The sequence below is a fragment of the Endozoicomonas sp. ALD068 genome, from assembly GCF_049310145.1.
In the GTDB taxonomy this organism is placed as follows: Bacteria; Pseudomonadota; Gammaproteobacteria; order Pseudomonadales; family Endozoicomonadaceae; genus Endozoicomonas_A.
Genome location: NZ_JBLYNU010000004.1, coordinates 5,065,900 through 5,122,993 on the forward strand (window position 1 = coordinate 5,065,900; position 57,094 = coordinate 5,122,993).

Consider the following 57,094-nt stretch of genomic DNA (forward strand, 5'->3'; position numbering starts at 1 on the left):
CAGACTATTCATGAACTCAACCCACCCAACACCTGGTTTCGTCCGGAAAAGAAACATCCTCTCGTGCTGAATGAATTGAGATCTGATTTTGGCTCGTCTGGCTTGCGGCTGATAGGCACCCCGGGATCACCCGAGGATGTAAACAGAATCTGAAAGAGTGTCACGCACTGTAAAAGTGATCTAATATATTTCAATAGATTCTAATAGGTACAAAATTATGAGGATCGTACGAACTAATCAGCATGGTCAGGTTACCATTCCCGCAGATATTCGAGCCAAGCTGGGCATTAATCAGGAAACTGAAATAAGCGTTAATCTCAATGATCATGGAGAAATCATTCTGACACCCGCCAAAAACCAGAAAGTGGATATTCGTAATTTACACAATAAATATTCAATGGATATGAGCCGGGAAGAATTCAATCAACTTATAGACGATAGCCGGTCGGATATCTGATATGTCGGTAGTCTATTTAGACTCATGCGTCGTTGTAGATGTGCTTGATACAAAAGCACCTCACTACGAGTGGGCTGTATCAGCACTGGAACAATACGAGGAGCTATCTATATCCCCAATAGCCTTTTCTGAAATATGTGCGCCTCTACGTACAGTTGAAGAGGCTTTGTCTTTACTTAAGGATCTTAATCTTACTCTCAGGGCTCCATGCCATAGAACTTTATTTCTGGCATCAAAAAAGCACCTTGAATATCGTCGCAGGAGCGGTAAGAAAAGTGGCGTATTGTCTGATTTTTTTATTGGTGCACAGGCAGCCGTTGAAAAAGGACGATTGATCACAAGAAATAAAGGGCGTTTCTCAACCTACTTCCCCATGTTGGATATTTTGTGCCCCTGAATTAATACAAAAAGCCCTTCTGCTTCAGATCAACTTCTGTTGAACCCTGCCTCTGCCATCAATAAGACTGACTTCTGCCAGGGTCCCATTAATCAGGGTCAGATTAGGTGGTAGATGCCCGATATCAACATCGTAGATAATAGGTATCTCAAGACCTTCCAGGACATAACTTAGTGCCTGATGATAAGTCAGGGATTGACCATGATGCTCATCAGGTGGATTTCGACCCATCAACAGCCCATTCAGAAGGTTAAAGATACCTCTGTACTTCAGACCCAACAACGCTCTGATCAGAGCAGTGGGAGAAAACTCTGCATTCTCCAGAAACAGTATAATTCCGTCCTCAGGGTATCTCTGCTGGAAAGCTTTTAAATCCAGATAGTTTGACCCTAAGAGATGACACAGGGTATCCAGACAGCCTCCCAACAAACGACCGGAAAACTCTACAACCTGCTGGTTCCCGCCCATAGATTTCCAGCACGTGGACTCAGTCAGGTTGAATAATGCATTGGGGTTTTCAGCGTAGGATGCTCCCCAGATTTGATACTTTTCTGATGAATATTGAGTGAATGCTTCAGTAGTTCCCAGATAAGCCAGAGTGTTGGTCGTTAAAGGCTCCTGCTGCGAACGATGGAGTTGCATCAGATTAGTACAATGAGCCGTCGCCCAACCGCATTGACTGGTGATTACAGACGTCAGCGTACTAATATCAGAGAAGCCCACCAGCCATTTGGGTTTTGCTTTGGCTATCTGGTCAAAGTCCAGCACTGAAAGCAGATCCATGGCAATCTCTCCTCCCCAGGGCGGCATAACTGCATCAATAGCGTCGTCCAGCAGAAAATCAGTTAGTTCCCTTGCCCTTTTCTTCAGTGGCGCACTGACATAATGATGGTTCGACCTGAGACACTGACCTTCAACCACAATGAAGCCCTGAGCGCGCAGATCATCAAGGCATCGATCAAGACGAGGGTGACAGGGTTCTGAAACACCCGAAGAAAATGCTGTGATTGCGATTCGACTGCCGGGTCTCAAAGGTGCAGGGTACTTCATTATCCGATTTCATCTTTTATCAGTTCTTTACGACTAAGCCATGAGCGTTTAGGCTTTTTTTCATTTTACTTTCCTGCTATTCACTGTCGCAACAAGGCAAAACATGATATCACCGCACGATCCTTTTCTTCAGCAACAAGGCCTGCTGATGGCCAGCAGTTACTTTACCCTGACGGGTCAGTTGCTTTTCGGACTGCCTCTGAAAGACCCCGAACTGGGTTTAAAGCTGTATGAACACTCGTCAGTGTTGTTGTCTCATGGCACACAAAGTGATCCGATTTTCTGTTATGGCAACCTGAGTGCCCAGTCTCTCTTTGAAATGGACTGGAACATCCTGACTCAAATGCCCTCCAGGCACTCTGCAGGGCAGCCCAACAGGGAAGAGCGGGCCAGATTGCTCAAAGAAGTCAGTGAACGCGGCTACATCAAAAACTATTCAGGTATCCGGGTTTCCAGTACCGGACGACGGTTTTTGATTGAGCAGGCGCTGGTCTGGAATCTCTACGATGAGGAAGATGAATACCGGGGTCAGGCTGCTGCATTCAGTGACTGGACTTTTCTTTGAGATCTCCCCGTATCTTCAAGGGCGACAGGTATAGATAGCCATTCAACTGAGCTATTCTGAACAATAGACGATCAAAGGATAATTTTTATGAAAGGACTCATTTTCAGCGGCCTCTGCTTGTTGTCCTTGCCCGCCTTTTCAGAAAACGACTTGCCTCTGCCATCACCGCCCGCTTCCGCAGAAGCTCATGATTATAAAAAGCAGAGCATCGAACAGTTGATCGACAGCGGAGACGATGAGGAGCTAGTGAGACTTTCCGGTCAAATCATCAAGAAGCTTAGATGTTCAATTTACCTGTTTCGAGATAAAACCGGAGAAATCCAGATTCAGATTAAGAATGACGACATACCCAAAAAGGGTCTGCTCTTCCGCTCCCCTACCATCATCAAAGGTGAGGTCACGAAAGACCCAAACAAACCCATTGTAGTGGAAGCCGACAAGATTCTTTATGTTTTCTAAAGACTAATCCGCCCCCGTGCATTCCAGATCTCCGATCATTACTGAGTGCGGTCACCGACCACCAGGAAGTCGGAGTTGAGCAGTAAATCTCCGGCACCCTCCAGCGTTATATTTTGGATAGACAAAATATGACCAATATTTATTTTTCAGGCATTTTTTCCGGGTAAATTTAGTTTTTTATGGCAGTATTTAGTTTTTACCGCTACTAAAAATCTAACATAATCTGTAATTATGTAGACTTAATCTACGCCGTCGACATGGATGCACGACGAATCGTGTCTAACTCCACTCTTGCGTAGGGTTTAGGGTCTGGGCGACCCCGTCGAGCTGTAACCTGTCTCGACCGTAATTATCAAGGTTCAAACTCGCACTGTAATCCCTATCATGCAGAGTTTTACATTTTGGACACCGCCACTCACGATCAGACAGAGTAAGATTGTCATTTACGTAGTCGCAAGTATGAACCGCACACTTCTTCGAGCTGGGAAAGAACCGATCTGCAATCACAACCTGGCATCCTCTCAGCTCTGCCTTGTATTCAACAAGTTCTCTCAGCTTACCGAAACCTGCGTCACTGATTGCTCTTGCCAGTTTGCGGTTTTTTACCATGCCTTTGACATTCAGATTTTCGAGGGTGATTATTTTGAATCTTGACGTCAGATAATCACTTACCTCATGTAGTACGGCTGATCGCTGGTTACTTATCCGGTAATGCAGTTTGGCAACCGCTCGCTTGGCTTTCACATAGCGGTTGCTTCCCTTTGTTTTGCGGCTTAACGCCCTCTGTTTCCTGTTAAGGCGTTTCAGAGAGCCTTTCAGTTTCTGATTAGCAGTAAAGGTTTTGCCATTCGAACAAATAGCTAAACCTTTGATGCCAAAATCAACGCCTACAGACTCATGGCTTTGTGCTTTTGGGTGGTAATCCTGAGTGTCTACCAAAATAGAAGCGAAATACTTTCCGGCTCGCTTACTGATCGTCACCTGACAAGGTGTTCCGGTGAATCTCAGTTCCTGGCGCATCTTGATGCGGGTTTTCAGTTTCTCAATGCGAAGTGTTCTGCCATCAACATCGAACTTGGGTTTTTCTCTGAGAGAAAAACTGTCGTGTAGTCCTCGCTTCTTGAATCTTGGATAACCTGCTTTTTCTCCTTTCTTCACCCGACGGAAGAAGTGAGTAAAGGCGTCATGAAGATCGTCGATTGTATTCCTGGTGACACGTTGGCTGACTTCGGCATACCAGGGAAACTCAAGCCTGAGTTCTTGGTATTTTTCATTCGCAGCCTTCTTTGACCATTTAACGCCTTCTTGATTGAAATGTGCCAACAGTTGATTGAACGCATGACGACGAGAACCACAAGCCCTATCAAGATAATCGGCTTGTTGTTTTGTCGGTCTGAGTTCAATCTTGTGAGCTAACAACATCTTGCAAAGTCTCAAGCATTTTTTCGTATAACCTGAGTTCGCCAACCTTTTGCAGAACAGCAGGCTTCCAGTAACTCTTGCTGCCTGTCTAAGTCTGGCTTTTGGTCGTGACCGGATACTCTGCAATAGCAAAGCGTTGGCGCAGCTTCGTTACTGTAGCCCATCAATTCAGACACGTCGTAGTAACAAGTTCCAACTTTGGTCTTTCTGGCAGGAAGCAGCTCACCTGCACTTTCCGATTTTCAAAGTGTTATTGGGTCTGTACCATGTAAACGAGCTGCCCCACCTAATCTTCACTAATCACTTATCCATGCTTGAGATCTTATAAGATAGTTTTAGATTATAATAGATTTCTGCGAACTGTTTTTAACCCTCACAGATATGGAGCAGTTCCGGGAATGCATAAATTGCAGGTCGGCGGCCAGATCCTTCCCTGAGCGTCACAATGGGACCATCCGGCACATGCAACTGGCGCAAAAGACCGTGCAGAGTAGGCTTACTGATACCAGACCGTTTAGCAAAATCGTTCACTTGAAAGATAGGTCTGTCAAAGAGTGTATCTATCAGTTGCATAGTGAACTTTGAGCCTGTCGTTTGTTGAACACTGACTTTAGTCTTCTCATATAACGACATGATCGTTTTTACTTTCTGAACGTTCTCTTTAGCCTGAATCAGTGTGGCTTTGAGAAAAAATTCAATCCATCCTGTCCAGTCGCCTTCCTGGTAAATCCTCTTCAGCCGTTCGTAATATTCATCCCGGTGTGCTTCCAGATAACCTGAAAGATAAAACATAGGACTGGAGAGTCTCTGTTTACTGTATAAAAACAGCGGTATAACCAAACGACCAATACGACCATTGCCATCCTTGAATGGGTGTATCAGTTCAAATTGAGCATGAACAATGGCGGTCTGAGCCAATACATCAAAATCATTCTCGCCCAGATAATGATTCCAGGCTTCAAGATGATCCATCAGCTTTATGGGGTCCGGGGGAACAAAGGTTGCGGTCTCCAGGGTACATCCAGCTCGACCAATCCAATTCTGATCCTTTCGAAAAGCACCCGGTGCTTTGCCTTGCCCTCTTACACTGTCCAGTAGTAGCTGATGTAACTGTAACAAGAGGCTTAAAGAGATGGTTCGCCCTTCAGCCAGGTACTCCTGAGCCAGCATCAATGCTTTTCGATAGTTCAGTATTTCCTGAATGTCTGTATTTTTTCTCTCGTCAAATTGAGCACCTGCTTCATGCTCAAGCACCTCTTCAACCGTGGCCTGGGTCCCTTCAATCCTCGATGATAACACCGCTTCCTGATTCATCAAGGGCGATAGCATGACCGCAGGATTAATGATTCCCTGCAGCAAACCACTGTATTCAGCAAGTGCCGCATTAGCTTCACCAACCAGCGTGATGAGACGGCTGAAATCAAGACCTTGAAGGGGAAGCGTATCAGGTATATACGGGGTCATGCCAAAACCTTGTGTATTAAAAAAAAGAATATTTAATATATAAATCCTTTTGTGTCTGTCGTATCCAACACAAAATTTTTTATTAAAAATTGCAATATTTAATACACAATAACGGTAGCGTACTGAACCTGATACACAAATCAGATTTTGTATTAAATTAATTGATTTTTAATACAAAAAATACAAATCACTCGGCCACTTTATCTTTCCTAACAGATTAAGAGTGTCAACCAGCAAAATCCGCGAAGTTTCCAGACGGGGCTTCCATTACATTATCCAAACCTGCCTTCCAGTAGCATGCTCCTCTTGGGAATATTGCTCTGGCAGGCAGGTTTGGCTTATTCAGACTCCTAAAGACCAATTAATAACCGTGCATTCCAGATCTTCGACCAGTCCTGAGTTCGATCACCCACCACCAGAAAATCGGAATTCAGCAGACTCTCTTTGAAGTTGTAGGAAAAGCGCTTGCCGTGAGGGTCCAGCAGTAAGCCTCCGGCACCTTCCAGTATCGCCTGAGCTGCTGCGGTATCCCACTCGGATGTCGGCCCCAGCCTTGGGTAGATGTCTGCCAGCCCCTCTGCGACACGGCAACTCTTGAGGGCACTGCCGACAGGCCTTACCTCCAGATTGGGATAGAGCGCTCTGAGTTTTTCAATAAATACAGCAGCTCTTTCGGTGCCATAACTGCGACTGCCCAGTGCCACAGTTTCCTTTCCTGGCTGAAAACTTCTTGGAGTAATACTGACCGCAGGCTGGTCCTCAGTTTGCTTGAAAGCCCCCAGGTCACTGCCACCCCAATAAATAGTATTCTCATCAGGGACGTGAACCACACCCAATACCGGGTAGCTTCGACCATCTTCTGACTTTTCCATCAAGGCGATATTCACAGTGAACTGGCCATTTCCATTGATAAACTCCTGGGTGCCATCCAGGGGGTCCACCAGCCAATAGCGTTCCCACTGGCAGCGTTCGGTAAAAGCGGTATGCTCCGACTCTTCTGATAAAATCGGGTATTGAACGTCCAGAGCCTTCAGGCCCCGCTCAATCACTTCGTTGGCTTTGAGATCTGCCACAGTAACCGGCGTTTTGTCAGATTTATGCTGAACACCCAGATCTTGCTGATGGTAAAGGGTCAGGATGGCCTCTCCGGCCTCTCGGGCAATCTGCTTTACGGACTCAATCAGCTTGTTGTCAAACATCAGGATTCTCCAGCCATCCGGCCTGAATTTTCTCTCTGACCAGAAACAGGGCAGCCAACGCCCTTGCTTCGGAAAAGTCCGGCCTTTCGTTCAGTTCCAGCAAGCGGTCAAAGGACCACTCAACCACTTCCAGGGGCTCTGGCTCATCCCCTTCGAGCTTTTCTTCATAAAGATCCCAGGCCACCATTGAGTGTATTCTGCTTTTCATGTAGTTGGGTGACTGGGTAAATGAACTCAGGTACTTCCATTGCCGGGCTCCATAACCGACTTCTTCCTTTAGCTCGCGGTTACCGCCTTGTTGCAGACTTTCTTCCGGCTCAACCAACCCCTTGGGCAGAGTCAACTGATAGTCTTCGGTACCACCGGCATACTCGCGGATCATCAGAAAACGATGATTATCCAGCAGCGGCACCACCATGACCGCCTGATGCCCTGTTCCAAAAGAACCCAATCGTTCATAGGTTCTTTCAACACCATTGGAGAATTTGAGATCCAGTTCTTCTATTCTGAACAGACGAGTGCGTGCAATTTCACGACACGCTTTGATGACCGGTTTTTCTGACATGATTCCCTGCCTCTTGTTCAGCCGTTATTATATGTGTCTAAGCCATTGCTTACATACGTCGATGGACACTTAATTCACTTAGCCTTGCGCCAATAATACAGCAAGATTGCCGTTCAGGGTCTGGATACGCCATTATGACAACAGAAGAATATCGAGGTGATTATGATTAACTGGAATACCATAGATACGGTTCTCCTCGATATGGATGGCACACTGTTGGATCTCCATTTTGATAACTACTTCTGGATGGAATATGTGCCTCATAAATATGCCGAAAAACACAGCATTACTCTGCAGCAGTCGAAAGAAGAGTTGCATCCGAGGGTAGCCCAGACATACGGCAAGTTGGAATGGTACTGCCTGGATTACTGGGCCAGAGAGCTGGACCTGGATATCATCGCTCTGAAGCAGGAGCTGGTTCATTTGATCAGCTTCAGACCCGGTGCCGACCGTTTCCTGCAAAATATCCGCGACCGGGGCAAGAAAGTGATTATGATCACCAATGCCCATCGGGACAGCCTGTCGCTGAAGCTGGAAAGACTCTCCATGGCCCACTACTTTGACAAATTGATCAGCTCCCATGATTACGGCTACCCGAAGGAAACCCAGGCATTCTGGCACAACCTTGAAGCCGATATAGGAACGGACAAGGAACGAGCCCTGTTCATTGATGACAGCCTGCCGGTCCTGGATTCTGCCAAAACCTATGGCATCGCCCATTTACTGGCTATCCGTTACCCAGACAGCAAACAGGGTGCTAAAGATACTGGTGAATATCAGGCTGTTGAAGATTTTCACGAGCTTATTCATCTTTGATTAGGCTTTGAAAACCAGTTTAATGACTTTTGAGAGTAATGAATGGCCAAGCAAAGTAGTGTTCACAACAAACAGTCGGACAAAGTACGCCTGGACAAGTGGCTCTGGGCTGCCCGCTTTTACAAGACCCGAAATATCGCCAAAGAAGCTATTGAAGGTGGCAAGGTGCACCTGAATGGCCAGCGCTGCAAACCCGGTAAAGAGCCCAAAGTAGGTGACCAGCTGAAACTGCGTACCGGTTGGGATGAAAGAGTAGTGATTGTTCGGGAACTCTCTGACAAACGTCAGAAAGCCGAGTTGGCACAACAACTCTACAAAGAGACTGCGGCCAGCATCCAGTCTCGTGAGGTGGCAGCAGAACAACGCAAGGCAATGCGCGGTGCCATGGCGCCGAGGCCGGATCGCCGTCCGGATAAAAAACAGAGAAGGGATATTCTCAGGCAGAAATCCAACCTGGCCGATTAATGTCAGATCAGATAAACAACACCTTTTTCCACCTTTGAGAGAACCAGGGTCAGTTTGTCACCAAGGCATGGGCCTGCCACACACTCTCCTGACTCAATGAGAAACAGAGCCCCATGAGTAGCGCACTGGATCACTCGCTTTTCGCTGTCCAGAAAGCGGTCTTGCTGCCATTCCAGATTAATACCGAGGTGTGGGCAACTGTTTTCGTAGACGAAGACCTCTTCATCTCGACGGACAACGAAAATAGAGCCTTTTTCGGTTTCGAAACCTTTACTTCCCGGGTTTTCAAGATCATCAACAGCGCAGAGTTCCAACAAGTTTCCAGTTCCTGAGTTTGATGGCTGCTCAGAAAATAGATTCTTCAAACAGCCATGAGCCGACAATGGCGCTCACTGCGCATCATCAAGGGAGATACGAAGCCTGAAAGAGCAGTATCGGCCCATAATAATCGAGCTGATTTAAAACTCATAGCGCACTCTGGCTGAAAAACTGTCGGTGGTGTAGTGCTGACTCCAGTTATGGTCATATCCTGCTCTGAGTGTCCAGTGATGACCACTTTTGACGGCAAAAGCAAGACCTGCAGTGAGACGATAGGGGTCCCTGTCCTGCCCAGCCACTTTGAGAGTTGAGCCGTCAGCCAGGTAGGTCGCTTTGAATTCGCTTCCGGATGAAATAAAGTCGTAATAGCCCATCAGTGTCAGCTCAGGTTTAAAGACGGTCTGACGTCCCCAAATGGCTCCGTTAAACTTGAATCCAGCACCCAGCTCAGCTGTGAGGTAGTCATCATTTTCAATTTTTCGCTCGAACCCGGAGTTTCCCTTTTCAGAATAATCCTGGATCCGAAGCTGACCATAACTGAACAAAGCCCGAGGCACCAGACTCCAGCTACCCAGCTGCCAGGCGGTGCTACCAGTGACTCTGAGGCCCCACTGGTCAGCCTTGAAGTCGCCTTTCACTCTTTGGCCATTAACTGTTTTTTTACTGTCGTTGGAACCACTTCCCACAGATGCCATGGCGTTCATGGACAGTCTTCGGTAATTCCAGCTGCCATAGAGCGAGGTCAGATAACTTTGTTGACGGGTACTGGCGCCATCATCCATTTCAATAGAGGCTTTGGATAAGGTCATGGCAAACCCGAATCTGATATTACCTTCCAGCTCACCGTCCACTCCCAGCGTCATGCCTCCCACCTGATTCTTGAAGCCCATTTCCTGAGCAACAGCCTCCTGTTCACCCTCGGTATAAAGAAGCTGACCCCAGGCTGCACCATCGACAAACTGGTCGCCATAACTAAAACCACGACGAATGCCTTGATTACGACTGAAAATGATATTGTGAACGTTATTGGTCAGAGTCAGCCCTGTTTTTTGAACTGCGGCCGAAGCCTCCGGTTGAATTTCATTAGCCTGGGCAGAAGCCACTACCGTGGCTAAAGCCGCAACGGGTAAAAAATAATTGCGCGAAATTTTCACAATCCTTGTGCCTTCCTTGTTCTCAGTGCTGATTCAAGTCATTAATGTAGGCAGGAGGTTGCCTGTTCTCGGTCAACCTCCGGACTTTTTCTGATATCTGCTATTGTCATCGGATCATTCAGACAATGTCTTAGTAAGAATCACTGAAGCCCATTCCATGCAGTGGTTATATTCTTCCGCTTTCTACATCTTTCAAAAAATCCACGAGCGCTTGCCGGTAATTTTCCGGATCATCCCACATAGAGCAATGACTGCCGTTATCACAGAGCACCAGCCTGCTGTGAGGCAGAATGGAAGCCATCTGCTTCTGATCGTCCGGCGCCGTAGTGTCGTAGCGTCCAGCCAGTACCAGTGTTGCAACACGGATCCCGGCCAGATCATTCCAACGATCCCAGCCCAGCAGATTGCCGGTAAAAACAAACTCATTATTACCCTGCATAGTGTTGTAAACACTCAGATTCCTGTGATCAAAGGCCCTGTTCAGGGCTTCAGGCCAGCTCGGCAATCTGCAAATGTACTTGCGATAGAGATGTTCCATCAAAAGAGAAGGGTGCTCTTCATTGTCCAGATCGTTCGCTGCTTCGAATGGTTGTATTTGATCGACCACTTCCGGTGGCAACTGCTCCCGAAGGTGCTTGGTATGAGCCATATAGGAATGAATACTGCCGGTGATGCTGCCGAGAATCAGTCCTTTCAGATATTTTTGGTACCTAAGTGCATATTCAATTGCCCACAAGCCACCACAGCCGTGGCCAAAGAGGTAAAAATCCTCCAGGCCCAACGCCGTCCGAACCTGTTCGATCTCATCAATGAATCGTTCCAATTGCCAAAGTGATCCATCTTCAGGCTGATCTGAGCACCATGAACCCAGTTGATCATAAAAAATGACCTCCACTCCTTGAGGAGCAAGAAAATCTTCCAGACATTCCAGGTACTCATGGGAACACCCCGGCCCACCGTGCAGTGTCAGTAACCTTAATGGCCCAGAGCCCACCCGCTGAGTCCAGACCCGATAACCGTTATCCAGTGTCACCCACTGAACTCCCGGTGCGTTGTGCTTCTCTTGTTTGGTCATCATGCCAGTACACTGTTTAGACTTCGCAACGGATTCAGTGTAGGCAGTTTCTGTGGAAAAAGAGGCAATGCACTCATTTACCTACTACTATTTCCGAGCCATCGTTTAGCTAAATTATTTATCTTTCAACGGTTTGTCGATTTTATTGAAGACTCATGCCCTGATCCTGGTTCTCACCTTGCTGGCTTGCTCAAACCAAACCAGTGCATCCACAGCCTGCCAGAAAACTTTTGGGCCTGCTGGAGGCAATATATTGCTATCAGGAATAAGTGTTTCATCGGGAGACAACCTGTAGATCACAATCCCTTACAGCAGCCATCGTATTACTTTGCTAAATGACTCACAGGGGGTCGGTCCCAAACCAACTCAGCAGAGCATCTGAAAGAGAAACGGCTCAGTCGCTTTTCCCGTTAAAGTTCCCAATAGGCAGAAAGAGTCTGACAAGAGGGAGACTCAACGGGGTTCTGTGGAAAACTCTCTATGGAAGCTGTGGATAAATACAGTTGTCAGCAGCGATCAGTTTAAATAGATAAATTCCATAGTCGTCCAGAGGCCTTTATTTATGTGATGTTTTTTTTGTCGCTTTCTTTAAGCTCACGGGAAAAAACCTGTGCATAAAAAGTGTATAACAGATTGTGCACCCTTCTTGAGCAAGTTCATCTCCTTTGCTGACTCGAAAAAGGCTGGCCTTTTTTTCAGAGTTCCGAGACACTTGAGTGACGACTTCTGTCTGCACCGGCGAACAGACATAGGCCATGGCAAACCCATTACCGCAGTAAGAAAGCATTAAATCCGACAGCCCCAGACCCGGATGGAATCATGAACCCCGGAAAAATATTCAAATGATTATCGAGGCGTTCACATGGGCCTTCTCAAGGGCAGTAAAAGGCGCACGACAGGCAGGACTTGTGCAAGAGGTTGCTGCGATTGCAGGGAAGTACCAGCGTAACAAAAAAGCCTGGCAACCCCATTTGGAGCAAACCCGCGCTGCCATTAATGCCGCCATAAAGGAAGCTGATCCTGCTGAACCCATTCTGATTCTGGGCTCAGGACTGGGCCTTGATCTTCCACTGCAAACACTCAACGATCATCCAACCGGTGCCCTATTGTTCGACGCCGTAAAGCCGCCGCAGCTTGCTGCCAAGCTGAAACAGTATCCAAATATTAAATTTGAACTAAGAGATGTCACCGGCCTTCTCGAGGAACTCTGTAGCAACTTCAGCAGCAAGAAGATAAGCCTGCCCACTTCTGCACCGCTGCCGCTCAAGGGTTTCAGCCTGGCAATTAGTGTGAATATGCTTTCACAGATTCCGTTATCATTCTCCAACAGCCCACCGGAAGGCGACGCGGAAATACGCATGATGACGGCTATCCAGAAAGCCCACATCATGACTTTAAAAGCGATGGGCTTTACCATTCTCTTAATTTCTGATTACGAACGCCACGAGTACAAAGACGATGGCATTGAGGTTATCACGACCGTTGCGTGCCCCCTTTGGCCCGGTAAACCTGTAAATGAATGGGACTGGCATATTACACCATCAGGCGAAAGCAGAAATGGTCAGACCACAATCCTTAAGGTGGGTGTCTGGAAAATCCCTGCTGAGTTAGCGATGGCCTTGAATGAATCAACGACTCAAGGCAGCCAGTCTTCTTCCATAATCTGATCAAATGTCCATGGGCAAATCTCAGGAAAGCTGTGTTCATCAAGCTGCTGATGCTTCATCACATATCGATTCATTTCTTTAATCGCAAGCAGTTTTCCGTCTGGGTAGGCTTCATCCATACTGATGTTCAACATACCCTTGAGATGAGGTCGCTTCTTCAGGAGCTTCCTAATTGCAATTCTTGTTCGGTCTATAGTTGCCATCCAATCTCTGCAGTTATAAGGCTCAGGCAGCACAGGATTCAGAACTCGAATCTGATACTCATATTTCAGTAAATGGAGCAGGAGTGTCGTCAAACGAGATTCCAAGGTATCCAACTCACTGCTCATATCATGGATTTCCCCAATCAGGTTATCTACATCAAGCTGGTCAAATTGACGGTTGGTCAGATACTCTTTCTGCTGCTCAACCCAGCGATAAAAATCGCTCTCATACAGGTTTTTCACGAATAGCCTCCTATCCGGCTCAAACTCAGAGGTATAGTCTACATTTTCTTCTCATCAGGTATTACTGCATCAAACGGCAACCAATCTTCTTCCATAATCTGATCAAATGTCCATGGGCAAATCTCAGGAAAGCTATGTTCATTCAGTTGCTGATGGGGCTGAACATAGTCATTCATTGCCTTGATAGCCAAGACCTTTCCATCAACATAAGCTTCATCGAAAAGGCTTTTCACCTCACTCTGAAGATGAGGCCGTCTCTTTATAAGCTTGTTAATTGCCAGCCTTGTTCTATTAATTGTTCCTTTCCAATCTCTGCAGTTATAAGGCTCGGGCAGCACAGGATTCAAAACTCGAATCTGATAATCATATTTCAGTAAATGGAGCAGGAGTGTCGTCAAACGAGATTCCAGGGTATCCAACTCACTGCTCATATCATCGATTTCCCCAATCAGGTTATCTATATCAAGTTGGTCAAATTGACGATTGGTCAGATACTCTTTCTGTTGCTCAACCCAGCGATAATAATCAGTCTCGTATAGATTTTTCATGAATTGTCTCCTGTCCGGCTTAGGCCCGAGAGTATAGTTTATGTTTTCTTTTTGTCAGGAATCACCACATCAAACGGCAGCCCCTTTCTCAGGACAATCTGGCTGAAATAGAGATTAATAGCCTGGGAGGTCGTTAGTCCCAGTTTACGAAGCACTTGTTCCGCTTCTTCCTTTAACGCTTCGTCGATACGCGCTCTGACGGTGGTTTCTTTAGCCATAGTGGTATCTCCCGTGACATATTTCTGACTGGAATTCATGATTTCCTGTATGGTACATGAAACAGACGACCAACGGATGCGTTGTTCCTGCTACGCTTTTCCCGATAAGTGTTAAACTATCTAGATTGTTTGGCTGCCTGCACATTCGTTGTGAGCACTTTTACCTCACCTAGGGCACTTGCCAGTTTTTTTGTCGAAGCAACTCGATAACCTATTCCGGAGGAATCAATTTAATGGGCCGACGCCATAAAACCCACGCTGTTCAGGTTGGACACATTACCATCGGTGGCGATGCGCCTGTGGTCGTCCAATCCATGACGGATACGGATACTGCTGATGTCGAGCGTACGGTTGAGCAAATAAAGCTTCTGGCGGACGCTGGCTCTGAGATTGTCCGGGTGACGGTCAATACCGAAGAAGCGGCTGCTGCAGTTCCGGCCATCTATGAGAAGCTGGCCCAACAGGGCTACAACGTCCCTATTGTCGGCGACTTTCACTACAATGGTCATATTTTGCTGACCAAGTACGATGATACCGCCCGCCTGCTGCACAAATATCGCATTAATCCGGGCAATGTTGGCTTTGGCAACAAGAAAGACGATCGCTTCAACGCCATGATTGACGTAGCCATAAAGTACGACAAACCGATTCGTATCGGGGTGAACTGGGGCAGTCTGGATAAAGAGCTGTCGACTCGTTTAATGGATGAAAACGCACGTTCTGAAAACCCTAAATCCTCTCAGGAAGTTCTGCACGAAGCTCTGGTACTCTCCGCGTTGACCAGTGCCGATGCAGCCGTAGCAAGAGGGCTGGGGGCCAACAAAATTGTTATCTCCTGCAAGGTCTCCCGGGTACAGGACCTGATCAGTGTCTACGAAATGCTCTCAGAGCGTTGTGAATATGCACTCCACCTGGGTCTGACCGAAGCGGGTATGGGCAGCAAGGGGATTGTTTCGTCCAGTGTTGCCATGGGCGTATTGCTTCAGCAGGGCATTGGCAACACCATTCGTACCTCCCTGACTCCAGAGCCCAATGGCAGCCGTGATCGAGAGGTGATTGTTTCCCAACAGATATTACAGGCACTGGATGTCCGTAGCTTTTCTCCTGAGGTGACCGCCTGCCCCGGCTGCGGTCGAACCACCAGTACTTTCTTCAGGGTTCTGACGGATGAAGTCGACGCCTTTCTGCGTACCAAAATGGTGACCTGGCGTCACAAATTTGTGGGTGTGGAAGAAATGAAAGTAGCGGTTATGGGTTGTGTTGTTAACGGTCCCGGTGAGAGTAAACATGCCAACATCGGCATCAGTCTGCCCGGAACCGGTGAAGCACCTTCGGCACCTGTGTTTATCGACGGTCAAAAAGTAACTACGCTCAAGGGTGACAATATCACTGAAGAGTACAAGGAAATGATTGAAGAGTACGTCCACAAAACTTACTCACCCAGGGAATCACTAATTGCCACCCAGTAATCGCTCAATCAAATTCCTTAGAAGCCCGCTCAGCGGGCTTTTTTATGCTCCGGTACTTGATTACTCTGCTTCTTTTGGCTCAGGTTTTTCCTGATCAACCATCTCCGGTGTTTCCAGACTGATCCGTCCGAGGCCACCGCTGCGGAATTCATTCAGGAGAATCTCAGAGACCTTATGAAGATCAGCTATACCGCCTCTTCTCATGCAGTTTCTGCGGGCAGCAATCACATCCATCAGTTCGATATCACTGGAAGGCAACTCATTGATCTGAAAACGCTGCCTGAGAGCTTCCGGGTATGCTTTCAGAAAATATTCAGCGGCAAACAGGGCGATGTCTTCGTATTCCAGAACCGCATCTTTAATCGCTCCGGAAATGGCCAGTCGATATCCACAGGCTTCCGGCTCCAGCTTGGGCCAGAGGAATCCGGGCGTATCCAAAAGCATCATGCCATTAGGTAACTTGATGCGCTGCTGCTGCTTGGTAACTGCGGGGACATTTCCGGTTTTGGCAATAATACGGTTGGCAAGCGTGTTGATCATGGTGGATTTGCCGACATTGGGAATCCCCAGGATCATGGCTCTCATGCCTTTGATGTCGAGTTTGCGTTCTACCATGCTCTCGGCCAGCCTCAGAACACCGCGCACTTTTTCCGGCTGACTTTGGGTCAGGGCAATGGCCTTAACCCCTTCTTCTTTTTCCATCTCCCTGATCCACCGCTCAGTGACAGCAGGATCAGCCAGATCACTCTTGTTCAAGACCTTAATGTAGGGCGTTTTACCACGCAGAGAAGGCACCAGAGGGTTTCCGCTACTGAAAGGAAGACGGGCATCCAGAACTTCGATGATCAGATCGACTTCCGGAACCACTTTCTTGATCTCCTTTCGAGCCTTGTGCATATGCCCGGGAAACCAGTTAATTGCCATAACAACACCTTTGTATACTGAAGGCCGGTATTCTATATGCTCCGGAGCAATCTAGTAACCCAGGCTTTTATCTATTGCTGGCGGCATTTCTCCCTGCTCAATAAGCGCTACGTCTGCAACAATCTGTTCCATCGCCCGCTCAATCGGAGTAGGAGCTGCAACATGAGGCGTAACAATAACCCGTCTGTTCTGCCAAAGGGGATGCTTGTTGTCCAGTGGCTCAACTTCAAACACATCCAGCACGGCGCCCCTCATGCGGCCTGTTTCCAGAAGATTTTGCAAAGCCTCTATCTCGATAACATCGCCCCGTCCTCCATTAATAAGAACACTGTCTTCAGGCAGCTTTTCCAAAGCCTTCTGATTCAACAACTTTTGGGTAGAAGGTGTTGAGGGCAAGAGATTGACCAGCACTCTGGAGTGTTTCAGAAGGTAGTCCAATCCTGCATCGCCTGATACAGCATTAACACCGTCGACCTGCTTTTCAGTTCGACTCCAGCCAATGACCGGGAATCCTGAATCGCTGACTGCCTTTGCCACTGCTTTACCAATAACACCAAGACCGAGAATGCCTACCGTCCATTCTGACTTTTTGCTTATTTTATGGGGCTGCCAATGACTATCTAGCTGTTGCTGCCTGTAATAATCAAAATCTCGATAGAAATGCAGCAGACCATATATCACATAATCCGACATGTATTCCTCCATGCCGACTCCTCTTAACTTGAAGACTGGAAGATCAGCAGGAAGGCTCTCAAGATTTACCAGTCCATCAACACCGACACCTTGGTTAAATACTGCTTTTAATTGGGTCTGTTGTTGAAAGAATTCGGCCGGAGGTTGCCAGATCACTGCATAATCCGCCAGCCAGTCGTGACACGCTTCTTCAACCCAATGACGTACGTCTGCATCAGGAAAAGCGTTCCTGACGGCTGAAGTCCAAAGTTCACTATTTTTCTTGTTATACACAATGATTTTCATCAACCTTAACTCCTTGGTAGATCATGAACTAATAATTAAAAATAACGCCCTGAGTCGCGACCAGAAAAAGCCTGACCACTGGGATGGATAATGCGGCCTTATTAACAGATATTGATTAAGAACAGTTAATGTCCTGCACTGCAATAATTTGAATACAGCTTTTCTATCATTGTGATAGTCTTTGCCAATTTCCAATTTCATCTGCTTGCCTCTAACTTTTATTTTATACAACAAGAGGACAATTCCATGAATGTATCCAAACAGTTAGAAAATAAACAAGATAGTTTCGATGTTTCAGTTAAGCAATCCAAAAAGCAAAACGATTGCAATTTCAACGATGACTATTACGGAGACAGAGTCTGTCTTGCACCTTCTAACCAAAAGAAATAACAATTTGCAGATTCGAGCATTAATAAATTCTTGATAGAATGCTGCAACTCTACAAAGTCGTTCTGGATGATCCTGTCAATTGCGAGTTCGGTTACCAAAATACAAAAACCCCAGCTGATCTCTCAACTGGGGTTTTGCTTTATTCAATGCCTGGCGATAATCAACTCTCACATGTGGAAGCCCCACACTACCAGAGGCTGTCGCAAAACTCTAACAACTCGTTCCCACGCTCTGCGTGGGAATGCATACCTCCCCTGAAAAGCGGACTCTGCAGCACGAGATGGCTATGGGTTCTCACGCTGGAGCATGGGAACCAGAGTTTTGCGACAGCCTCACCATCGGTGGGGGCCGCCCAGGTGGGGCCGCCCAGGCATGTGTCGTTTCACTTCTGTTCTGCCACACTCCTTTGCCCACAAAACAAAAACCCCGGTCAATCTCTCAACCGGGGTTTTGCTTTATTCAATGCCTGGCGATGACCTACTCTCACATGGGGAAACCCCACACTACCATCGGCGATGCGTCGTTTCACTACCGAGTTCGGGATGGGATCGGGTGGTTCCAACGCTCTATGGTCACCAGGCAAAACTGGTCGAGCCGTTGGCTCTCGAGCTGGAAGCTTTAAGCTGGAGGCTTGAAGCTGTTTCTCGAAAACCAAGGCTCTGGAATCCAAATCTCTTTTAAGCTGTGTCGTCTATTCTTGCTCAACACTCTCGTTCACTGTGTACGGCTTCAAGCTTCCAGCTTCCAGCTTTTGCTGGCAGCTTCGCTGCGCAAATCGCTTTGGCGTTATATGGTCAAGCCTCTCGAGTCATTAGTACGGGTTAGCTCAACGCCTCACAACGCTTACACACCCCGCCTATCAACGTCATAGTCTTTAACGTCTCTTATGGGCCTTGCGGCCAGGGAAGTCTCATCTTGAAGGGGGCTTCCCGCTTAGATGCTTTCAGCGGTTATCCCGTCCGAACTTAGCTACCGGGCAATGCGTCTGGCGACACAACCCGAACACCAGTGGTTCGTCCACTCCGGTCCTCTCGTACTAGGAGCAGCTCTCCTCAAACTTCCAACGTCCACGGCAGATAGGGACCGAACTGTCTCACGACGTTCTAAACCCAGCTCGCGTACCACTTTAAATGGCGAACAGCCATACCCTTGGGACCGGCTTCAGCCCCAGGATGTGATGAGCCGACATCGAGGTGCCAAACACCGCCGTCGATGTGAACTCTTGGGCGGTATCAGCCTGTTATCCCCGGAGTACCTTTTATCCGTTGAGCGATGGCCCTTCCATTCAGAACCACCGGATCACTATGACCTACTTTCGTACCTGCTCGAGATGTACCTCTCGCAGTCAAGCTGGCTTGTACCATTACACTAACCGCACGATGTCCGACCGTGCTTAGCCAACCTTCGTGCTCCTCCGTTACTCTTTGGGAGGAGACCGCCCCAGTCAAACTACCCACCACACAATGTCCCCGATCCTGCTAAAGGACCTGGGTTAGAACCTCAATATTGCCAGGGTGGTATTTCAAGGTTGGCTCCATGCAGACTGGCGTCCACACTTCAAAGCCTCCCACCTATCCTACACAAGCAACATCAAGATCCACTGTGAAGCTGTAGTAAAGGTTCACGGGGTCTTTCCGTCTAGCCGCGGATACACTGCATCTTAACAGCGATTTCAATTTCACTGAGTCCTGGGTGGAGACAGCGTGGCCATCGTTACGCCATTCGTGCAGGTCGGAACTTACCCGACAAGGAATTTCGCTACCTTAGGACCGTTATAGTTACGGCCGCCGTTTACCGGGGCTTCGATCAACCGCTTCTCTTGCGATAACAGCATCAATTAACCTTCCGGCACCGGGCAGGCGTCACACCGTATACGTCCACTTACGTGTTAGCACAGTGCTGTGTTTTTAATAAACAGTCGCAGCCACCTGGTATCTTCGACCCCCTTCAGCTTACGGAGCAAGTCCGATCACCAAAAGGGGCGCACCTTCTCCCGAAGTTACGGTGCCATTTTGCCTAGTTCCTTCACCCAGGTTCTCTCAAGCGCCTTGGTATTCTCTACCTGACCACCTGTGTCGGTTTCGGGTACGGTCCCTTTTGACCTGATGCTTAGAAGGTTTTCCTGGAAGCCTGGCATCAACCACTTCCCCACCTTGGTGGGTTCGTCATCAGTTCTCGGCTTTGTGAACCCGGATTTGCCTGAGTCCACAGCCTACGACCTTAAACAGGGACAACCATCGCCCTGCTGGCCTAGCCTTCTCCGTCACTCCATCGCAGTCAAAAGGGGTACAGGAATATTAACCTGTTTCCCATCGATTACGTCTTTCGACCTCACCTTAGGGGCCGACTCACCCTGCGCCGATTAGCGTTGCGCAGGAACCCTTGGTCTTCCGGCGAGGGAGCCTCTCACTCCCTTTATCGTTACTCATGTCAGCATTCGCACTTGTGATACGTCCAGCCCACCTCCCGGTGAACCTTCAACCGCTTACACAACGCTCCTCTACCGGTTCAGTTGTCAGTTTGCAGTTGTCGGTTGTCAGTTTGAACTGAGTTATTTAAAACTCTTGTGCAAACTAACCAACATCTTACTGACTTGGTTGTATTCGGTTTTGAGGTCTTGCCATTGCTGATCGTCAATGTAATTGAGATCAAGGCAGTACCTTAACCAAACTCTCATTTCGTCAGATGATCCGATAGCCATCAATATGAACCTTCGAAACTCTGCTTTTGAGATGATCAGTTTCCCATGTCCTTCAGCAATATTTGCACAGATTCCTTTACTGGCTCTGCGCATCTGATCAGCAAGTCCATGCATTTGTTCAATTCTCGGAAATTCCAGCGAGAGCTTGTGAACTTTCAAAGAAAGCTTATAGGCCCGTTGAAATACTTCTAAATCTTCAAATCGCTGCATACTTACTTCTCATACTGCCAACTGACAACTGTAAACTGACAACTGAACCCCGTAGCTTCGGTGAATAGTTTGAGCCCCGTTACATCTTCCGCGCGAGCCGACTCGACCAGTGAGCTATTACGCTTTCTTTAAAGGGTGGCTGCTTCTAAGCCAACCTCCTGGCTGTCTGGGCCTTCTCACATCGTTTCCCACTTAACTATTACTTTGGGACCTTAGCTGACGGTCTGGGTTGTTTCCCTTTCCACGACGGACGTTAGCACCCGCCGTGTGTCTCCCGTGATTGCACTCATCGGTATTCGGAGTTTGCATGGGGTTGGTAAGCCGGGATGGCCCCCTAGCCCAAACAGTGCTCTACCCCCGATGGTGAGACACGAGGCGCTACCTAAATAGCTTTCGAGGAGAACCAGCTATCTCCGGGCTTGATTAGCCTTTCACTCCTATCCACAAGTCATCCCCTGGCTTTTCAACGACAGTGGGTTCGGTCCTCCAATCAGTGTTACCTGATCTTCAACCTGCTCATGGATAGATCGCCCGGTTTCGGGTCTATTCACTGCGACTGGACGCCCTGTTAAGACTCGCTTTCGCTACGGCTTCCCTATACGGTTAACCTTGCCACAGAAAATAAGTCGCTGACCCATTATACAAAAGGTACGCAGTCATCAGTGGCCAGTTGTCAGTTGTCGGTGGTCAGTTTTGTTCAGCGTCAATTTCAACACCTCTGCAAATCTGCCCGTATTTTCCAACTTGACGACCTGGTAATCAGTCATCTGATGTCGCTTGCCTACTGGCAACTGACAACTGACAACTGACCACTGACTCCCACTGCTTGTACGTACACGGTTTCAGGTTCTATTTCACTCCCCTCAACGGGGTTCTTTTCGCCTTTCCCTCACGGTACTGGTTCACTATCGGTCAGTCAGGAGTATTTAGCCTTGGAGGATGGTCCCCCCATGTTCAGACAACATTTCACGTGTGCCGTCCTACTCGATTTCACAATCAATGGCTTTTCGCGTACGGGGCTATCACCCACTATGGCCACACTTTCCAGAGTGTTCCGCTAAACCAAAAATTGCTTAAGGGCTACTCCCCGTTCGCTCGCCGCTACTGGGGGAATCTCGGTTGATTTCTTTTCCTCCGGGTACTTAGATGTTTCAGTTCCCCGGGTTCGCCTCCTAAACCCTATGTATTCAGGTTAAGGATACTCACTTGTGTGAGTGGGTTTCCCCATTCGGACATTCCTGGATCAACGCCTGTTTATCGGCTCCCCAAGACTTTTCGCAGATTACCACGTCCTTCATCGCCTCTGACTGCCAAGGCATCCACCGTGTACGCTTAGTCACTTGACCATATAACCCAAAACGATCTCTTCGAGATCTCAGTTGTCAGTTGTCGGTGACCAGTGGTCAGTCGATTCGTGGCAACTGATGGTTATAGGCAATAACTACCTTTAACGATCTTCAGTAACCGGCAACTGTCAACTGACAACCGGCCACTGATACGCCCTACACTTGAGAGTGTCTCAGCAAGAATTTCATTAAAAGACCAAAGTCTTTTAAATCAACTCAGCTTAATTTAAGTTTGGATTCCACATTGTTAAAGATCGCATTGTCCGCTTTCTATTAAAGAAGGGGACAATGAAGCAAAATACGCTTAATGAATGAGTCGTTCGGATTAATGGTGGAGCTAAGCGGGATCGAACCGCTGACCTCCTGCGTGCAAAGCAGGCGCTCTCCCAGCTGAGCTATAGCCCCATATTCCGAATCATGATTGGTGGGTCTGGGCAGACTCGAACTGCCGACCTCACCCTTATCAGGGGTGCGCTCTAACCAACTGAGCTACAGACCCAATCCTGCTGGTTCAGCGCACCGCCAAAACAACCGATTCATTAAACACACTTTTTTAAAGAACAAAACTAACAACTGCCAACTGACCACCGTCAACTGACAACTGATAATCAAACAATTCGTGTGAACGCTTATGGAAGGTCGGTCTTCGTTTAAGGAGGTGATCCAGCCCCAGGTTCCCCTAGGGCTACCTTGTTACGACTTCACCCCAGTCATGAATCACTCCGTGGTAACCGCTCTCCCGAAGGTTAAGCTAGCTACTTCTGGAGCAACCCACTCCCATGGTGTGACGGGCGGTGTGTACAAGGCCCGGGAACGTATTCACCGTGACATTCTGATTCACGATTACTAGCGATTCCGACTTCATGGAGTCGAGTTGCAGACTCCAATCCGGACTACGATGCACTTTCTCAGATTAGCTCCACCTCGCGGCTTGGCAACCGTCTGTATGCACCATTGTAGCACGTGTGTAGCCCTGGCCGTAAGGGCCATGATGACTTGACGTCGTCCCCACCTTCCTCCGGTTTGTCACCGGCAGTCTCCCCAGAGTGCCCACCCGAAGTGCTGGTAACTGAGGATAAGGGTTGCGCTCGTTGCGGGACTTAACCCAACATCTCACGACACGAGCTGACGACAGCCATGCAGCACCTGTCACTGCGTTCCCGAAGGCACCCCTCTATCTCTAAAAGGTTCGCAGGATGTCAAGGCCAGGTAAGGTTCTTCGCGTTGCTTCGAATTAAACCACATGCTCCACCGCTTGTGCGGGCCCCCGTCAATTCATTTGAGTTTTAACCTTGCGGCCGTACTCCCCAGGCGGTCTACTTATCGCGTTAGCTGCGTCACCAGAAATGCAAGATCCCCGACGACTAGTAGACATCGTTTACGGCGTGGACTACCAGGGTATCTAATCCTGTTTGCTCCCCACGCTTTCGTACCTCAGCGTCAGTGTCAGACCAGAGTGTCGCCTTCGCCACTGGTGTTCCTTCCTATATCTACGCATTTCACCGCTACACAGGAAATTCCACACTCCTCTTCCGCACTCTAGCTTGCCAGTTTTGGGTGCCGTTCCCAGGTTGAGCCCGGGGCTTTCACATCCAACTTAACAAGCCGCCTACGCACGCTTTACGCCCAGTAATTCCGATTAACGCTCGCACCCTCCGTATTACCGCGGCTGCTGGCACGGAGTTAGCCGGTGCTTCTTCTGCGAGTAACGTCACAGCTCAAGGGTATTAACCTTGAACCTTTCCTCCTCGCTGAAAGTGCTTTACAACCCTAGGGCCTTCTTCACACACGCGGCATGGCTGCATCAGGCTTGCGCCCATTGTGCAATATTCCCCACTGCTGCCTCCCGTAGGAGTCTGGGCCGTGTCTCAGTCCCAGTGTGGCTGATCATCCTCTCAGACCAGCTACGGATCGTCGCCTTGGTAGGCCTTTACCCCACCAACCAGCTAATCCGACGCAGGCTCATCCGATAGCGCAAGGTTCGCTCCTTATAAAAGAAACGGGTCCCCTGCTTTCCCCCTTAGGGCGTATGCGGTATTAATCCGGATTTCTCCGGGCTATCCCCCACTACCGGGCAGATTCCTACGTGTTACGCACCCGTCCGCCGCTCGTCAGCAACTAGCAAGCTAGTTCTGTTACCGCTCGACTTGCATGTGTTAGGCCTGCCGCCAGCGTTCAATCTGAGCCATGATCAAACTCTTCAGTTTAAATCGTTTTGTCAGCTGCCCCGAAGAACATGCTGACTGCTCAATCTTTGCAATTAAACGTACATGTTAGAATTAACGAGTATGTTCGCTTGCTTGATCAGCATTTAAATCATTTCAGAGCAAAGCTCTGTTGACCGATGCCATTCGCACAAGCGCCCACACGAATTGTCTGATAATTTGTTAAAGAACTGGATTAAAACAAGAAGGTTTTAACCGGCTGATTCAGCGGTCAGCGCTGTTCAGCGAGGCCGCTATCTTACCGCGACCGTTTTTGTTGTCAAGCCTTGTCTTTGCCAAGGAGTCAAAGCGGCTTTCCAACCCGCTAAACTGACAAACACTTATGATTAATCAGTGTTGTTTTTCCTGTTCAGCGGCGGCGCATTCTACCGTGTCAGCCGATGTTGTCAACCTGACTTTTTATCAGGCGATTCAGTTCTGCTGCTGTGGCGACCTGCTCCGTTCGAGGAGGCGAACTATACAGAATTTTATGTGGGGTTCAACATGCGACAAAGCACTAACGTATTATCCCTTAATGCTTAAGAAGATTATTTTTGCCGCAGCTATTTTACCCTTCTGCCAGAGGTAAGAAACCGGCAACTGGGCCGACTTTCTCAGGATGAATCAAAAACCAGCTTAACAATCACGCATTGGTGGCCACAAAATACTTTGGATCTTCAATGACATTCACTTCTACCATGTTGCCTGCTTTCTTCAGAAGTTTCTGACAATCCTGACTCAGGTGCAGCAGGTGCAGAGTTCTGCCTGCCTTGGTATAACGCTCTGCCAGGGTATCAATGGCTTCCAGTCCGGAGTGATCGCACACTCGGGAATCGGCAAAATCGATCACTACATCATTGTTGTCGACTTTTGGTGAGAACTGTTCCAGAAAGTGAGTGGTGGAGCCAAAGAACAAAGGTCCATGCACTTTGTAAACACTGGAGCCTTCACGGTCTTCTTTCTTCTCAATCCGAATGTGCTTGGCGTGTTCCCAGGCGAAGATCAGGGCAGAAACAATGACACCGATAATGACTGCGACAGCCAAATCGGTCAGAACCGTCACGACCGATACCAGCACCAGAACAAAGGCATCGCCGCCGGGCACCTTGCGCATGATGCGAAAGCTACTCCATTCAAACGTGCCAATCACTACAATGAACATGACACCGATCAGGGCTGCAACAGGGATTCGCTCAATCAGAGAGGAAGCCACCAGTATGAATGCCAGCAGGAACAACGCTGCAGAAATACCCGACAAGCGTCCACGCCCCCCGGAGTTAACATTGATCATACTCTGGCCAATCATGGCACAGCCGCCCATACCGCCAAAAAAGCCGGTCACAATATTGGCTGCGCCCTGACCCATGCATTCACGGTTCGAGCTGCCATGAGTTTCAGTAATTTCGTCCACCATACGCAGGGTTAAGAGAGATTCAATCAAACCAATGGCCGCCAGGATCAGAGAGTAGGGCAGAATAATCAGAAAAGTCTCCATGCTCAATGGCACCATGGGAACACTGAATTCAGGTAATCCACCGGCAATGCCTGCTACATCACCTACGGTTCGGGTATCAAGATCAAGGCCAATGACCAGCAGCGAAACCACAAGAATGGCTGCCAGAGAAGAAGGAATCGCCGTCGTCAGTTTAGGCAAAAAGTGAATAATGGCCATGGTCAAAGCCACCAGTCCCAGCATCATGCCGAGCTCACTTCCCTGCATCCAGGCTATATCGATAACACTGCCTTCCATAAAGGTTCCAGACAACCAGCCTGTCGCACCCTCTACACCAAATTGACCCAGCTGAGCCAGGAAAATAACGATCGCCAGGCCGTTAACAAAGCCCAGCATCACCGGGTGGGGCACCATGCGAATAAATTTACCCAGCTTCAACGCCCCTGCCAGAACCTGAATAATCCCCATCAGTACAACGGTTGCAAAGAGATACTGAACACCGTGGTCGGCCACCAGACTGACCATAACCACAGCCAGTGCACCGGTAGCACCAGAAATCATGCCCGGACGACCACCGATTGCAGCTGTGATAAGACCTACCATAAACGCAGCGTAGAGACCCACTAGTGGTTCAACACCCGCAACAAATGCAAAAGCTACCGCTTCGGGCACCAATGCCAGTGCTACCGTCAGACCTGACAACAGGTCATTTTTCATGGTAGCTACCTTACTAGCTTTAAGATCGAACAACATTGCCTCCGATTCAAACAGGCAGGTGGGTGGCGAAAGATTAGTTTTTAATTATACGAGCCGATATGGGTTTGTCGGATAGAAAACCGTTTTAAATAGCTCTATGCCCAATAAAAGGAACACTGCTCTGTTTGATAAACAGAGGCAAAGAGTTAATTTTCAGGGAGAAACATTACGTGAATTCTAAAGAAGAGACTGGCAGAAGACAACGACCAGATAGTCTTGAAAATGACGGTTCCTGACCCGTTCGATTGTTGTCAATGATAGAATCAGAATCCTGTCGTTCATTCTCTTAACTCGCTCAGAAGCATCAGCTACAGGCTTTCTGAATGCAATGGTTTATTTCCTGAATTTTATGACAACAGTGCCGGCAATTTTGTCATGCCATCCTTGCCTTTTTTTATCCACTACGATCCAGAAAAAACCCAAAAACAGGGGTAAAATTGAGATAAAGTAAGCCAGGTAGCGAATGATAGACTGAGACAGGCTTGGAGCAAGGCCGGTCTTTTCATCAACGACTTTCATGGTAATAAGCATTTTGCCCGGTGTAGCGCTCTTGTAATGCCAGAACAAGACAACCGCCATCGCCGGAAATAACCAGTTGATCATGATATCGACCGGATCCAGGAGCTGCTTTGAATCTTTCATTGTCATCTGGTTACCGTCAATCATCATGGCAAGCGGTAGAGTAATGATGATCAGAACCAGTGTATCGATCAACGTTGCCCAGAATCGGTCGAGAAATCCAGCATATTCAAAGTTGTCTGATCTTTGAGGATTTAAATCGAGCTCAGACATTATCAGTCTCCTGGTTTACAGTCATCTGTCATTAGCGGTAGAGTCGGCAAACCCAGACAAATTCTTAGTCTGCCGGAAGGACTGCGGAACCTTCCGAATGCTATCTCAACCCTGTGAAAGCAGATCTTTAATGGATGACTCCAGTTCCTGAGGCTTGGTTGTGGGTGCATATCGCGCAACCACTTCACCCTGACGATTCAAAAGAAACTTGGTGAAGTTCCACTTAATATTTTTAGTCCCCATCAAACCGGGCGCTACTTGCTTCAGATCCTTGTAGAGATTAGCAGCACCGTCGCCATTCACTTCTACTTTTTCAAAGACAGGAAATGTGACGCCATAATTTTTTTCACAAAAAGCACCGATTTCACTACTGTCACCGGGCTCCTGTTTGCCAAACTGGTTACAGGGAAAACCCAACACCACCAGCCCCTGCCCTTGATACTTCTTGTGCAGTTCTTCCAATCCTTTGAACTGAGGAGTAAAACCACACTGACTTGCAGTATTAACAATCAACACTACCTTGCCTTTATATTCAGCCATAGACTGAATATCTCCGTTTAACAGTGGCATTTCGTATCTCAGAACATCCATTAAGTCTATCCTTATCTGGTTTAAGAAGGTTATACCTCATTTTTTCCAAATTGGATGAAAAAAATAAAATTAGCAGAGCTTTAGTATCAGATAGAGTCACGGAACGGGAATAAAAAAAGGCGGCTTGGGACGAGCCGCCAAAACGATGAGGATATGCGAGTCACTGGTAGCTGTTTACCAGTTAATCAGGTCAAAAAGTCTAGTTTCGATAGGCGACTCCTTTCTTCTTGTCAATGAGAATGATTCTCATTCTATACCTAACCTGCCCTTTTGCAAGTTAATTTTTGTTTTTTTGAAAAATACAAGGCGCCCACGGTCACGATTATTCTGCCAGCCCTTCGTTGATCGCCTGCTCCAGTGCATCCATGGCTTCCTGAGCATCCGGACCAGAGGCTTTGACTTCTATGGTGGTGCCTCTGGTAATCCCGAGACTCAATAGTTTCATCAGGCTTTTGCCGTTAATAAATGCGCCACTTTTATCAGGGTTTCTAACGTCTATCCGGCACTCAAAAGGCTTGATAGTGGATACAAAGACCTTACCAGGACGGGCATGCATTCCATTCGGATTAAAAATAGTGAACGCCCGGCTAAGCACTTCCTTTTCCGGTGCAGGCCAGACACTCCCTCTTGACGCCGTAGCTTTCAATGCAAATGGAGAGTTAGAATCAACACGTCTACGAACCCGTTCTTCAGAAATCAGCTCAGGCACTCTGGGCGGAGAATTAATAGCATCAATAACGTCCTGGGGGTTTTCTGTTTTTGCCAGAGTGCTGCATAGCTCGTCGTTACCGAGCATTCGTGTCAGCCCTCTCAAAATCTGCAGATGTTCATTGGAGCAGGCTGCTATGCCAACAGCCATGAAGACCTTTTCACCGTCACCCCAGTCAACGCCGCGAGGAAACTGGAGAATGACCACGCCGGTTTTGATGACAGCATCACGAGTGTTCGGCGTACCATGGGGGACAGCAATACCATTTCCAAGGAACGTGGAGGAAATGGCTTCACGCATTTTTAAACCAACCGTGTAAGCTTCAGTGGTATATCCGGCCTCAACCATTTTCTGGCCGACTAGCTCTATTACCTCCAGCTTATTTTCAGCAGACTGATTCAGGAAAATATTGGATAAGTTCAGTGTTAACATATGAGCCAGATCGTTACGGCAGAGTCTGGAATATTAGCTGAACTCCGTCACCAGCGACGACCAGGCTTCAGACATTAGCGTATCTTAGTGACAATCTTTTTGTCCGGTGAAGAAATCCTGTAATTCCAAAACCAGACGACAACCAGTGCCGGAAAAAACCATTTGATCATGATATCTCCCGGCACTGATGCTGCCCTGAATTTTCAATCATCAGCTGATTGCCACCAGCCATCATGGTAAGCAGGAGCAAAGTAACAATCATCAGAAACGAGGTTTTGAATCCAGCTCACAAAACGGGAGCTTCCCCATTTATTTGCCATGCTATCAATCAGAAATCGTCACAAGCCCGATTCATTCAAGCTGTTTCACTTTTTCTTCGGCATCAACTCAAGATCTATCACCTTAAAGTGACCTGAGCGCCCCTTTGACTGAGAATCACGAGAGGGAACAAAACTGACGCCTTTGGGATTACGCTTGTTCATCCTGAAGTGATCGACCCCGTAACTGGGAAAGCGGATCGCTTTTGATTCTAATCTCAGATCCTCCACCACATCCCCGTTAGGCAAAGCAAGTGTGCCAGCAATGACGGCATTGTAGACAACACCTACCCCATAACGATTGTCGGAGGTCAAATTGAGTTCGACGTCGGGGCTGCCATTCTCCAAAAAATTGGCGTTCAGTGTGGGGAGGGTAAAATCCAGTCTATTATCTTCTGAGAGTCCAAAGAATACGGAATCTTGAATGTATCGGTCAACCAGCCAACTGAACAACATCCAGTTCATGACAGCAAGCCCATACTGCTCTTGGAGGTGAGGATCCTGGAGATAGGGGCCAGCATTTGATATCTCCAGCTTGTACTTGTAAGAGATTACCTCGTCAGCTGCCTTCTCATCTGCCTTATAATCACCCTTGTCGGTTACGAGCAACCCCTGTGTTTCGAGCGGCACGTAGAAAAGCTGTCCTGTTGCCAGTTGCTCTAGTTTGAGAATACCCCAAAAGCTTTCTCCTTCCAGCTGATCAATGTCGAAGCCCGCCCCGGGTTTTTTCAACAGCGACTCATCTACGCAAAAGCGTTCAAGTTCACCATCATGATCGCCTCGCAGCAGCATGCTGGCCAAATTATAGAATTGGCTGTGGCTGTCAGTGCTAGACCTCTTGTGAAACGGTGTGACAATTTTGAGTGCACCAGGTAAATACGTATCACTTTGACAATACTCCTCGCCGCAAATACCTTTCGCATCCCCACAAGAAAACTGGTAACTCGACTCTGTCGTATCCTTCGAAGCCGGAGGAGCCTTGTCCTCAGGAGGAATCTCGTGATCAAGAGGAGCCGCTAAAGGAGAGGCCAGGGCGGCAGGAACAGAAAAGGCCAGAGCCAAGCTCAGGCAGGAGACTCTTAACAGATTCATGACTAGAATCCTCACAGTTAATTACATACTCTTGAGGTCAATGCCACTGGCTGAGACTAGTCGATCTCTGCCTGAATGCAAATTAGTCACACGAGAAATTCAAAGAAAGGAATGTGAAACCATAATTTTTTTATAAATGATAAGCACCGATTTCACTTGGCTTCAGACATTGGCGTACTTCTCAGCATGACCCAGCCAGCGCAGGATCAATGGCTCTGCGTTTTGTGGTGCCTCTTTCAAGACACTCTGGGCTGCATCCCTGACCTGATCCAGCAAAATGGCATCCCGTTCAAGATCGGCTACCTTGAACTGGGCAAGCCCGGTCTGTCGGGTACCGAGCACTTCACCCGGTCCACGTAATTCCAGGTCTTTTTCAGCAATGACAAAACCATCGCTGGAGTCGCGCATGACTTGCAAACGCTCTCTACTTTGCTGCGAAAGCGGGGCGTGATACATCAGAAGACAGTGGCTTGCTATGCTGCCCCGACCGACACGACCTCTTAGCTGATGCAATTGAGCCAGACCCAGACGCTCCGGGTTTTCAATAATCATCAGGCTGGCATTGGGTACATCTACTCCTACTTCGATAACTGTAGTGGCCACCAACAGATGCATGTGTCCGGATTTGAAAGCATCCATCACTTCAAGCTTTTCAGCCGCTTTCATTCGACCATGAACCAGTCCTATAGAAAGCTCAGGCAATGCCTCACGTAACTGTTCAGCCGTCACCTCAGCTGCCTGGCACTGCAAGGCTTCTGATTCTTCAATCAAGGTACAGACCCAATAAGCCTGACGTCCCTCCAGACAGGCTGAGCGCAGTCGCTCTATCACCTGATCACGTCGGTCATCGCCAATCACGACCGTATTAACCGGTGTTCTGCCCGGAGGTAATTCATCGATAACGGAACAATCCAGATCAGCGTAGGCACTCATAGCCAGCGTTCGGGGAATAGGCGTTGCGGTCATAATCAGCTGATGAGGTTGCCCACCGTTCAACTCACCCTTTTTTCGCAGCGCCATTCTCTGATGCACACCAAAACGATGTTGCTCATCAATAATAGCCAGACCCAGCTTCTTGAATTGCACGTCTTCCTGAAAAAGGGCATGAGTGCCCACAACCACAGCCGCATCGCCCCGGGCAATCTCTTCCAGAACCTGCTGACGCTTCTTCCCTTTGGTTTTTCCTGACAAATAGGCGACAGAAACCCCCAGAGGCTTCAGCCACTCTTTAAAGTTTTTTTCGTGCTGCTCAGCGAGTATTTCCGTGGGAGCCATAACAGCAGCCTGATAATCGTTCTCGACCGCCTGAACTGCCGCCAGGGCAGCCACCACCGTTTTACCTGAACCCACGTCGCCCTGAACCAGTCTCAACATGGGATCAGGCTTCATCATATCCTCACTGATTTCCGCCAGTACTTTTTCCTGAGCTCCCGTCAGGGAAAATGGTAGCTGCTCACGAAAATCACGGGTTAGCGTCTGCCTGGGTGATATTGCATAACTTTTTACTGTTCGGATCAGGCTACGCAGCTTCTGCATACTCAGGTTGTGAGCCAGAAGTTCTTCAAAAGCCAGTCGTATTTGCGCCGGATGGCGACCTTCAGAAAGCAGTTCAAGAGAAACATCGGGGGGAGGCGAGTGCAGGAACTCCACCGCATCCACCAGCGCGCCAAGCTGGTACTGCCATCTGACATTTTCAGGCAGCCACTCCTGAAGCGCATCAGGATGATCGAGTTTTTCCAGCGCCTGTACACAAAGGCTCCGAATTCTCTGCTGGTTAAGCCCTTCAGTCGCCGGATAGACAGGCGTCAGGGTTTCCTCAACATCCAGATCATTATCCGGTTTGATGACCCAGTATTCAGGGTGATAAATCTCAAGACCGCTGGCTCCTCTTCGGGGCTGACCAAAACAACGAACCTCAGTACCCGGTTTGAGGCTATTCTTCTGTGCGCTTGAGAAATGATAGAACCGCAATCCCACAGAACCGGTGCCATCACTGATGCGGCAAAGCAGACTCTGGCGTTTCCCCATCAAAACATCAGACGCTACAACAGAGCCCTGAATGACATAATCCCCTTCCGGATGAATAGCGGCAATAGGTGTAATGCGGGTACGATCCTCGTATCTCAGGGGCAGGTGAAAAAGCAGATCCTGCAGGTTGTGAATATGGATTTTTGCCAACTTGTCGGCAAGTGCAGCCCCAACACCTTTCAGCGCTGTCACAGGAATCTCATGCAGGGGCTTCACCATATCACCTCAATAAACTGCTATTACTTTTTATTCATTTCGCTTCCGTTACAGAGCATAGCCTGAGAGCACTGGACAATGCATCTATTGCCTTGGGTCTCGGAAAACTGGCACGCCAGGCCAAAGCGACCGTCCGACTGGGTGATGGCGAGCGAAAAGGCTTTGACGACAATACATCGGGCGCATAGTGGCTGCCGACCAGGGCCGATTCAGGCAGCACACTAATGCCCATTCCGGAAGCCACCATATGGCGGATGGTTTCCAGAGAAGAGGCCTCGATGCCGCTTCCATCATCACCGGCATCGTTTTTCTGAGCCAGTAGCGGACAGGCCTCCATAACCTGATCCCGGAAACAGTGGCCTTCACCAAGGAGCAGTAACTCTTCGTTCACCAGCTCTGCGGGATCTATATCCTGCTTCGACAGCCAGGGATGCCCGGCTGGCAATAAAACCCTGAAAGGATCGTCATATAAAGGCAGGGTCAATACATCAGGCTCAGTAAACGGCAATGCGATGATAATAGCGTCCAGCTCGCCCATTCTCAGTTTTTTTCGCAACACCGCAGTAAAGTTTTCTTCTATATACAGAGGCATTTTAGGCGCCACCTGTGCCAACTGAGGCACAAGGTGTGGAAACAGATAAGGCCCGATGGTGTATATAGCCCCCACTCTCAGGGGAGTGCTCAACTGATCGCGCCCGGCTGTGGCAATCTGTTTGATGCCCGACACTTCTTCCAGAACTTTCCGGGCCTGACTGATCACCTTTTCCCCCATCGGGGTCACCCGTACCGAATTTCGCGATCGTTCGAAAAGTGCCAGCCCGAGCTCATCTTCCAGCTTTTTCACTCCCACACTGAGCGTAGGCTGGCTGACATGGCATTTGGCAGCAGCACGACCAAAGTGCTGCTCCTGAGCAAGAGTCACAATATAGCGCAATTCTGTGAGAGTCATAATGATAGGCGCCTGCCAGGAAAATACCAGAACACTGTAAATTTAAACAGTTTTTTTTTCAAACTATTCCTTTGGCTTTCTGTCAAAAGCAGAGGGTGTATTACCAGAGCCGCAGAGAGAAACGTCCAATTTAAGTAAGGTTACTTGCATTTCCCTGAAGATAAAGGACACTCACGGGTGTCCTTTTTTTAAAAAATGACGGGGCCGCTATGAATAAAAATGTATTGATCGCCGGTTGTGGTGATGTCGGTTGCGAGTTGGCACAGCAGCTTCTGGACACAGGTAATTACTTCGTCTGGGGATTACGCCGGAGCATCGACCGTTTACCCGGACGCGTTCATCCTGTAAAGGGCGACCTCTCGAATCCGGAGCAGCTGGGCGAATGGCCCAACAAAATTGACTATGTCGTCTATGCGGCCGCTGCCGATGGACCCGGTCAAGACAATTATCATAAAGCCTATTTAAGAGGTCTTTCCAACGTTCTTTCCCGCCTTCAGGCAGACGGCCATCGGCCAGAACGAGTGCTCTTTACCTCCAGTACCAGCTGTTACCACCAGAATGATGGTCAGTGGGTGGATGAAACCTCACCCACGAATCCTGGTCGTTATTCCGGGAAGATCATGCTGGAAGCAGAAGCCATTTTGATCAATAGTCCATTTCCTGCAACAGCCGTTCGCTTTGGCGGTATTTATGGTCCCGGAAGACATCGCATGATCAACCGGGTAAGAGCCGGTGAAGGTTGCAAAGCAGAGCCTGTCATCTACGGCAACCGTATACACCGTGATGACTGCGCCGGTATTCTGGCTCACCTGATTCAACGCGATGAACAGAAGCTTCCCGTTGACTCCCTTTATCTGGGAGTTGACCATGAACCTGCGCCATTATATGAAGTACTGCACTGGCTTGCGGATCAACTCGATATAGTGCTGGATGACAACCATCCTGCTCCCCAGCCCCAGAGAGGCAGCAAACGTTGCAGCAATCAAAGAATTGTTGATGCAGGTTACACTTTCAGGTACCCAAACTATAAAGCTGGCTACTCAGAGCTTTTAAGCTCAATGTCTTCTGAGTAATTCTTGTTAAAGGAATATGAAAAAATCGCTTATCGGATAGAGCGCTGCGCTCAAAGGACAGACTTGGAACAAGAAGAAATATAACAACCATGCAGCCAGGAAAATGGGTTTATCTGACAAACATCCTTCCGCCTGTGGCTGAGATATTTTTAACTGCGAGCGAAAAAAGCCTGCACAGAAAAAAATACCTCAATACTCGATGGAGAGATTCCCTGAGTATAATCCCCCCGGATAGCTATTAAAAAATCACCTCAACTCCAGAATGGCATCAATCTCGACCGGAACACCTTTGGGTAACTCTTTGACGCCAATAGCAGCACGGGCAGGGTAGGGCTGAGTGAAATACTCGGCCATAACCTCATTGACCGCATTAAAATTGCTGAGGTCGGTCAGGAAAATGCCCACTTTTGCCGCATCCTGAAGTTCTCCGCCAGCAGCTTCGGCAATGGCTTTCAGATTTTCAAAGCAGCGTCGGGTCTGCGCCTTGAAGTCTCCCTGCTCCAGTTCCATGGTCTCCGGAATCAGAGGAATCTGGCCGGAAACATAAACGGTCGTTCCCGCCTTAACCGCCTGAGAATAGGTCCCAATGGCCTGAGGCGCATTCTCAGTGTTTATGGTCTGTCTGTTACTCATTATGCGCTCGCTTCTAAACAGAAAAGAGCCAAATAGTAAGGGACAACACGTATTTTTCAAGTCCCTCTGAAGTTTTCGCCCATAAAAGGCTCCTAGGCTTCTCTGCGACGGTTAATGGAGTGAACGCCCTTGATCACACGAAGGCGTTTAATGATTCGGGCCAGATGGAGACGATCCCTTACCTTGATCACCAGCTGAACCATGCAGAAGCTGGCATCACGCTCTTCCATGCTGATTTTTTCGATGTTGCCCTCCACTGCAGTGACACTGGTTGCCAAAGAAGCAATCATGCCTCGGTGGTGCTCCAGCTCTACCAACAACTCGACTGTGAATTCGCCGGAAACATCTTTGTCCCAATCCACCTCCAGTACTTTTTCAGGGCTATGACGAATATCAGCAATGTTTTTACAGCTTTCGGTATGAATCACGATGCCACGGCCTGAGCTGACGTGCCCGACAACCGGGTCACCCGGAATCGGGTAGCAGCACTTGGCAAAGCTGATCACCATGCCTTCCGTGCCCCGGATCGACAGTGGTTTCTCTGAGTCAGAAGTATCGATCTGGTTTTTTTCTGCTTCCACACTGCCAGGCTCCATCAGCATACGTGCAACGACGTATGCCATGCGGTTGCCTAAGCCTATATCTTCCAGAAGGTCATCCACAGTATCGAATTTCAGCGCTTCAATCTGACCTTTCAGAACCTGGTCGTCCATATCATCAAGATGACTCTCGAAGCTGACCAGAGCCTTGTTCAACAGTCGACGACCAAGGGCAATGGATTCATTGCGCCGCTGATTCTTGAGGAAGTGACGTATATTGGATCGGGCTTTTCCGGTCACAACAAAATTCAACCAGGCGACATTAGGTCTAGCACCGGGCGCTGTGACCACTTCTACCGTCTGCCCACTCTGCAATGGTTGACTCAGGGAAGCCAGACGACGGTCAATGCGACAGGCTACACAAGTGTTACCCACATCAGTATGCACGGTGTAGGCAAAATCAACGGGAGTGGCACCCTTGGGTAATTCAAGAATATGCCCCTTGGGTGTAAAGACGTAAACTTCGTCCGGGAACAGGTCGATCTTAACGTTCTCAATAAACTCCAGTGAATCACCGGCATTCTTTTGCAGTTCCAGAACACCTTTAAGCCACTGACGTGTTCGGGCATGACTGCCGGACAGCGCTTCATCTCCGGATTTATAGAGCCAATGAGCAGCAATGCCATTATTGGCCATATCCTCCATTTCCTGGGTACGGATCTGGATCTCAATGGGAACGCCATGCATACCAAAAAGACTGGTATGAAGTGACTGATAGCCGTTGGCCTTAGGGATAGCAATGTAGTCTTTGAAACGCCCCGGAATAGGCTTGTAAAGATTATGAACCATGCCTAACGCACGGTAACAGGAGTCGGCACTTTCAACTATGATACGGAATGCGAACATGTCCATGATTTCGGCAAAGGACTTGCTCTGGTTACGCATCTTTCGATAGATACTGTAAAGGTGCTTTTCCCGTCCTACCACCCGGCCCATCAGGCCGACTTCTTCAAGGCGGGCAGCAATGGCTCTCTGAACCTGACCGACAAGATCCTTGCGATTACCCCGAGCCTCTTTTACTGCCTGACGTATCATTCGGGATCTCATGGGATACATGGCCTGAAAGCCGAGATCTTCAAGTTCAATCCGCAGATTGTGCATACCCAACCGGTTGGCAATCGGCACGTAAATGTCGAGGGTTTCTCTGGCAATCCGACGACGCTTGTCGGGTCTGAGAACACCCAGAGTACGCATATTGTGAAGTCGGTCTGACAGCTTGACCAGAATGACCCGGATGTCCCGTGCCATGGCCAGAGCCATTTTCTGGAAGTTTTCGGCCTGGGCCAGAGTCTTGTTTTCAAACTGCATGTGCGTCAGTTTGCTGACTCCGTCAACCAGATCGGCTACCACTTCACCGAACTGTTCGTGAATGGCAGATTTTTCAATTCCGGTATCTTCGATAACATCATGCAGCATGGCGGCCATCAGACTATGATGGTCCATGTGCATGTCTGCAAGAATCGCAGCTACTTCGAGGGGGTGGGTAATATAAGGCTCACCACTACGCCGGGTCTGACCGTCGTGCGCCTGTTCAGCGTAATAGTAAGCCCTACGAACAAGATTCACCTGTTCGGGATTCAGGTAGGACTTCAAGCGGCCGGCAAACTCTTCAATAGTCAGCAAAGCCCGCTCCTCCTGTGCAGCCATCCAGCCATCCAGAACATCTCCGGGAGAGATCTGGAGGTATTAACCCTCAACGCCAGCCAGAAACATGGCTGCTTCGTCTTCGTCTACCACTTTTTCTTCAACAGACAAAGGGGTTACCAGACCTTCTGCAATTTCGCGTAGCGCCATAACGGTGGGCTTGTCGTTTTCCCACTCCAATTTGGGGTCCTTACCACCAATCGCCAGCTGACGGGCACGCTTGGAAGCGACCATAACCAGCTCAAAGCGATTATCAACATTGTCCAGACAGTCTTCTACGGTTACTCGAGCCACTGCTCACCTCTCAAATTTGATCACTGTGGAAATGCCCTTTCCTATTCGCCCGACCGGGGTTAATGTTCTGCCTCTTTTCGGTCAGACTCCCTGGAAAGAGCACTTTTGTTCCATGGCTGAAACAGCCTGTTTTCCGACCTTACAGTTTACTTTACGACCCGAGTCCAAACAAGCCCGTGACGGGTCAGCAGCCATACTACGGAAGGTCAGTTCATCAGTCATTGGTTATTTATCGGCAACTGATTTGATTGCGTCAGATCAATAGGTCTTTCCGAAGCACATCCTTATAATGACACATCCGCTCTTTTTACTGGACAGCCACGAGACTATGACAAAGGCTAAAGAAGTAGAGATTTTCTACCTTTCGGACTTCCCTTAGAGGTAGTTATGCAGTTATTTATATAGTATCGCCGTCACCTGACATTATTATTTTGCCACCGACAAATCAGAACAAAACTTATGACAATCACGGTTAATCAGCTGACGACTCCGGAAAAGCTGGCAGCATTGCAATCAGTAATGAAAAGCCAGAACATTCACGCGTGGATTATTCCAAGCTCCGATCCACACCAGAGCGAATACGTGGCCGATCGCTGGAATGGTCGTGCCTGGCTGTCCGGGTTTGATGGCTCAGCAGGTACCCTTGTGGTACTTCAGGAGCGGGCGGCCTTATGGACCGATGGCCGTTATTTCCTTCAGGCTGAAGAACAACTGGCGGGCAGCGGCATTGAACTGATGAAACAGGGGCAGACTGATGTGCCGCCAATCAACAGATGGATAGCAGATAACCTTGAAGAAGGTCAGGTCGTTGGCTTTGATGGCAAGGTTGTCAGCCTCAGGTTCGTCAGAAATCTCAAAGGGTCGTTTGATAGCAAAAGCCTCTCCCTTAAAACCGATCTTGACCTGCTGAGTGATATCTGGAAAGACCGCCCAGCCATGCCTGCTGAGTCCGTTTTCCTCCACAGCAATGAGATGGCAGGAAAAACTCGTGAAGAAAAGCTGGCTGAAGTACGGAAAGAAATGACAGCAGCCGGAGCCGATCATGTTCTGCTCACAGCCCTGGACGACATCGCCTGGCTGTTCAACCTGCGTGGTTCTGACGTTGAATGCAACCCGGTTTTTCTTGCTTATGCTCATATTACCAAAAACTCGGCACAGCTCTTTATTGACGAGAGTCGTATAGATAAAAACGCTCTGGGAGCACTGAAAGCCTCATCTGTAGAGTTGAGAGCTTATTCAGCGATTGCAGACAGTCTGTTGTCACTCGACAATGTTGCACTGTTGATTGATCCCGCGACTACCTCTCAGTCGCTGTTTGAGGCTATTGCAGACAGCGTCGATGTTATTGAGACCACCAGCCCGGCCAGAAACCTCAAAGCGATTAAGAATCCCTTTGAAATCAAACGCATGAATGACTGCCATCGTCGTGATGGTATCGCCATGGTGCGCTTTATGCGCTGGCTTGAAGGCCAGATTTCCACGGGAACCCTGACCGAAGTTACCCTGGATGAAAACCTTCAGGCATTTCGGGCAATGGCTCCTGAATTTAAGGGACCAAGCTTTTCGACCATTGCCGGATATGGGCCTAATGGTGCGGTCATTCACTATCGGGCTGAAAAAGACACCTGCCTTACAGTTCAGCCAAAGGGGCTTCTGCTGGTTGATTCGGGAGGCCAATACCCGGATGGCACCACAGACATTACCCGCACCTTTGCCTGCGGTGAAATGACCGAAGAGGAGAAGAAAGACTACACTCTGGTGCTCAGGTGTCATATTAACCTGGCACGGGCTCGTTTCCTGCGAGGTACCCGTGGCATCCAGCTGGACATGCTGGCAAGGCAACCGGCATGGGCTGAAGGTCAGAATTACAATCACGGTACCGGTCATGGTGTAGGATATTTCCTGAATGTTCATGAAGGCCCGCACAGTGTCAGCCAATACTTCCTGGATGTGGCTCTGAAGCCGGGTATGCTGATTACCAATGAGCCAGGTATGTATCGTAATGGCAAGCACGGTATCCGGATCGAAAATATCATGCTGGTTGAAGAAGATATCAAAACCGAATTCGGCGATTTCTACAAACTGACAGACCTGACTCTGGCACCGATTGATACCCGTCCACTGTTGCTCGATAAGCTCAACAGTGGGGAGATTGAGTGGCTGAACAACTATCACGCCAGAGTGAGGCGTGAACTGTCTCCACTTTTGGAAGGGGAAGATCTGAAGTGGCTGACCAACGCCACGGAATCAGTCTGACCAGAGGCAACTATAGAATAAAACGGCAGCCCGATGGCTGTCGTTTTGCTCCTTATGTTCAGTTCAACAAACCTTCAATCAGGCCGGACTTGTAGTGCTGCATCCAGCCAATAGACAAGCGACGGCTCCTGATGATCGTTTGCAGGTCACGCAAAGCCAGATCAAACTCATCATTGATAACCAGGTAATCAAACTCTGCATAGTGAGACATCTCATTCACAGCCTGATTCATACGACGTTCAATCACCTCTAAGTCATCGGTGCCTCGACCGATCAAACGCTCACGAAGCGCTTCCTTGGAAGGAGGCAGAATAAAGATGCTGACGGCTTCTGGCATCAGCTTGCGCACCTGCTCGGCACCCTGCCAGTCAATTTCAAGAATAACGTCTTCGCCGGTATCCAGCTGTTCCCGTACCCAGGCTTCAGAGGTGCCATAGTAATTCCCGAAGACTTCTGCGTGTTCCAGGAACCGGTCCTGGTTCATCAGCTCCAGAAAAACGTCCTTGCTGGTGAAGTGATAGTTCATTCCGTCTGTTTCGCCGGGTCGAATCGGACGGGTTGTGTGGGAAACCGATACCTTCACATGGGGAGTCGACTGAACCATAGCCTTGACCAGACTGGTCTTGCCGGCTCCCGAGGGGGCTGCGATGATATAGAGTTTACCTTTGTTTACCATGATATCTCCAAACGACAGCAGTAAGACTGCCGGGGATTTAAATGAAACACTTCCGATGCACACTAAGTCTTTTGAACATTGCGGAGAATGATTAGAATGCAGTTTAACAGAAGCTAATAAGTCTTCTTTAGTAGAATAAGTTTTTGCAGGGGTTGCAACGAGGCCACCATGAATAATAACAAACAGCCGGTACGCCTGTTGACGCTTGAGACTTCCAGAAACGAGGCAGAGCGTTGGGTTAAACTTTTCCGCAACTCCGGCCTTCCGGCCCGCGTACAACATCTGGAAACTCTGGATGAGCTTGAAGAGGCGCTGAACACTGGCCTTTGGGATTTATTGCTCACGGTTGAAGAAACGCCCATGCTCAATGCCGAGCAGGTTTTGTCCAGCATCAGGAGATTAAAGCTCGATATTCCAGTCATTGTATCTGTTCATGATAATAAACCCGACATGATTAAGCACTGGCTGGAGAAAGGAGCAGGTGATGCCATCCATCACTGTCACGAAGAACACATGTTGCACGCCATTCTCAGAGAAAAAGCGAGTCAGGAACGCCGACAACAATTGCAAAAGCTGCAAAAAGAGCTGAACGACCTTAAGCAGCGTTGTCAACTATTGATGGACAATACTTCACAGGCCATTGCCTATGTTCACGAAGGCATGCACATCGATACCAACCCTTCTTACATCAAACTGTTTGGTTATGAAGACCCGGATGATCTCGCGGGTATGCCTCTGATTGATATGATCGCTTCCCAAGACCAGCCTCTGTTTAAAAATCTGATCAAGCATTTCAAACCGGGCGATGAACAGCCCGCTGTTGAGTGCCAGCTAATAAATGCTGAAGACCAGACGTTTTCGGCAACAGTCCTGTTATCTGATGCAGTGTTTGATGACGAGCCGTGCATTCAGGTCATAGTCAAAGCCAGTGCTCCCGCATCAGCAACAACGACGGTCGTTCATCAGGAAGACGATTCTATTCTGATTCCGCGAAAACACTTTACCTCGGTGCTCAACTCTGAACAGGAGCCGGAAACCCTGGCTTATCTGAGGCTCGATAACTATGACTCGATTCGGGAAAATATAGGCATTGACGGCAGCATAGCGGTTCAGGAAACAATCAGTCGGCTTCTCTGTGAACATGTACCCGAGAGCACGGCCACACACTATGGTGACGAAGTATACCTGATCAATGTCCATGAAAAGAATATTACCGATCTGGAGCCTTTAAGAAAGGCTCTGGAAAATGAACTGATCTCTGCAGGGCAGCAAACTCTCTTCACCACAGCCAGTATTGGCCTGGCTGAGAGTGGTCAGGAATGTGATGGACAAGCCATGCTGGAGCGCGCCCGTCTGGCCTGTCATCTGGCAGCCAGCAGCGGAGGTAATAAGCTCGAATTCTTTTCCCAAAGCGCTATCGATAATCAGAAAGCCTGTAATGGTGATACCGTTGCCATAATTCGTCAGGCTCTTGAAAACGACAGTTTTCGTTTGTTGTTCCAACCTGTGATCAGCGTAGCCGGAGATGGTCCTGGCTATTATGAAGTTCTGTTGCGTCTTCTTGACCAGAAGGGCAGAGAAGTCCCTGCCGGCGAGTTTATCAATGCCGCAGAAGACAGTGACCTGATGCCATTTATTGACCGATGGGTTATCCGTCAGTCCGTGAAGCTGCTGTCCAGAAAGCTCAGAAACGGTGAAGATACTCGACTGATGATTCACATCAGTCAGGCCAGTCTGGATGACGAAGAATTTACTGAGCGTCTGTCTCGCCTACTGCAAGCTGCAGATGTTCCAGGCCATATGATTATCCTGCAAATGGCCGAAAGACTGATTCACCAGCATCTCAATCAGGTTAAGTCTTTCGCGGAACGTTTGCAGCCTGTTGGCTGTCAGTTTGCCATGACCCAGTTCTCGGGCGAGTCACGCTCCATGAGAATCATGGAACACCTGGATCTGGTGTTTGTGAAACTGGATTATCTGTTCACGGAAAAGCTTGATCGTAATGACGATGCTCATCTCAGGAAAGCCACGAAAAATCTCAAGAGCCTCAATAAAGTCATTATCATGCCCGGGGTAGAAAATGCCCAGACACTGACCAGCATCTGGCAGCTGGGTGTTGATTATATGCAGGGTCATTATCTGCAACCGCCTCTTGAATCCATGACCTACGACTTCAGCAGCTAGCAGCCTGTGACTTGAAATTGAACGATTGAAAGAGTTCAAAGCCACCCTGATCAATAGCGCCGTAACCGGCAAAATCAAGGTAGCCTCAGGGCATCAGGCAGCATCCGGCTGGTAGGGGGTAACGTCCAGTTCTTTCTGCTTCAGGTGCCACAGGTCATGGGCATTTTGTATCCGCAGCCAGTGGTCGGCAGAGGGTTTGCCAAACACCTTTTCCAAACGCAATGCCATTTCTGCGGTAATCGCCCCCCCACCGTTGATGATTTTGGACAGGGTTTTACGGCTTACGCGCAGGTGTTCGGCTGCCTGGGTAACGGAGAGTCCAAGCGGCTTCAGCAGATCTTCACCCAGAATTTCACCGGGGTGAGCGGGGTTATATATTGCCATCAGTGGTAATCCTCGTAATTGACTATTTCGACACCGGCCTGAGTCAGTCGGAAGGTAACTCGCCAGTTGCCACTGACGGTGACCGACCAGATACCCTGCCGTTCTCCTTTCAGCGGGTGCAGACGGTAGCCGGGAAAATCCATTTCAGAAATGTGCTCTGCTTCGTCCAGGTTAGTGAGAATACGCTGTAATTTTCTGGCATGTTGCGCCTGTATTCCCGAGGTTTTACCGGTACGATAGAACCGCTCCAACCCCTTATGCAGAAAACTGATTATCATAGCTAAAGTGTAACCTCAAAGGTTCCAGTGTCAATTGAGAGATAATGATGGTCAGCCAAACCAATGAGCAGGCACTTGGGGCTGCCATCGAACAGCAGCCTAACGGCATCTGCCTCAAACACTGGAACAGGGTAGCAAAGGATGCTGCCGCCGTTGCGCCGAGCCAGAGTTTCCAGCTGGGTTATACAGAGGATTTCAACGCCTGGCATACTGTGGATAAGCTGTATACAAAAAGAGGTTTTGGGCATTCCTGCAAGGAGGAGAGGTTCAGGCCAGGGTTTTTGCTGTAATACTCTATCGTCACTAATATGTGTAAATATACAAATAATATACACATTGGTGAATCATGCGCACGAACATAGTAATCGATGATGATTTAATGGCACAGGCATTGAAGGCTACTGGACTGGAAACCAAAAAAGAAGTGGTGGAGCAAGGCTTGAAACTGCTGGTAAGACGCGCTCAGCAACAATCCATCAGAAGCCTGCGGGGCAAAATCCAGTGGGAAGGGGATTTGGATGAAATGAGGCGTCAACGATGATATTGGCGGATACCAGTGTCTGGATTGACTATCTCAATGGCAAGATCACTCCGGCATCGGATTTACTGGATGCCTGTCTTGTTGAGGGTACCCTCGCCATGGGAGACATTGTTTTTCTGGAAATTCTGCAAGGTATCCGGGATGACAAACAGTTCCGAAAAGTAAAAAGCAAGCTGTCGTTATTGGATGAATATACGCTGTTTGGCCCGTCCATGGTCATTAAGTGCGCTAATAACTTTCGGGCATTACGCAACAAAGGGATCACGGTTAGAAAAACCAATGATGTCATCATTGCCACATATTGTATCGAGCAAAAGATACCATTGCTCTACGCCGACAGGGATTTTAACCCCTTTTCCGATCACCTTGGGTTGATATCGGCACTGGCGTGAAAGGAATATGTCGTTTGTGGAGCAGGGTTTAAAAAATAGACTCTGTCAGGCCAGGCTTCTGACTTCAGAGGCTACAGGCAGCCTATAACGACGAGACTTACGCAGAAGCCTCCATCAGCATGGTGACAAACCTGGCGACTTTTAATTCGATAAATTATCAATATCTTCCGGGCGCAGACGGTTCTTGGCTTTGCCTTCACGGTATTCCCGGTCGGTATTAATGAATAGCACATGCTTAGGGTCTGCTGCCCTTTCTTTGCTGGGTTGAGCTTGTACCGCTTTTGGGCTGGTATAAGCAGATTTTTGTTGCAGAGTGCATGTTAACGTTATTGGAGAGATAGCACTCGAAAAAACCGACAACTAAAGCTGATTCGGTTTTTTCGGTTGTTTTACGAGATGGCATTTTTTTGTACTGGCAGGGATTATGGCTCGCTGAATGGGTTGGGCAGCTGGTCAAAACGGCTCAATAGCGTGTGAGTATCCCCATAACAATCATAGGCCATAGCGCAAATACGTCTGGCATGGCCCTCGAAATAGTCGCACCATATAGTCTCACCAGCACAGATGTTTCAAATCTTCCCTATTCGGCCAACAAGCCAACCTGCAAGGGAACAATCAAGAGATACCGTCAATGCTTGAAGTATTAATTTCTGCTACCAATGCCTTTTGCAAGTAATATGAAGGCTGATCTGGATCGGTTACCCAGTCCGGACGGAAAGCGCATTGGCACCCAGCCCATCGCTTCTGGCGATCATGTCATTGCCTGGCAGGTGCATGCGGTTAAGGGCTACCGGAATAGAAAGGAGTACACGGATGTTATTGCAGTAGAAGCCCGCAGCCGCTATGCCATTCTTTTTTCTAACCCGATGTTTTCTGATTTAAACGAGTTTGCTGAGCGATTTACCAAGCGCTGGGCCAGAGAGTCTATCCATATGGCCATAGTAGAGTGGCGCTACCACAGAAGACCAGGCTCAGACCATGTATGACCAGTTTCTGGATAGGGATAAGGTCATCCGGTTTTTCAGAAATACCGACCTAAGCGTCAATGGACATGTTACGGATGCTGAGCAGTGGCTGAGCCAGTCCTATGAACTTTATGGGTTGGAACAACTGAAGGAGAGTGAAGAAACCCTTTTCCTGCTAAAGCAACTACTCTTAACGGGCAGGAGGCATCATTGGCTCTACCAGATAATGTGGTCAGCCTTGATGAGGTACGCAGGCGTAAGAAGGTGTAATAGGCATAAAAAGCATGACTGAATACCAGTATTATGAGTTGGTAGCCGTTGACCGACAGTTGTCCAAAGAGGAGATGGGCTATCTCCGGGGGATTTCCAGCCGGGCACAGATATCGTCTACCCGGTTTTGTAACACTTATATATAACTACGGTGATTTAAAAGCCGACCCGAGGCAGTTGCTGAGCAGATTTTTTGATGCTTATGTTTATGTTTCCAATTTTGGCTACAAGGTTTTTGCCATCAAGACGCCTCGAAATCTTATCGATGAGTCGCTGCTGCTTCGTTATCTGGTGAATGATACCAGCAGTTACACTGGGGTGGCTGGTCACTGGATCATTGAGTTTGCTTATGAAAATGAAGACGGCTACGACGACGATTGGGATGAAGGTGATGGCTGGATGGGCAGCCTGTTGAACATTCGCAATGAGCTGATGCACGGTGACTAACGTTCACTGTATCTGTCCTGGTTATCTCAAATGGACTGGCTGGAGCCAGATTCCCTTTCCCCCGCCATCTCACCCGGCATTGATGATCTTTCTGCCAGCCAGAATGCGTTGTGTGACTTCCTGAAACTCGATGCTCAGCGGGTTGTAGCGTCGGCCCGGGTCAAACCGGATTATGTCAGTGTTCAGCCGGAAGCACTGGTTGATCGGGCTCAGGAGGTGCCCTCCAGCAGTTCGGTCACGGTTGGCCAACTGCTGGCTTCCGCCGAGGAATTGCGGAAAAAGGCCCATGAAAAGGCTATGGAACAGAAGCTGCGGCAACAACAGGAAAAGGCCGCAACTGTGGCCGCCAATGAAGATGCCTGCTGGCGCCGGGTGGAAGAGTTGTTTGAGAAAAGGCGTTCTTCTACGGTGTATTCTGAATTGTCTGCAGAGCTTGGTGATCTTCAACTCATGGCCAAAATGCTCGACAGACAAACAACCTACGATCGGAAGCTGGCAGAGCTAAAACAGCGTTATGCCAAGAAAACCAGCCACTGGCAGGGGTTAAGGTGCCGGTAAACGACCGCTGCTTATTAATCAATTAGATATCACAGACTGCCTTGAGCCCCAGCTATCATTGATTGGTTTTGAAAGGTACGGTTTGCTTTAAAAATGTTCAATCCATTGCCATAGCCTTGCGAAGGGGGGATTACAACTACATCAGTCTGGAATCCGCACTATCGGAATATGGTGCTATTTCCCAGATTCCAGTGGATCGGCTGACCATCATGACTACGGGGCGGAAGGGAGAATATAAAACCCCTTTTGGGGTTCTTGAATTTACCCACACCCGCCGATCAGTCGCCGATATTCTGGACAGCGCCAGAGCCTCGTTATGCACAAATGAACATCGACAAATGGCAAATCTCAGTAATAACTTCTCCAGGCCGTAAAGATACTCCTCGGCAAAAAATCAAGATTGAAGTCGCTAATGTGCCTGCATACACCAAAAAAGCATTGCCACTGAGAGTGAATTATCCGTTTCTACCCGATGGCTATGGCGACACTTTGGTATTCACTAAAACCCTTGACGAAGTGCTTGCAGACAAGCTGATTGCATTGCCTGCGACACAAAAATACATTCGCTACCGTGATATATGGGATCTGCCCTGGCTTCTGCAACAGGGTGCCGAAATGAATGTTGAGCTGGTGAAAAAGAAAGTGAACGATTACCTGCTTGATGACTTTGGTTATTTTGAACAACGACTGGATCAATTGATTCAGAATATCCCTGAAATGGTATCCGATGGTCGTCTGAAAACGGAAATGCAGCGATTTATACCTTCTGACGTCTATGAACGCACACTGGGTAAGGAAAAATTTTCAGGCTATTTGTCAGGGACGTTAAACAAACTGTTTAGCGGATTGAAGGGAGAGCTTTATGGTAAAGATGAGCCTCCCGAGTTCAGAATGTGATGATGGCCGAATGTTCTTTACTGGAGTAATGATAACAAATGAATAACAGTAACCTGCCAGTCAAGCCTTCTATGGATTACGCTCAATTGCTGGAGGCTCTGAACCGAGCCAGCACCTTCGATCTGTTCCGACTGAACGCCATGATCCACCTGGAGCTGGAGTCGTCAGAGCGCATAGGGCGGATCAAGGCAGCGCTGACCATAGGACAGAAGCTGAGCTATTTTGACAGTAATAGCAATTCGCTTCGCGACTGTGAAGTCTTGCAGCTCAGGCAAAAGCGGGCACTGGTACTGGATTTTACCGATGGTAAACGCTGGTCTGTGCCTTACTACATGCTCAATCTTGAAGGAGCCGATGTCCGTGTTAATCATGAAACCCGGCAGGGGCTGAGTCGCCATGCCATTGCTGTTGGAGATCTGCTGGGTTTTAAAGATAAGCAGGGAGAGGAACATTTTGGGCATGTCCTCCGTCTGAATACTAAATCGGTCACCCTGAAGGTGGCAGAAGGGCAGTGGCGGGTCGCTTATTCACTGCTCTACCGGGTTCTGGATGGGCAGGGTGACCAGGAAGGGGAACTTTTGATTGACGGTGAGAGGGCTGATCAGTGCAGTGAGACGGTGCAGGGTTCATTACTTGAATGAATAAAAACTGTCTTCTAATCATTGAACGCCAGAACCTCGCTTAGCTGTTATCCTGACTCAACATTTGCAGGCCTTTGTCACCGAAGCCTAACAGGTAAAGTATGCTATCCAGACCCAATATTGAGACAGACTGTCTGGCGCTCTGTCTGACCAGGGGCTTGGCCCTGAACGCAACACCCAACCCGGCCACTCCCAGCATGGGCAGGTCGTTAGCTCCATCGCCTACGGCAATGGTTTGCTCCAGAGAAATCCCCTCTCTCCGGGCGATCTGTTGGAGCAAGGTCGCCTTGCGCTCGCCATTGACGATTTCACCTTTGACTGCACCAGTCACTTTGCCATCAACTATTTCCAGTTCATTGGCAAAGATATAGTCGACCCCTAATCGCTCCTGAAGGAAGCGAGCAAAGTAAGTAAAACCACCAGACAGAATGGCTGTTTTATAGCCCAGGGCATTCAGGCTCTGAAACAGCTTCTCAGCCCCTTCTGTTATAGGAAGCTTTTCGGCTATGCCTGCCAGAACCGACTCATCCAGACCTTTCAGCATGGCCAGTCTCTCGCGGAAACTCTCATTAAAATCCAGTTCGCCCTGCATGGCCCTTTCAGTGATTTCTGCCACCCTGTCACCCACACCCGCCGCTTCAGCCAGCCGATCAATAACCTCGGCTTCAATCAGGGTAGAGTCCATATCAAACACCGCCAGTCTGCGATTTTGACGATAGATGTCGTCTTCCTGAAAGGCCACATCCATATCCATCTCCGGGGAGATGTGTAAAAAGTCCGCTCTCAATTTATCCAGATCGGGAGAAACACCCCCGACCGAGAACTCCAGACAACGGCCAGACAGTCGGGTAATCTGATCGATATTCAGCCCATGTTCAGCCGTGATATTGGCAACACCGGCGATTTGTTCTGCCGTTATATTTCTGGAAAGCAGGGTCAGGATGTAACGATTGTTGCCCTGACCGGATACCCACTGTTCATAGTCTTCATCAGAAAGGGCCTGATAATTAAACTGAAGTTCAAGCTCATCAAAGTGAAAACGCAGATCTGTCACCACGGGAAAGGTTTCCAAACCTTCTGGCAATCGAAGGATGATCTGCCATGAAAGAGTCCCCACGGTCAGGGTGTCACGGATAATCGACTGGCGAGTATCAAGCATTTCCAGCCCCCCGTTCTGATGAGCACAGGTGGCCATGATGGTCGTTATTGTGGACATCAGACCGGGCTTGTCTTGCCCTGTCACGTTGATCAGCAGAATCTCTCTCACAGTTCACCTGACTTCTTATCGTTTTGAATGAAAAACGGTGGTAACCAGCCTTGTTCTATCGCTCATGGTGGTTAGACAACGCATTGTAACTCATAGAGCTCATTGCCGTCAGGCAGTGAGGAGCCCTGACGCTTTTTATCCTATATTCTGATCTGGTTAAAAGGGGGAATCACGTCATGGACAGCTCAAATAAAACACTTTATGAGTCAGAAAAATCTGGGAATTGGAAAACAAGCTACACTGTCGATTTGTTGCAGTAATCCATCAAAGGCAATGGGTATTTACCTGCTCTGCATCAATATCCCCACTCAACATACGACAATCAGGGTTTGTGTAGCATTGCAGGTCGGAGTGATCAATAGTCGGCACCGTTCAAGCATTAGGTGTTTCCAATTTATTTTCTGCTAAGTGGGGTTTTTCAATGCGAAACAGCTTACGGCAAACATTGTTATTTTTTACTTTGATTGCAGTAGGAACAGTTAAAGGAGATTCTCCCCCAACCCCTTCGCCTGAGCCATTATCTATAGTGCTGGGCGATGGTTCCATTATTGTTGTGGGCGATATAATTTTATCCATCCATGGTTTTACTCCGTTTTTTGATTCCCAAAAAGGCTCAGTACTGCTGATTTCAGACATTAACGAAAAAGATACCATCAGACTTCGGGCAGATGGTGGCCAGTCTCTGGTTGTGACTGATCGTTCAGGTCATCTGATCCACATTGATTTGCAGGCTCTGTTAGAGAAGAAGAAGGCTGCTTTTGTGCCTGTTGATGCTTCAATTCAGACTGAAAAAACAGGACAGTTTTTTTCGGGCATCACTATAAAGGCAAAAACATTGCCAACTGGTTTAAACGGCTTGCCGACGAGTGTTTTTTTACAAAGCAGCGATTATCGAAAGAGCAGTCAGCGAGAACAATATTCAGGCAGCCTGACTCCAGATCAGGCTATTTTTTCTCTTGCAGGTCTTGGCAGCAAGGGAAACTCTCCCTTGTCAACAAGTCATGGACTTCTGGGAATAAACGACGACAAATCAATACTCTCTAACTTTCTGGATTATCCGATAACACCAACTTTTGTAGAAGTGACGGCCTTTATGAATTATGAAAACTACGCAGATACTGAAAACGTTAATGACACTATGATTCTGCTGAGGTTCCTGGTGGAGAAATTGAAAACAATAGAAATGCTTCATTCTCTTCTAATGACAGATTTTTCTGAAGACTTTCTTGATAAAGAAGAATTTAATGAAAGATTCTGGGTGGAAGACCAGCATCAATCGCTGAAGCTGGAAAGTCTTTATCATTATTTGGTATCCAGAAAGCAAAGAGAAATAGACAATGCGTCCCAAACTATTGATGGTGCGACCGGGAGCGCTTCGGCAGCGTTGCCAGGGTCTCAAAACGCAGTGACAGCAATGGGTTGTGCGATTGCCAGATTGATTAGAATACTATTCCCGGAAAATACAGATGAAAGAATCAATTCTATCCTGGAACAATCTCTTGGACCGGCGGTTACAAGGGAAGAAATATTTTCACGGTTTCATCAAGATGATGAATTGCTACTGGCAGGCATACTAACAGCATCATGTCTTGCAATGCGTCATATGCGACATGCCGAAGAAAGAGCAGGCATAGAAGAGTCAGATGAAGATGAAACCTCAAGCTCGAGCTCAAGCTCAAGCGAGAACAGTGATTTTGAAAGATGGTATGAAAAAAAATATGGTGGCAAACCCAATTGACCTGTTTGGTGATACCTATGAGTTTCTGATCTCAAACTATGCCGCCAGGTAAGTCTCTATAAGTAAACCTTTTCACTATAAGCTGTATTTTCGTCAGGTTATTAGCCAACAGACAAGCCTTTAAGACCATCAAGTAACGATTTGATCTGTAATACCTCAAATTCACATTTTGCAGCTTGATAGACGGGGCCGCCAGGAGCAAAAAGGAGTTCTTCAAATTTGACGCTGGTTTGAATAGCTGGTAACCCATTCATATGACCACATTCGAGTGCACTTTTAATAGCACTATTATGGAATAGAGAGAATAACACCTCATCCCCATAATAAAAGTGCTTATAAATAGCACTAAAACCATCACCGGATTTATGTTCCATAACTTCTGAAATATTGCAAGGTTCAAGATACCCGAGTAATTGGATGACCTTCTCAAATACTTGAATATACTGGCTAGAATCTGTCTTTTCAAAAAGTTTATCGATGGCAATTAGACTTTTTTTAACTGAATCCAAGCGCATTATGATTCTTGACAAAGTTTCCTGAGCTTTTTTGTTTGTTGCGTCTATTTCACTGCTTGTCTGGTTAGACACTACTCTCTGTTCAAGTGACGTGCTGGTGCTGGCAACGGCTCCCAACCTCTGACATGAGTGATCGGGATCAATCCTGTTTACAGCATGACTCAATGAAGAATCAAGATTATCAGCTACCGTTGTAGTTCTGCCAAAACTGACACCCTCTGGTGTTTCCTTCTTAGGCTTTAGCGAAAATAAACCAACAATGCCGGAATTGTTATCTACATTATTCATATTTACTACCTTTTTTAGCTAGCTTCGTTCTCACTTAGCAAGAGCATTAAAAAAATGACTTAATAGTTTTGAGTTAATTTTGGAACGAAGGTTCATAACATTGAAGTCAGTGCAATTAACAAACCTGCGAATAAGGCATGATCTATTCGATGATTTTATATTTACGGTAAGTCAGGCCACTTTCAGACAGTTACTTGTCATTTTGTAGTATTTTGGCGCTCCCAGACCTCTTCCGGGCGAGGCTTTCGGCGAAGGTAGACTGTCCCTTTTTTACTGACAGAGCTATCGAGATCCTTGCTCCGCCTATTGCTGATTGCAATAGCCAAATCTCTGAGTGGCAGCGTATTGTTAGAAGAACATCATTTTCAGGAATGCCTCAATGACCAGAGCTCCAACAAACTGTTTTAGCTGTTATTGCAGGGTCATTGATTTTACCCCGCAGCTGTCTTTGATTTACTCACCCTATTCAACTTTGAGTACTGTGCAAACCATATCAAACAAAACGAGTAAGCTGTAGCTCACTATAAACTGCCTTTTCGCTCAGGTTATTCGTGGACAGGTAAACCTTTAAGACCATCAAGTAACGATTTGATCTGCAATACCTCAAATTCACATTTTGCAGCTTGATAACCGGGGCCACCAGGAGCAAAATAGAGTTCATCAAATAAGGCGCTGGTTTCAACAACTCTAGCTCCCAGCTTCACAGGATTACGTGTATCACCAGGACTGACAGTATTCTGCAATAAAGAGAATAACATCTGACCCCTATAATAAACATTAAAATCAACAGTACTAAAAAAATCATCACCGATTTTAACAGAACCTGCCCCAACATTAAATCTTACAACTACTGAAATCTTGCAAGGTTCAAGATGCTGAAGTAATTGGATGATATTCTCTAATACTTGGATATCCCGAGTATGGGCTTTATTTCTACAATATTCATCCTCGGCAATTATTTTTGTTTTAAAATCATCTAAGTGATTTATAATTTTTGACACAGCCATCTGGGGTCTTTTTTTTGCTGCGACTATTTCGGTGCTCACCTGGTTAGATACTACTCTCTGTTCTAGCAACGTGCTGGTGCTGGCAAGAGTTCCCAACCTCTGGCTTGAGTGACCAGTATCACTTCCGTTTACAAAATGGCTCAATGAAGAATCAACTTTGTCAGCTGCCATTGTGGTTCTGCCGAAGCTGACACCCTTTGGTGTTTCCTCCTTAGGCTTTAGTGAAAATAAACCAACAATTCCGGAATTATTATCTGCTTTATTCATATTTAATACCTCTTTAGTTAGCTTCATTCCCACTTAGTAAGAACATTTAAGATTGATTCAATAGTTTAGAGTTGGTTTTGGCACAAAAGTTCATGACATTGAAGTCATTGCAATTGAATAACCTGCGAATAAGACCTGATCTATTCGATGATTTTATATTTACGGTAAGGCGACTTTACAGGTAGTTCCTTGTCATTTTGTAGTATTTTGAGTCTCCCAGCCCTCTTCTGAGGGTGTCGCAAAACTCTCTCCGGCGTGGGAACGCGTTGACTCCCGTCATTGCAAGCTTCATTCTCGTCATTCCCGGCTTCATTCTCGTCATTCCCGCGAAGGCGGGAATCCACACTGACTCTCCACCAGAACCATACTGCCCGGTGTCCCCCTGGCCTTGTCATCCCCGAGAAGGCAGAGATCCACCATTGGCGCTGGATTCCCGCCTTCGCGGGAATGACGACTTCAGAGCGTGAGAACGAGCTGTTGAAGTTTTGCGACACCCTCGATTGGGCGAGGCTTTCGGCAAAGGTAGTAAGTAGACTGCCCCTCTTTTACTGGCAGAGCCATCGAGATCCTTGCTCCGCCTATTGCTGATTGCAATAGCCAAATCTCTGAGCGACAGCGTATTGTTAGAAGAAGATCATTTTCAGAAATGCCTCAATGACCAGCTCCCAGCAGGCTGTTTTCAGCTGTTGGTGCGGGGTCATCAATTATACCCGGCAGATGTCCGCTCACCCTGTCCAGCTTTAAGTACTGTGCGAGCCATATCAAACAGAATGGTAAAATATAGCTCACAAAAAGCTGCTTTTTCGTCAGGTTATTAGCGAACGGACAAGCCGATAAAATCAGCTGCTCTGAAGTCTCTCAAAATCACTTTTTGCAGCCTGATAACCAGGAGCACCAGGAGCACCAGGAGCAAAATAGAGTTCATCAAATAAGGCGCTGGTTTCAATAACTTCAGCTCCCTTCTTTAAAGAATAACCTTTACCACAAGGCATGAAAACATTATGGTGTAAAGAGAATAATACCTCAGACCCATAATAAAAATTAAAATCAGTAGTACAAAAAGAATGATCACCGAATTTAACAAAGCATGTGGAATCACAGCATTCTGCAAATTCTGAAATATTACCAGGTTCAAGATGCCCAAGTAATTGGATTACATTCTCAAATACTTGGATATCTGGGTTATGAGCTGTATTTCTACAATATTTATCCTTGGCAATTAGTCTTTCTTTCATACCATCCAAGTGATCTATGATTGCCGACACATTCTCCTGAGCTTTTGTTTTTGCTGCGTCTATTTCGGTGTTCGTCTGGTTAGACACTACTCTCTGTCCAAGTGACGTGCTGGTGCTGGCAATAGTTTCCAACCTCTGGCTTGAGTGATCGGTGCCACTTCCGTTTACAACATGGCTCAATGAAGAATCAACTTTGTCAGCTGCCATTGTGGTTCTGCCGAAGCTGACACCCTTTGGTATTTCTTCCTTAGGCTTTTGCGAAAATAAACCAACAATTCCGGAATTCTTATCGACGTTATTCATATTTAATACCTCTTTAGTTAGTTTCGTTCTCACTTAGCAAGAACATTTGAGATTGATTCAATAGTTTAGAGTTGGTTTTGGAACGAAGGTTCATAACATTGAAGTCAGTGCAATTAACAAAGCTATGAATAAGGGCTGATCTGTTCGGTGATTTTATATTTACGGTAAATCAGCCCACTTTTCAGACTGTTGCTTGTCATTTTGTAGTATTTTGACGCTCCCGGCCCACTTCTGGGCGAGGCTTTTCAGCGAAAGTGATAAACTGAACTCTTTTTTACTGACAGAGCTATCGAGACCCATGCTCCGCCTGTTGCTGATTGCAGTAGCCAAATCTCTGAGCGGTAGCGTGCTGTCAGAAGAACCTTATTTTCAGGAGTGCCTCAATGACCAGTGTCCAACGACGTTCGTGGCTCAGTAGTTGGCTGTGATTTTAAAAAAGAGACCAATAACAATGTGCTGACGGATCAACATATCCAGCAGATTATGGCGTTCTTCGACAGCAAGGACGATGTGGAGCATGTCGCAAAGTCGGTCAGCCTTGAGACGATCGCTGACAATGACTACAACCTGTCGGTCAGCAGTTATGTAGAAGCCAGGGATACCCGGGAGAAGGTTGATATTACCCAGGTGAATGCTGAGCTGAAAACACGGTTGGCAAAATAAATCAACTACGCTCGGAGATTGATGCCATTGTGGCTGAGTTAGAAGGTACAGAGGTTAAGGCATGAGAAAAGACAACAAAAAATTCGTCCGCAACTCCACTGCGGAGTTTCTGATTTTTACAGCCCAGTCCGAAACGCAGAGCATTGAAGCTCGTTATGAAGATGAAACCATCTGGCTGTCACAAAAACTCATCGCGCAACTCTTTGGGGTTGATGTGCGAACAGTGAATGAACATTTGAAAAATATCTTCCAAATGGGCGAATTACAAGAAAATTCAGTTATCCGGAATTTCCGGATAACTGCCACAGATGGCAAAAAGTATAATACCAAGCACTACAATCTGGACACGATCATTTCTGTGGGCTATCGGGTGAACTCTGTGCGTGCTACTCAGTTTCGCCAATGGGCTACCCAAGCCCTGAGAGACTTTGCCATCAGGGGTTATGTCATCGATAAAGAGCGTATGGAAAATGGCTCCTTTCTCGGGGAAGACTACTTTGAGAGACTGCTGGAAGAAATCCGCGAGATCCGCCTCAGCGAACGCAGATTTTATCAGAAAATAACTGATATTTACTCGACCAGCATCGATTACAACAAGGATGCTCCTATCACCCGAGAATTTTTTTCAAAGGTTCAGAATAAACTTCATTACGCAATTCATGGCCACACTGCAGCTGAACTGATCAAAGAACGCGCAAATAGCGAAAAAGCAAATATGGGGTTAACCAGCTGGAAAAACTCACCCGATGGCAAAGTCCTGAAAACTGATGTCTCTGTTGCGAAAAACTATCTTAGTAAAGAGGAGATGGATGGATTGAGCCGAATCGTCAACGCCTACCTTGAACTGGCGGAAGCACGTGCCCTGAGAAAGATGCCCATGACCATGGAGGACTGGGCCAAAAGACTGGACCAGTTCCTCGAATTCGATGACCGTGAGATCCTGCACAACTCTGGAACAGTATGCAAAGGACTGGGCAGAAAGTGAATTTGAAAAGTACCGCATTGTTCAAGACCGTCTGTTTGAAAGTGACTTCGACAAAGAGATAAAAAAAATAGAAGCCTCCCAAAAAAAATGGAGGCAAGCCATGATTCCGGCCAATAAATTAAACATCACCGACCAAATAGAACTGGCCAAAGCAGAAGAAAAGCTCAGCAAGCAAAAAGCCAAACAGCTCTCGGATTCTGGTGATATCAATGGATAAATTCGACACCCTGACCCACTCCATCACCGAAGGCT

55 protein-coding genes, 2 tRNA genes, 3 rRNA genes and 1 pseudogene (1 of these 61 cut by a window edge) are annotated in these 57,094 nt (G+C 47.8%); 26 read left to right on the top strand and 35 right to left on the bottom strand.

Annotation, left to right across the window (positions count from 1 at the left end; all coding sequences use genetic code 11):
• Positions 1-217 precede the first annotated feature (217 nt).
• Positions 218-457 (top strand): AbrB/MazE/SpoVT family DNA-binding domain-containing protein, encoded by a 240-nt coding sequence (locus tag ACO6V5_RS18510; protein ID WP_422136303.1) that lies wholly within the window; start codon positions 218-220, stop codon positions 455-457.
• 1 nt (position 458) lies between these two features.
• Positions 459-854, top strand: a complete 396-nt coding sequence (locus tag ACO6V5_RS18515) for a type II toxin-antitoxin system VapC family toxin (RefSeq protein ID WP_422409729.1) — start codon at positions 459-461, stop codon at positions 852-854.
• Positions 855-878: 24 nt separating this feature from the next.
• Here the strand turns inward: ACO6V5_RS18515 and ACO6V5_RS18520 are convergent, their stop codons facing one another.
• Complete coding sequence (locus ACO6V5_RS18520; RefSeq protein ID WP_422139522.1) at positions 879-1,904, bottom strand: S66 family peptidase; 1,026 nt, start codon at positions 1,902-1,904, stop codon at positions 879-881.
• 103 nt (positions 1,905-2,007) lie between these two features.
• Between ACO6V5_RS18520 and ACO6V5_RS18525 the strand changes: the two genes are divergently transcribed.
• Together ACO6V5_RS18525 and ACO6V5_RS18530 are read left to right on the top strand one after the other, a co-directional pair.
• Positions 2,008-2,469: an MEKHLA domain-containing protein gene (locus tag ACO6V5_RS18525; protein WP_422136300.1), complete on the top strand. Its 462-nt coding sequence runs from the start codon at positions 2,008-2,010 to the stop codon at positions 2,467-2,469.
• 87 nt (positions 2,470-2,556) lie between these two features.
• Positions 2,557-2,928 (top strand): NirD/YgiW/YdeI family stress tolerance protein, encoded by a 372-nt coding sequence (locus tag ACO6V5_RS18530; protein ID WP_422136299.1) that lies wholly within the window; start codon positions 2,557-2,559, stop codon positions 2,926-2,928.
• 279 nt (positions 2,929-3,207) lie between these two features.
• Here ACO6V5_RS18530 and ACO6V5_RS18535 read toward each other — a convergent pair whose 3' ends face one another.
• The 4 genes from ACO6V5_RS18535 to nudE all read right to left on the bottom strand — a co-directional run bounded on the left by ACO6V5_RS18535 (position 3,208) and on the right by nudE (position 7,578).
• Positions 3,208-4,350, bottom strand: a complete 1,143-nt coding sequence (locus ACO6V5_RS18535) for an RNA-guided endonuclease InsQ/TnpB family protein (protein WP_422409726.1) — start codon at positions 4,348-4,350, stop codon at positions 3,208-3,210.
• Positions 4,351-4,716: 366 nt separating this feature from the next.
• The gene (locus ACO6V5_RS18540) at positions 4,717-5,814 is read right to left on the bottom strand and encodes a Fic family protein (protein WP_422409723.1); all 1,098 of its coding nucleotides are present in this window, start codon (positions 5,812-5,814) and stop codon (positions 4,717-4,719) included.
• Between the two features lie 350 nt (positions 5,815-6,164).
• The gene (gene cysQ, locus ACO6V5_RS18545) at positions 6,165-7,013 is read right to left on the bottom strand and encodes a 3'(2'),5'-bisphosphate nucleotidase CysQ (protein ID WP_422409721.1); all 849 of its coding nucleotides are present in this window, start codon (positions 7,011-7,013) and stop codon (positions 6,165-6,167) included.
• A complete protein-coding gene (nudE, locus tag ACO6V5_RS18550; protein ID WP_422136295.1) occupies positions 7,006-7,578 on the bottom strand; it encodes an ADP compounds hydrolase NudE in 573 nt (190 codons plus the stop codon). The genes cysQ and nudE overlap by 8 nt, the downstream gene beginning before the upstream one ends.
• Before the next feature lie 162 nt (positions 7,579-7,740).
• On the opposite strand from nudE, the gene yrfG reads away from it, so the two are divergent.
• On the top strand, positions 7,741-8,394 hold the full coding sequence (gene yrfG / locus ACO6V5_RS18555) for a GMP/IMP nucleotidase (protein WP_422136294.1): 654 nt from the start codon (positions 7,741-7,743) through the stop codon (positions 8,392-8,394).
• 42 nt (positions 8,395-8,436) lie between these two features.
• Positions 8,437-8,859, top strand: coding sequence for a ribosome-associated heat shock protein Hsp15 (gene hslR / locus ACO6V5_RS18560; protein ID WP_422136293.1), 423 nt, complete (start codon positions 8,437-8,439; stop codon positions 8,857-8,859).
• Between the two features lie 2 nt (positions 8,860-8,861).
• On the opposite strand, the gene ACO6V5_RS18565 is transcribed toward hslR, so the two are convergent.
• From ACO6V5_RS18565 to ACO6V5_RS18575, 3 genes are all read right to left on the bottom strand, one after another.
• Entirely contained in the window at positions 8,862-9,176 is a 315-nt protein-coding gene (locus tag ACO6V5_RS18565) for a Rieske (2Fe-2S) protein (RefSeq protein WP_422136292.1), read from the bottom strand.
• 141 nt (positions 9,177-9,317) lie between these two features.
• On the bottom strand, positions 9,318-10,331 hold the full coding sequence (locus ACO6V5_RS18570; protein WP_422136291.1) for an autotransporter outer membrane beta-barrel domain-containing protein: 1,014 nt from the start codon (positions 10,329-10,331) through the stop codon (positions 9,318-9,320).
• A 166-nt stretch (positions 10,332-10,497) separates the two neighbouring features.
• On the bottom strand, positions 10,498-11,409 hold the full coding sequence (locus tag ACO6V5_RS18575) for a proline iminopeptidase-family hydrolase (protein ID WP_422136290.1): 912 nt from the start codon (positions 11,407-11,409) through the stop codon (positions 10,498-10,500).
• 839 nt (positions 11,410-12,248) lie between these two features.
• On the opposite strand from ACO6V5_RS18575, the gene ACO6V5_RS18580 reads away from it, so the two are divergent.
• Entirely contained in the window at positions 12,249-13,073 is an 825-nt protein-coding gene (locus ACO6V5_RS18580; RefSeq protein ID WP_422409717.1) for a hypothetical protein, read from the top strand.
• On the opposite strand, the gene ACO6V5_RS18585 is transcribed toward ACO6V5_RS18580, so the two are convergent.
• From ACO6V5_RS18585 to ACO6V5_RS18595, 3 genes are read right to left on the bottom strand one after another with little or no spacing between them, the layout of a single operon-like run.
• Positions 13,043-13,519, bottom strand: a complete 477-nt coding sequence (locus ACO6V5_RS18585; protein WP_422136288.1) for a DUF29 domain-containing protein — start codon at positions 13,517-13,519, stop codon at positions 13,043-13,045. The genes ACO6V5_RS18580 and ACO6V5_RS18585 overlap by 31 nt on opposite strands.
• Positions 13,520-13,557: 38 nt before the next feature.
• Positions 13,558-14,067, bottom strand: a complete 510-nt coding sequence (locus ACO6V5_RS18590) for a DUF29 domain-containing protein (protein WP_422136287.1) — start codon at positions 14,065-14,067, stop codon at positions 13,558-13,560.
• Between the two features lie 38 nt (positions 14,068-14,105).
• Positions 14,106-14,285 carry a type II toxin-antitoxin system RelB/DinJ family antitoxin gene (locus ACO6V5_RS18595; protein ID WP_422139515.1) on the bottom strand — a complete coding sequence of 60 codons (180 nt, stop codon included), beginning with the start codon at positions 14,283-14,285 and terminating at the stop codon, positions 14,106-14,108.
• A 233-nt stretch (positions 14,286-14,518) separates the two neighbouring features.
• Between ACO6V5_RS18595 and ispG the strand changes: the two genes are divergently transcribed.
• On the top strand, positions 14,519-15,754 hold the full coding sequence (gene ispG, locus ACO6V5_RS18600) for a flavodoxin-dependent (E)-4-hydroxy-3-methylbut-2-enyl-diphosphate synthase (RefSeq protein ID WP_422139514.1): 1,236 nt from the start codon (positions 14,519-14,521) through the stop codon (positions 15,752-15,754).
• A gap of 60 nt (positions 15,755-15,814) precedes the next feature.
• Here the strand turns inward: ispG and ylqF are convergent, their stop codons facing one another.
• The 14 genes from ylqF to ACO6V5_RS18670 form a co-directional block, all read right to left on the bottom strand.
• Positions 15,815-16,678 carry a ribosome biogenesis GTPase YlqF gene (gene ylqF, locus ACO6V5_RS18605; protein WP_422136284.1) on the bottom strand — a complete coding sequence of 288 codons (864 nt, stop codon included), beginning with the start codon at positions 16,676-16,678 and terminating at the stop codon, positions 15,815-15,817.
• A gap of 51 nt (positions 16,679-16,729) precedes the next feature.
• Entirely contained in the window at positions 16,730-17,656 is a 927-nt protein-coding gene (locus ACO6V5_RS18610; RefSeq protein ID WP_422136283.1) for a 2-hydroxyacid dehydrogenase, read from the bottom strand.
• 854 nt (positions 17,657-18,510) lie between these two features.
• Positions 18,511-18,626 (bottom strand): 5S ribosomal RNA (gene rrf, locus ACO6V5_RS18615).
• Positions 18,627-18,836: 210 nt separating this feature from the next.
• Positions 18,837-22,303, bottom strand: a 23S ribosomal RNA gene (locus ACO6V5_RS18620).
• Between the two features lie 329 nt (positions 22,304-22,632).
• A tRNA-Ala gene (locus ACO6V5_RS18625) sits at positions 22,633-22,708 on the bottom strand.
• A 17-nt stretch (positions 22,709-22,725) separates the two neighbouring features.
• Positions 22,726-22,802 (bottom strand) — tRNA-Ile (locus ACO6V5_RS18630).
• 152 nt (positions 22,803-22,954) lie between these two features.
• Positions 22,955-24,510 (bottom strand): 16S ribosomal RNA (locus ACO6V5_RS18635).
• The 16S, 23S and 5S rRNA genes sit together here with 2 tRNA genes alongside, the layout of an rRNA operon.
• Before the next feature lie 640 nt (positions 24,511-25,150).
• Positions 25,151-26,677 carry a SulP family inorganic anion transporter gene (locus ACO6V5_RS18640; RefSeq protein WP_422136282.1) on the bottom strand — a complete coding sequence of 509 codons (1,527 nt, stop codon included), beginning with the start codon at positions 26,675-26,677 and terminating at the stop codon, positions 25,151-25,153.
• Positions 26,678-27,049: 372 nt separating this feature from the next.
• A complete protein-coding gene (locus ACO6V5_RS18645) occupies positions 27,050-27,508 on the bottom strand; it encodes an RDD family protein (protein ID WP_422136281.1) in 459 nt (152 codons plus the stop codon).
• Positions 27,509-27,613: 105 nt separating this feature from the next.
• Positions 27,614-28,099, bottom strand: a complete 486-nt coding sequence (locus ACO6V5_RS18650) for a glutathione peroxidase (RefSeq protein ID WP_422413931.1) — start codon at positions 28,097-28,099, stop codon at positions 27,614-27,616.
• 322 nt (positions 28,100-28,421) lie between these two features.
• Positions 28,422-29,240, bottom strand: a complete 819-nt coding sequence (locus ACO6V5_RS18655) for an HPr family phosphocarrier protein (protein ID WP_422442060.1) — start codon at positions 29,238-29,240, stop codon at positions 28,422-28,424.
• 365 nt (positions 29,241-29,605) lie between these two features.
• Positions 29,606-30,649, bottom strand: a complete 1,044-nt coding sequence (locus tag ACO6V5_RS18660) for a hypothetical protein (protein WP_422412419.1) — start codon at positions 30,647-30,649, stop codon at positions 29,606-29,608.
• Positions 30,650-30,811: 162 nt separating this feature from the next.
• On the bottom strand, positions 30,812-32,896 hold the full coding sequence (gene recG / locus ACO6V5_RS18665; protein WP_422412417.1) for an ATP-dependent DNA helicase RecG: 2,085 nt from the start codon (positions 32,894-32,896) through the stop codon (positions 30,812-30,814).
• Between the two features lie 31 nt (positions 32,897-32,927).
• Positions 32,928-33,842 (bottom strand): LysR substrate-binding domain-containing protein, encoded by a 915-nt coding sequence (locus ACO6V5_RS18670; RefSeq protein WP_422412415.1) that lies wholly within the window; start codon positions 33,840-33,842, stop codon positions 32,928-32,930.
• Positions 33,843-34,051: 209 nt separating this feature from the next.
• Between ACO6V5_RS18670 and ACO6V5_RS18675 the strand changes: the two genes are divergently transcribed.
• The gene (locus ACO6V5_RS18675; RefSeq protein ID WP_422412413.1) at positions 34,052-34,915 is read left to right on the top strand and encodes an SDR family oxidoreductase; all 864 of its coding nucleotides are present in this window, start codon (positions 34,052-34,054) and stop codon (positions 34,913-34,915) included.
• 246 nt (positions 34,916-35,161) lie between these two features.
• Here the strand turns inward: ACO6V5_RS18675 and ACO6V5_RS18680 are convergent, their stop codons facing one another.
• From ACO6V5_RS18680 to rpoZ, 3 genes are all read right to left on the bottom strand, one after another.
• The gene (locus ACO6V5_RS18680; RefSeq protein WP_317144337.1) at positions 35,162-35,548 is read right to left on the bottom strand and encodes a RidA family protein; all 387 of its coding nucleotides are present in this window, start codon (positions 35,546-35,548) and stop codon (positions 35,162-35,164) included.
• A 92-nt stretch (positions 35,549-35,640) separates the two neighbouring features.
• Positions 35,641-37,794 (bottom strand): bifunctional GTP diphosphokinase/guanosine-3',5'-bis pyrophosphate 3'-pyrophosphohydrolase, encoded by a 2,154-nt coding sequence (spoT, locus tag ACO6V5_RS18685; RefSeq protein ID WP_422136274.1) that lies wholly within the window; start codon positions 37,792-37,794, stop codon positions 35,641-35,643.
• A gap of 39 nt (positions 37,795-37,833) precedes the next feature.
• Positions 37,834-38,085, bottom strand: a complete 252-nt coding sequence (gene rpoZ, locus ACO6V5_RS18690; RefSeq protein WP_252177852.1) for a DNA-directed RNA polymerase subunit omega — start codon at positions 38,083-38,085, stop codon at positions 37,834-37,836.
• A gap of 459 nt (positions 38,086-38,544) precedes the next feature.
• Here rpoZ and ACO6V5_RS18695 point away from each other — a divergent pair, with 459 nt between their 5' ends.
• Entirely contained in the window at positions 38,545-40,341 is a 1,797-nt protein-coding gene (locus ACO6V5_RS18695; protein WP_422136273.1) for an aminopeptidase P family protein, read from the top strand.
• Positions 40,342-40,399: 58 nt separating this feature from the next.
• Here ACO6V5_RS18695 and gmk read toward each other — a convergent pair whose 3' ends face one another.
• Positions 40,400-41,017: a guanylate kinase gene (gmk, locus tag ACO6V5_RS18700; RefSeq protein WP_422136272.1), complete on the bottom strand. Its 618-nt coding sequence runs from the start codon at positions 41,015-41,017 to the stop codon at positions 40,400-40,402.
• A 168-nt stretch (positions 41,018-41,185) separates the two neighbouring features.
• On the opposite strand from gmk, the gene ACO6V5_RS18705 reads away from it, so the two are divergent.
• Positions 41,186-43,201, top strand: coding sequence for an EAL domain-containing protein (locus tag ACO6V5_RS18705; protein ID WP_422412409.1), 2,016 nt, complete (start codon positions 41,186-41,188; stop codon positions 43,199-43,201).
• A gap of 93 nt (positions 43,202-43,294) precedes the next feature.
• On the opposite strand, the gene ACO6V5_RS18710 is transcribed toward ACO6V5_RS18705, so the two are convergent.
• Positions 43,295-43,585 carry a HigA family addiction module antitoxin gene (locus ACO6V5_RS18710; protein ID WP_422136270.1) on the bottom strand — a complete coding sequence of 97 codons (291 nt, stop codon included), beginning with the start codon at positions 43,583-43,585 and terminating at the stop codon, positions 43,295-43,297.
• Positions 43,585-43,863: a type II toxin-antitoxin system RelE/ParE family toxin gene (locus ACO6V5_RS18715; protein WP_422136269.1), complete on the bottom strand. Its 279-nt coding sequence runs from the start codon at positions 43,861-43,863 to the stop codon at positions 43,585-43,587. Before ACO6V5_RS18715 ends, ACO6V5_RS18710 begins: the two co-directional genes overlap by 1 nt.
• Positions 43,864-43,907: 44 nt before the next feature.
• Between ACO6V5_RS18715 and ACO6V5_RS18720 the strand changes: the two genes are divergently transcribed.
• The 9 genes from ACO6V5_RS18720 to ACO6V5_RS18760 all read left to right on the top strand — a co-directional run bounded on the left by ACO6V5_RS18720 (position 43,908) and on the right by ACO6V5_RS18760 (position 48,574).
• The gene (locus ACO6V5_RS18720; RefSeq protein ID WP_422136268.1) at positions 43,908-44,153 is read left to right on the top strand and encodes a hypothetical protein; all 246 of its coding nucleotides are present in this window, start codon (positions 43,908-43,910) and stop codon (positions 44,151-44,153) included.
• A gap of 56 nt (positions 44,154-44,209) precedes the next feature.
• Positions 44,210-44,404 carry a type II toxin-antitoxin system VapB family antitoxin gene (locus tag ACO6V5_RS18725; protein WP_422136267.1) on the top strand — a complete coding sequence of 65 codons (195 nt, stop codon included), beginning with the start codon at positions 44,210-44,212 and terminating at the stop codon, positions 44,402-44,404.
• The gene (vapC, locus tag ACO6V5_RS18730; RefSeq protein WP_422136266.1) at positions 44,401-44,796 is read left to right on the top strand and encodes a type II toxin-antitoxin system VapC family toxin; all 396 of its coding nucleotides are present in this window, start codon (positions 44,401-44,403) and stop codon (positions 44,794-44,796) included. The genes ACO6V5_RS18725 and vapC overlap by 4 nt, the downstream gene beginning before the upstream one ends.
• 677 nt (positions 44,797-45,473) lie before the next feature.
• Positions 45,474-45,782 (top strand): hypothetical protein, encoded by a 309-nt coding sequence (locus ACO6V5_RS18735; RefSeq protein ID WP_422136265.1) that lies wholly within the window; start codon positions 45,474-45,476, stop codon positions 45,780-45,782.
• A gap of 426 nt (positions 45,783-46,208) precedes the next feature.
• The gene (locus ACO6V5_RS18740; RefSeq protein WP_422412405.1) at positions 46,209-46,478 is read left to right on the top strand and encodes a hypothetical protein; all 270 of its coding nucleotides are present in this window, start codon (positions 46,209-46,211) and stop codon (positions 46,476-46,478) included.
• Positions 46,479-46,508: 30 nt separating this feature from the next.
• The gene (locus tag ACO6V5_RS18745; protein ID WP_422412403.1) at positions 46,509-47,036 is read left to right on the top strand and encodes a hypothetical protein; all 528 of its coding nucleotides are present in this window, start codon (positions 46,509-46,511) and stop codon (positions 47,034-47,036) included.
• A gap of 68 nt (positions 47,037-47,104) precedes the next feature.
• The gene (locus tag ACO6V5_RS18750) at positions 47,105-47,410 is read left to right on the top strand and encodes a hypothetical protein (protein WP_422139500.1); all 306 of its coding nucleotides are present in this window, start codon (positions 47,105-47,107) and stop codon (positions 47,408-47,410) included.
• Positions 47,411-47,450: 40 nt separating this feature from the next.
• Positions 47,451-47,933 (top strand): nucleotidyl transferase AbiEii/AbiGii toxin family protein, encoded by a 483-nt coding sequence (locus tag ACO6V5_RS18755; RefSeq protein ID WP_422136261.1) that lies wholly within the window; start codon positions 47,451-47,453, stop codon positions 47,931-47,933.
• A 38-nt stretch (positions 47,934-47,971) separates the two neighbouring features.
• On the top strand, positions 47,972-48,574 hold the full coding sequence (locus tag ACO6V5_RS18760; protein WP_422412401.1) for a hypothetical protein: 603 nt from the start codon (positions 47,972-47,974) through the stop codon (positions 48,572-48,574).
• Positions 48,575-48,614: 40 nt separating this feature from the next.
• Here ACO6V5_RS18760 and serB read toward each other — a convergent pair whose 3' ends face one another.
• On the bottom strand, positions 48,615-49,841 hold the full coding sequence (gene serB, locus ACO6V5_RS18765; RefSeq protein ID WP_422442056.1) for a phosphoserine phosphatase SerB: 1,227 nt from the start codon (positions 49,839-49,841) through the stop codon (positions 48,615-48,617).
• 421 nt (positions 49,842-50,262) lie between these two features.
• Here serB and ACO6V5_RS18770 point away from each other — a divergent pair, with 421 nt between their 5' ends.
• Entirely contained in the window at positions 50,263-51,579 is a 1,317-nt protein-coding gene (locus ACO6V5_RS18770; protein WP_422411940.1) for a hypothetical protein, read from the top strand.
• A 101-nt stretch (positions 51,580-51,680) separates the two neighbouring features.
• Here ACO6V5_RS18770 and ACO6V5_RS18775 read toward each other — a convergent pair whose 3' ends face one another.
• Together ACO6V5_RS18775 and ACO6V5_RS18780 are read right to left on the bottom strand one after the other, a co-directional pair.
• Complete coding sequence (locus ACO6V5_RS18775; protein WP_422139498.1) at positions 51,681-52,382, bottom strand: hypothetical protein; 702 nt, start codon at positions 52,380-52,382, stop codon at positions 51,681-51,683.
• A 545-nt stretch (positions 52,383-52,927) separates the two neighbouring features.
• The gene (locus ACO6V5_RS18780) at positions 52,928-53,656 is read right to left on the bottom strand and encodes a hypothetical protein (protein ID WP_422136255.1); all 729 of its coding nucleotides are present in this window, start codon (positions 53,654-53,656) and stop codon (positions 52,928-52,930) included.
• A 266-nt stretch (positions 53,657-53,922) separates the two neighbouring features.
• On the opposite strand from ACO6V5_RS18780, the gene ACO6V5_RS18785 reads away from it, so the two are divergent.
• Entirely contained in the window at positions 53,923-54,123 is a 201-nt protein-coding gene (locus ACO6V5_RS18785) for a hypothetical protein (protein WP_422442055.1), read from the top strand.
• 372 nt (positions 54,124-54,495) lie between these two features.
• Here ACO6V5_RS18785 and ACO6V5_RS18790 read toward each other — a convergent pair whose 3' ends face one another.
• Positions 54,496-55,194 carry a hypothetical protein gene (locus tag ACO6V5_RS18790; RefSeq protein ID WP_422411936.1) on the bottom strand — a complete coding sequence of 233 codons (699 nt, stop codon included), beginning with the start codon at positions 55,192-55,194 and terminating at the stop codon, positions 54,496-54,498.
• 390 nt (positions 55,195-55,584) lie between these two features.
• Between ACO6V5_RS18790 and ACO6V5_RS18795 the strand changes: the two genes are divergently transcribed.
• The 4 genes and pseudogenes from ACO6V5_RS18795 to ACO6V5_RS18810 form a co-directional block, all read left to right on the top strand.
• Positions 55,585-55,857: an N-6 DNA methylase gene (locus ACO6V5_RS18795; RefSeq protein WP_422411934.1), complete on the top strand. Its 273-nt coding sequence runs from the start codon at positions 55,585-55,587 to the stop codon at positions 55,855-55,857.
• Positions 55,858-55,918: 61 nt separating this feature from the next.
• On the top strand, positions 55,919-56,842 hold the full coding sequence (locus tag ACO6V5_RS18800) for a virulence RhuM family protein (RefSeq protein WP_422139494.1): 924 nt from the start codon (positions 55,919-55,921) through the stop codon (positions 56,840-56,842).
• A 100-nt stretch (positions 56,843-56,942) separates the two neighbouring features.
• A pseudogene (locus tag ACO6V5_RS18805) lies at positions 56,943-57,053 on the top strand (cell filamentation protein Fic); the annotation flags it as partial.
• On the top strand, positions 57,052-57,094 hold the 5' end (the start) of the coding sequence (locus tag ACO6V5_RS18810; RefSeq protein WP_422139493.1) for a hypothetical protein. Its footprint extends 92 nt past the window's final position; the window shows 43 of its 135 coding nt (coding positions 1-43); its start codon is at positions 57,052-57,054; the stop codon falls past the right edge of the window. The pseudogene ACO6V5_RS18805 and the gene ACO6V5_RS18810, both read left to right, overlap by 2 nt.

Bases quoted from the DNA above. Each gene is read 5' to 3' on its own strand.
- ACO6V5_RS18510 (WP_422136303.1), top strand. From the start codon at position 218: ATGAGGATCGTACGAACTAATCAGCATGGTCAGGTTACCATTCCCGCA.
- ACO6V5_RS18515 (WP_422409729.1), top strand. From the start codon at position 459: ATGTCGGTAGTCTATTTAGACTCATGCGTCGTTGTAGATGTGCTTGAT.
- ACO6V5_RS18520 (WP_422139522.1), bottom strand. From the start codon at position 1,904: ATGAAGTACCCTGCACCTTTGAGACCCGGCAGTCGAATCGCAATCACA.
- ACO6V5_RS18525 (WP_422136300.1), top strand. From the start codon at position 2,008: ATGATATCACCGCACGATCCTTTTCTTCAGCAACAAGGCCTGCTGATG.
- ACO6V5_RS18530 (WP_422136299.1), top strand. From the start codon at position 2,557: ATGAAAGGACTCATTTTCAGCGGCCTCTGCTTGTTGTCCTTGCCCGCC.
- ACO6V5_RS18535 (WP_422409726.1), bottom strand. From the start codon at position 4,350: ATGTTGTTAGCTCACAAGATTGAACTCAGACCGACAAAACAACAAGCC.
- ACO6V5_RS18540 (WP_422409723.1), bottom strand. From the start codon at position 5,814: ATGACCCCGTATATACCTGATACGCTTCCCCTTCAAGGTCTTGATTTC.
- cysQ (WP_422409721.1), bottom strand. From the start codon at position 7,013: ATGTTTGACAACAAGCTGATTGAGTCCGTAAAGCAGATTGCCCGAGAG.
- nudE (WP_422136295.1), bottom strand. From the start codon at position 7,578: ATGTCAGAAAAACCGGTCATCAAAGCGTGTCGTGAAATTGCACGCACT.
- yrfG (WP_422136294.1), top strand. From the start codon at position 7,741: ATGATTAACTGGAATACCATAGATACGGTTCTCCTCGATATGGATGGC.
- hslR (WP_422136293.1), top strand. From the start codon at position 8,437: ATGGCCAAGCAAAGTAGTGTTCACAACAAACAGTCGGACAAAGTACGC.
- ACO6V5_RS18575 (WP_422136290.1), bottom strand. From the start codon at position 11,409: ATGATGACCAAACAAGAGAAGCACAACGCACCGGGAGTTCAGTGGGTG.
- ACO6V5_RS18580 (WP_422409717.1), top strand. From the start codon at position 12,249: ATGATTATCGAGGCGTTCACATGGGCCTTCTCAAGGGCAGTAAAAGGC.
- ACO6V5_RS18590 (WP_422136287.1), bottom strand. From the start codon at position 14,067: ATGAAAAATCTATACGAGACTGATTATTATCGCTGGGTTGAGCAACAG.
- ACO6V5_RS18595 (WP_422139515.1), bottom strand. From the start codon at position 14,285: ATGGCTAAAGAAACCACCGTCAGAGCGCGTATCGACGAAGCGTTAAAG.
- ispG (WP_422139514.1), top strand. From the start codon at position 14,519: ATGGGCCGACGCCATAAAACCCACGCTGTTCAGGTTGGACACATTACC.
- ylqF (WP_422136284.1), bottom strand. From the start codon at position 16,678: ATGGCAATTAACTGGTTTCCCGGGCATATGCACAAGGCTCGAAAGGAG.
- ACO6V5_RS18610 (WP_422136283.1), bottom strand. From the start codon at position 17,656: ATGAAAATCATTGTGTATAACAAGAAAAATAGTGAACTTTGGACTTCA.
- ACO6V5_RS18640 (WP_422136282.1), bottom strand. From the start codon at position 26,677: ATGAAAAATGACCTGTTGTCAGGTCTGACGGTAGCACTGGCATTGGTG.
- ACO6V5_RS18645 (WP_422136281.1), bottom strand. From the start codon at position 27,508: ATGTCTGAGCTCGATTTAAATCCTCAAAGATCAGACAACTTTGAATAT.
- ACO6V5_RS18650 (WP_422413931.1), bottom strand. From the start codon at position 28,099: ATGGATGTTCTGAGATACGAAATGCCACTGTTAAACGGAGATATTCAG.
- ACO6V5_RS18655 (WP_422442060.1), bottom strand. From the start codon at position 29,240: ATGTTAACACTGAACTTATCCAATATTTTCCTGAATCAGTCTGCTGAA.
- ACO6V5_RS18660 (WP_422412419.1), bottom strand. From the start codon at position 30,649: ATGAATCTGTTAAGAGTCTCCTGCCTGAGCTTGGCTCTGGCCTTTTCT.
- recG (WP_422412417.1), bottom strand. From the start codon at position 32,896: ATGGTGAAGCCCCTGCATGAGATTCCTGTGACAGCGCTGAAAGGTGTT.
- ACO6V5_RS18670 (WP_422412415.1), bottom strand. From the start codon at position 33,842: ATGACTCTCACAGAATTGCGCTATATTGTGACTCTTGCTCAGGAGCAG.
- ACO6V5_RS18675 (WP_422412413.1), top strand. From the start codon at position 34,052: ATGAATAAAAATGTATTGATCGCCGGTTGTGGTGATGTCGGTTGCGAG.
- ACO6V5_RS18680 (WP_317144337.1), bottom strand. From the start codon at position 35,548: ATGAGTAACAGACAGACCATAAACACTGAGAATGCGCCTCAGGCCATT.
- spoT (WP_422136274.1), bottom strand. From the start codon at position 37,794: ATGGCTGCACAGGAGGAGCGGGCTTTGCTGACTATTGAAGAGTTTGCC.
- ACO6V5_RS18695 (WP_422136273.1), top strand. From the start codon at position 38,545: ATGACAATCACGGTTAATCAGCTGACGACTCCGGAAAAGCTGGCAGCA.
- gmk (WP_422136272.1), bottom strand. From the start codon at position 41,017: ATGGTAAACAAAGGTAAACTCTATATCATCGCAGCCCCCTCGGGAGCC.
- ACO6V5_RS18705 (WP_422412409.1), top strand. From the start codon at position 41,186: ATGAATAATAACAAACAGCCGGTACGCCTGTTGACGCTTGAGACTTCC.
- ACO6V5_RS18710 (WP_422136270.1), bottom strand. From the start codon at position 43,585: ATGGCAATATATAACCCCGCTCACCCCGGTGAAATTCTGGGTGAAGAT.
- ACO6V5_RS18715 (WP_422136269.1), bottom strand. From the start codon at position 43,863: ATGATAATCAGTTTTCTGCATAAGGGGTTGGAGCGGTTCTATCGTACC.
- ACO6V5_RS18720 (WP_422136268.1), top strand. From the start codon at position 43,908: ATGATGGTCAGCCAAACCAATGAGCAGGCACTTGGGGCTGCCATCGAA.
- ACO6V5_RS18725 (WP_422136267.1), top strand. From the start codon at position 44,210: ATGCGCACGAACATAGTAATCGATGATGATTTAATGGCACAGGCATTG.
- vapC (WP_422136266.1), top strand. From the start codon at position 44,401: ATGATATTGGCGGATACCAGTGTCTGGATTGACTATCTCAATGGCAAG.
- ACO6V5_RS18735 (WP_422136265.1), top strand. From the start codon at position 45,474: ATGAAGGCTGATCTGGATCGGTTACCCAGTCCGGACGGAAAGCGCATT.
- ACO6V5_RS18745 (WP_422412403.1), top strand. From the start codon at position 46,509: ATGGACTGGCTGGAGCCAGATTCCCTTTCCCCCGCCATCTCACCCGGC.
- ACO6V5_RS18760 (WP_422412401.1), top strand. From the start codon at position 47,972: ATGAATAACAGTAACCTGCCAGTCAAGCCTTCTATGGATTACGCTCAA.
- ACO6V5_RS18770 (WP_422411940.1), top strand. From the start codon at position 50,263: ATGCGAAACAGCTTACGGCAAACATTGTTATTTTTTACTTTGATTGCA.
- ACO6V5_RS18775 (WP_422139498.1), bottom strand. From the start codon at position 52,382: ATGAATAATGTAGATAACAATTCCGGCATTGTTGGTTTATTTTCGCTA.
- ACO6V5_RS18780 (WP_422136255.1), bottom strand. From the start codon at position 53,656: ATGAATAAAGCAGATAATAATTCCGGAATTGTTGGTTTATTTTCACTA.
- ACO6V5_RS18790 (WP_422411936.1), bottom strand. From the start codon at position 55,194: ATGAATAACGTCGATAAGAATTCCGGAATTGTTGGTTTATTTTCGCAA.
- ACO6V5_RS18800 (WP_422139494.1), top strand. From the start codon at position 55,919: ATGAGAAAAGACAACAAAAAATTCGTCCGCAACTCCACTGCGGAGTTT.